Here is a 57,671-nt window from a genome sequence, read left to right as displayed (position 1 = left end):
GCCAAACTGGATACGGGGGCCAAGACCGCTTCACTGAGCGCCCGCGACATCAAGCATTTCAAACGCAATGGCGAAAGCTGGGTGCGCTTCTATATAGCCAGCGACAGCAAGCATATACACCCCATAGAACGGCCTCTGGCCCGGGTCAGCAAGATCAAGCGTCGCGCCGACGACGTTGACCCGAATGAAGAAAACAAATACTCGTCACGTCCGGTGATCAACCTCGATATCTGTATGGGTGAAGCTTTACGCACCATCGAAGTGAACTTGACTGACCGAAGTGCTTTCCAATATCCGCTTTTGATCGGCTCCGAAGCGTTGAAACGCTTCGATGCGCTGGTCGATCCAAGTCTTAAATATGCGGCAGGGAAGCCCGGCTGCGCTTCCGTCGCTCAAAACGCAGAGTAAACCCATGCGCTCTCTTACACTCCATCTGAAGATCCTGATCACCGCCCTTGTGACCCTGGGCATCGCGATCACGGCCTACCAGATACTGGCGCTCGGCATACCCGTCACCGAAGACGAAACCGATGACCTGTGGAATATCGACGCCAAAGTCGAATTCATTGCCAATCCAAAGGATTCGGTGAAGGTCCAGATGTTCGTGCCGCCACTGGCCCACGACTACATCAGCCTCAATGAAAGCTTCATCTCGAACAATTACGGCGTCAGCGTCAACCGTGCTGACGGCAACCGCAAGGTCACCTGGTCCGCCCGTCGCGCCACCGGCAACCAGACGCTTTACTACCGCCTGGTACTGACCAAGCGCTACAGCGGTGAGAAACCCAAGGTCAAAGGGCCGATCTTTCGCGACAGCATGACCGTCGAAGGCCCCGAAAAAATTGCAGCCGAGGCACTGCTGGCCCCGATTCGCCAGCACTCTGCGGACGTGGAAACCTTCATTACCGAGGCCATCAAACGCGTCAACAACCTGAATGACGATAACGTCAAGCTGCTGCTGGCCGGTGATAACTCGGCCTCCAACAAGGCCCGGGTCACCGAGCTGCTGCTGTCGATCGCCCACGTACCACTGGAAAAGGCCCACACCATTCGCCTGGATGCCGAGCAGCAGACGCCGGAACTCTGGCTGCGCAGCTTCAATGGCAAGGAATGGCTGTACTTCAACCCGGACACCGGTGAAGCCGGTCTGCCGGATGATCGCTTGTTGTGGTGGACCGGTGAAGACGCCCTGGTCAGTGTCGAAGGAGGCAAGAAAGTGCAAGTCACGTTCAGCCTCAATAACAGTGAAATGAACGCCATGCGTCTCGCCAAACTGACCGATGCCAGCACAGACTCCGACTTCCTCGCCTATTCTCTCTACGGGCTGCCGCTGCAAACCCAGCAGACCTTCATGGTCATGGTCATGATCCCGATTGGCGTACTGGTCATCCTGATCCTGCGCAACCTGATCGGCCTGCAGACACTGGGCACTTTCACGCCCGTGCTGATTGCCCTGGCGTTCCGCGAAACCCAACTGGGCTTCGGCATTATTCTGTTTACGGTGATCACCGCTCTGGGCTTGTCATTGCGCTCGTACCTGGAGCACCTGAAGCTGCAAATGCTGCCACGCCTGTCGGTTGTACTGACCTTCGTTGTGGTGCTGATTGCAGCCATCAGCCTGTTCAGCCACAAGCTGGGGCTCGAACGCGGGCTTTCGGTAGCGCTGTTCCCGATGGTGATCCTGACCATGACCATCGAACGCCTGTCGATTACCTGGGAAGAGCGAGGCGGCAGCCACGCCATGAAAGTCGCGATCGGCACGCTGTTCGCGGCATCGTTGGCACACCTGATCATGAGCGTGCCGGAACTGACCTATTTCGTTTTCACCTTCCCGGCAGTGCTGTTGATACTGGTCGGCTTCATGCTGGCGATGGGCAGATACCGTGGCTATCGCCTGACCGAACTGATGCGCTTCAAGGCTTTTCTGAAAGAGGAAAAGACTAAATGATCGGCTGGTGGAAGACCTGGAAGGCGCTTGAGGCCCGCGGCATCATGGGCATCAATCGACGTAACGCCGACTATGTGCTCAAGTACAACAAGCGCAGCCTTTATCCGGTCGTCGATGACAAGATCATCACCAAGGAGCGGGCCATCGCGGCAGGCATTCACGTGCCGGAAATGTACGGAGTGATTTCCACGGAAAAGGAAATCGACAGGCTTGACGATATCATCGGCGCGCACAGCGACTTCGTGATCAAGCCCGCCCAGGGCGCAGGCGGCGACGGCATTCTGGTCATCGCCGACCGTTTCGAGGAGCGATTTCGCACCGTCTCGGGACGCATCATCAGCCATGCGGAAATCGAGCATCAGGTGTCCAGCATCCTCACGGGCCTTTATTCGCTGGGCGGCCACCGTGACCGGGCACTGATCGAATACCGGGTTGTTCCGGACCCGATCTTCAAAAGCATCAGTTATGAGGGCGTGCCGGACATCCGCGTCATCGTGCTGATGGGCTATCCGGTGATGGCCATGCTGCGCCTCCCGACCCGCCAGTCAGGTGGCAAGGCCAACCTGCATCAGGGCGCGATTGGCGTCGGTGTGGACCTGGCCACCGGCGTCACCCTGCAAGGCACCTGGCTGAACAACATCATCAGCAAGCACCCGGACACCACCCATTCGGTAGACGGCGTGCAACTGCCCAACTGGGACGGCTTCATGAAGCTTGCCGCCGAGTGTTACGAGCTGTGTGGTCTGGGCTACATCGGTGTCGATATGGTACTGGACCAGGACAAGGGCCCGCTGATTCTGGAACTCAATGCCCGTCCCGGCCTGAATATTCAGATCGCCAACGACAGTGGCCTGACCCATCGCACTCAGGCCGTCGAGGCGCGCCTGGAACAACTGGCTCTCGAAGGACGCCAGGAATCCGCGCAGGAGCGGGTCAGCTTTGTACAGGAACTGTTTGGCCACGTACCAGGCATCTGAACGGACATACCGCTAGGACTGCCGCATCGGCAAGGCTACAATCGCCAGCCGCGTTTCCAAGACCGATATTCGACGATGCCGATCTGCTCGATACACCCCCTGCCCTACTGCACCGACCCGATCGCGTTCTTTGCGCGAATCCGCGCGGCGCCGGGCGCGGTGCTGCTCGACAGCGGCAGGCCGAACGCCGAGCGCGGCCGATATGACCTGCTCAGTGCATGGCCGCTGCAGGAACTGACCGTTGCCGATGACGAGAATGGGGCCGCCTATCTTCAGCGGTTGCGCGACAGTCTCAAAGCGCTCGGCACAGCGCAATTACCTGACGGGTGCGAACTGCCCTTCGCTGGCGGCCTGATCGGTTATCTGAGCTATGAGTTTGGTCGACGCCTGGAACCGCTACCGGATCAGGCCATCGACGACCTGCAACTGCCCGAAGCGCGCCTGGGGCTCTACGCCTGGGCGCTGATCAGTGATCATCAGCATCAGACCAGCCAGCTTGTCTTACACCCGACGCTGGCCGAGACCGAGCGCAAACGGCTGATTGAGCTGTTCTCTGTCAGCGTCACTCAACCACCCACCGTTTTCCGGCTCAGCCAGGCGTTTCAGGCCAGCATCAGTGCGGACGACTATCGACAGGCTTTCGAACGCATTCAGGCCTACATCCAGGCGGGAGACTGTTATCAGGTCAACTTCGCGCAACGCTTTCAGGCGCAATGTACTGGCGACCCGTGGGCCGCTTATTGTGCACTGCGAGCGGCTTGCCCGACGCCGTTCGCCGGCTACCTGAGCCTGCCGGGGCACGATGCAATCCTGAGCCTTTCTCCGGAACGCTTCGTACGGGTCAGCGCCAGGCAGGTCGAAACCCGCCCCATCAAAGGCACGAGACCCCGTAGCGCGGACCCGGCGCAGGATGCCTCCTTCGCCGCCGAACTGCTGGCCAGCGACAAGGACCGTGCTGAAAACCTGATGATTGTCGACCTGCTGCGCAACGACCTCGGCCGCAGTTGCCGCATCGGCTCGGTGAAAGTCCCCGAGCTGTTCAGCCTCGAAAGCTACCCCAACGTGCACCATCTGGTGAGCAGCGTGACCGGAGAGCTGGCCGCTGGCAACGATGCACTGGACCTGATCGGTGGCAGTTTCCCTGGAGGCTCCATCACGGGCGCGCCGAAGATCCGCGCCATGCAGATCATCGACGAGCTGGAGCCGACCCGACGCAGCCTGTATTGCGGCTCGTTGATGTACCTGGACGTACGCGGCGAAATGGACAGCTCGATCGCCATCCGCAGCCTGCTGGTCAAGGATGGGCGCATTTCCTGCTGGGGCGGTGGCGGCATCGTCGCCGACTCGGACTGCGAGGCGGAATATCAGGAAACCTTCACCAAAGTCCGCGTGCTGCTGGAAACGCTTGAGGCGCTCTGAGATCAAGCTTCTGTGGGAGCGAACCGGGCGACGCTTGACTATCGTGCCAATGCTCCGCGTTGGCATGCTGTTCTGGACGCTCCGCGTCCGATCTTGCGCAGGAACGAGAAACGCAAGCCCTGCGTCTAGAGCGGCAGATCCCGATTCGACGCCTTGATGAACTCTTTTTTCAGCTCATCAAAGGTATGCACCGCCGGAAACTGCGGAAACTCGCGGATCACGTTGTCGGGGGCATGGAACAGGATACCGGCGTCAGCCTCGCCCAGCATGGTGGTGTCGTTGTAGGAGTCGCCCGCCGCAATGATCCGGTAGTACAGGCTTTTGAACGCCAGTACCGACTGACGCTTGGGGTCTTTCTGGCGCAACTGGTAACTGACCACCCGGCCGGTTTCATCAGTGATCAGGCGATGACATAGCAGGGTCGGAAAACCCAATTGGCGCATCAGCGGCTGCGAGAACTCGTAGAAAGTGTCGGACAGAATCACTACTTGAAAACGCTCGCGCAACCAGTTGACGAACTCCACCGCACCTTCCAGCGGCTTGAGGGTGGCGATCACTTCCTGAATGTCCGAAAGTTTCAGCCCGTGCTCATCGAGAATACGCAGGCGCTGCTTCATCAGGACGTCGTAGTCGGGAATGTCCCGAGTGGTTGCGCGCAGTGATTCAATACCGGTTTTTTCGGCAAAGGCGATCCATATTTCCGGGACAAGCACCCCTTCCAGGTCAAGACAGGCAATTTCCACAGCACACTCCTCAAGGCTTTGGCTATCAACGCAGGCAGCACTCTAGCCTCCGGCAACGGCCACTGAACAGCGGATTTTGTTACCATTGCCGCCATCACGAGCGCTTAAGCGCCACTCTTGCATTCTAGGAAGCCGCCTGATGAGCCAACCTTTCGACGTCGCTGAACTGGCGACGACCTATGCGAACAAGTCTGCACAAGACATTCTGAAACTGGCCTTCGAACACTTCGGTGACGAACTATGGATCTCCTTCAGCGGCGCCGAAGACGTCGTGTTGGTAGACATGGCCTGGAAACTGAACAAAAACGTCAAGGTCTTCAGTCTCGACACCGGGCGTCTGCACCCGGAAACCTATCGTTTCATTGAGCAGGTCCGTGACCACTACAAGATCGAGATCGAAATTATCTCGCCGGATCAGAGCAAGCTCGAACCTTTCGTCAAGGAAAAAGGCCTGTTCAGCTTTTACCGGGATGGTCATGGCGAATGCTGCGGCATCCGCAAGATCGAACCGCTGCGCCGCAAACTGTCTGGCGTCACAGCCTGGGCCACCGGCCAGCGTCGCGACCAGAGCCCTGGCACACGTAGCGCCGTTGCCGCACTGGAAATCGACAGCGCGTTCTCGACCGCCGAACGCACCCTGTACAAATTCAACCCGTTGGCGCAGATGAGCAGCGAAGAAATCTGGGGCTACATCCGCATGCTGGAACTGCCCTACAACAGCCTGCACGAGCGCGGTTTCATCAGCATCGGCTGCGAACCCTGCACCCGCCCGGTATTGCCGAACCAGCACGAACGCGAAGGTCGCTGGTGGTGGGAAGAAGCCACGCAGAAGGAATGCGGGCTGCATGCGGGCAACCTGATAGCGCGCAACTGACGCAGCCAGAGGCACGCCTCAACCTGCAGGCTACAAGTCAAAGCGCGCACGGCTCTGACTTGTAACTTGCCGCTGCTACTAGTGCACCGGCAACTCGACGTTGGCAAACAGCTCTTCCATTTCCTGTTTGTTATGGCACTGAATCGCCTTGGCCATGACTTCACGGGTCAGGTGCGGGGCGAACTTTTCGATGAAATCGCACATGAAGCCACGCAGGAAGGTACCGCGACGGAAAGCGATCTTGGTCACGCTGGACTCGAACAGATCGCTGGCGTCCAGTACCACCAGATCGCTGTCGACCTCTTCGTCTACCGCCATCCTTGCAACAATGCCCACGCCCAGATTCAGTCTGACGTAGGTCTTGATCACGTCAGCATCCGCAGCCGTGAACACGACCTTGGGCACCAGCCCCCGATGACTGAACGCTTCATCAAGCTTGGAGCGGCCGGTAAAACCGAATACGTAAGTCACAATCGGGTACTCGGCGAGCAGCTCCAGAGTGAGCTTGGGCACCTTGGTCAATGGGTGGCCCTGCGGTACAACAACGCAACGGTTCCAGCGGTAGCACGGCATCATCACCAGATCGCTGAACTGCTCAAGCGCTTCGGTGGCAATAGCGAAATCGACCGTCCCGTCAGCGGCCATTTCGGCGATCTGCATTGGCGAGCCCTGATGCATGTGCAAGGCCACGTCAGGGTACTGCTTGATGAAATTACTGATGACCGGCGGCAACGCATAGCGCGCCTGGGTGTGAGTGGTTGCGATCGACAGTGTGCCTTTCTTCTCGTTGGAGAACTCCTGGGCAATCTGCTTGATGCTTTCGACCTTGCGCAGAATCTCGCCTGCGGTGGTGATAATCCGCTCGCCTGCGGGTGTCACACGCGTCAGGTGCTTGCCGCTACGGGCGAAAACCTCGACGCCCAGCTCGTCTTCAAGCAGACGAATCTGCTTGCTGATGCCGGGCTGGGAGGTGTAAAGGCTCTGGGCCGTCGCAGAAACGTTGAGGTCGTGGTGCGCCACTTCCCAAATGTAGCGCAGTTGTTGGAGCTTCATATGTATCCCTCAAAGCAGATAAACCCTATGGGTATCAGCGACGGTATATAACTGGATTAATGGTGAGACGAATAATTCTAGAACTTTTTATCACCTTTGTAAGGCGATCGCACGCTCGATTTCACTAAAACCACCAATTGAACCTTCCTCTCCCTACCCTCACTCCTTTTTCAACATCATCGGAACCATGTAGACCGGCACATCGGAAAATTGCAGGACCCTGGCCGCCGTCCGGCCTATCGAGGTGCCCTCTTCTATCCTGCGACTGTGACTGCCCACCACCAGCAAATCCACCTCCAGCTTGTGCGCCTGCTCGATAATCACACTGGCAGGCTCTCCCTGAACGACACGTACTGTACGGATCAGGGAAAGGTCCGCGTGGCCGTCTCCCAGTTCTTCACGAAACCCGTCGAGCATTCGTTGTTCAATGGCGTCCAGAAACGTATTAACACCCTTGCCACGAAGCTCTTTCAAGGCCTCCTCGCCCAGATGGCTCTGCAGTACCGACTCGGCAAACAGGCCCAAAGGCTCAACGACATGGATTACATAAAGCCCTGCGTTGAACGTTCGAGCCAGCGCCAGCGCGTGCTGCGTTACATAAGGCGCGTACAGACCAAGGTCTGTGGCATACAGCATCGAACGAACCATACAACCTCCCGAACAACCGGAATGGCGGAGACTGACTCAGCGTAGCAGCGCATCATCGGCTGCGACGACTGACTTCTCAGCCACCGTTGGCAAGCGGCGTTATTTCATTGCTGATGCCATGCGGAACATGTCCGGTTGCCACCACTTCACGCGCCTTCTCGCAGTGACCGGGCTGATCGTCGAAGAACACATCGGCGGCAAATGCTTCAAGAAAGGCCGACTTCTGCAAGCCGCCGAGAAACAGCGACTCGTCGAGACGAATGTCCCATTCGCGCAAGGTACGGATCACCCGTTCATGTGCAGGTGCCGAGCGGGCCGTGACCAGCGCGGTACGAATCGGGCAGCTCGCATCGGAAAACTCACGCTGCAATTGGTAGAGCGCGGCGAGAAACGGTTTGAAGGGACCGCCACGCAATGGCTCGCGCGCCGACTCACGCTCGCTGGCCTGAAAGGCAGCCAGACCGCCGCTCTGGTAAACCCGCTCCGATTCGTCGGAAAACAACACGGCGTCACCATCGAACGCAATCCGCAGCTCGGCGCTGGCTGCACGCCGCGCACCGCCAGAAAGGATGGTCGCCGCAGCAAAACCGGCATCCAGCGCGCTGCGCACATCCTCGGCATGGGTCGACAGAAACAGATGGCAGCCAAACGCCGCCAGATAAGGATAAGGACTGCGCCCACCCGCGAAGGCGGCACGACTGATGTCCAGCCCGTAATGCTGGATCGAGTTGAAAACCCGCAGGCCGGTATCGGCGCTGTTGCGCGACACCAGCACCACTTCCACGCGCGCCTTGTCCAGGCTGGCATTGAGGCTCAGGAGTTTTTCAACCAGCGGGAAAGCGTCGCCCTGCTCGAGAATCTCATCCTCGTGCTCGATCTGATACTTGCGGTAGGCCTCCACGCCGTCGGCCATATACACCTCGTGGCTGTCGCGAAGATCGAACAGCGCCCGCGATGAAATCGCCAGCACCAGCTTATGGCCATCAGCCTCTGTCATGAGTCACTCCTCGTTTGCCGAGCGGTTACCGCGGTCAATAAATGCCAGTGCCTGATAAAGCGCCCGCATGCGGGGCATGTCAAACCCTGCGGCAAGCGCGGCTGCAAGGGGCCGGGCATAAATGGCTTCGAGCTCCAGTGGCCGCTTCTCGACCAGATCGTGATACATGCTGGGCCTGTAGTCCGGCATGCTCTGGGTCACGGTAAACAGATGCTGCGCGAACCCCGGCGGCAAGGCATGGCCACAGGCCTCGGCACCCTGTACCACTTCATCCATCAGCGCCTGGATCAATGCCTGACTGTCAGGGTCGGCCATCAATTGGCTGGTACTGGTCTGCAACAAGGCCGACAGCCCATTGTAGGGCACATTCCAGACCAGCTTCTGCCAGCGGGCCTGCTGCAGGTTGGCCATGACAGGGGCGTCGATGCCGGCCGCCTTGAACAGGGCCGCGCAGGCTTCGACGACCGCCATGCGGCTCGCTTGGTCGCCTGCCGGGCCGCTGTGATAGCCGATACTGACCGCGCCGAAGGCTTTATGAGCGACGACGCCGGGCGCAATCCGGTTGACGCAGACGAAACATAGCCCGCCCAATATATGCAGGCTGTCGGGCAGCACGCCGCGCAACTGATCTTCGACGGCCAGACCGTTCTGCAGCAGCAACACTTTGGCGTCCGGCGCAGCGGACTGGCTAATGATCGGCCCCAACGCGGCATTGCCGGTGCTCTTCGTGCCAACCAGCAACCAGTCGCAAGGCGGCATGTCAGCCGCCGAGCGATAGGCTTGAACGGGCTTGAGATGCAGATCGCCATGCACGGCACTATTGACCTGCAACCCCTCGCGCGCCACCGCCTCAAACTCGCTGCGCAGCAGAAAATGCACGTCGTATCCGGCACGCGCCAGCATCAGCCCGTAAAAGCCGCCGATGGCACCGGTACCAATAATGCCGACACGCGGACGACGGGAATCAACACTCATGACCTCTCCCTTGGCTGTCAGATTATTTCGGGCCGTACACTATCCGTCGCAGCGGATTGTCTTGCAATACAGCAGCGCGGCCCGGCGGGCAGTTACCCGTAACCTGCCCGATACCTCGTTTACTTATTGTCGAACAGCGCGATAACGCGCTAAGGTTCGGCTCCCCGCTGCGCTCAAACCTGCTGGGCACCGCCGCACGGGGGACCGTTGGCGGCCAGTACCCGCGACCTGATGAGTAACACGATGGCTGATTTACCGATTGACGACCTTAACGTTGCCTCCAACGAGACTCTGATCACCCCGGATCAGCTCAAGCGCGAAATCCCTCTGACCGACGCTGCCCTGCACACCGTCAGCCAGGGTCGCGAGGTGATTCGCAACATCCTCGATGGCAATGATCACCGCCTGTTCATCGTGATCGGCCCCTGCTCGATCCACGACCTGAAGGCAGCCAAGGAGTATGCAGAGCGCCTCAAGGCGTTGGCAGCAGAAGTGTCCGACACGCTGTATCTGGTCATGCGCGTCTATTTCGAGAAGCCACGCACTACCGTAGGCTGGAAAGGATTGATCAACGACCCGTACCTGGATGACTCGTTCAAGATCCAGGATGGACTGCACATCGGTCGCCAGTTGCTGCTGGACCTGGCTGAAATGGGTTTGCCAACCGCCACCGAAGCACTGGACCCGATCTCCCCGCAGTATCTGCAGGACCTGATCAGTTGGTCGGCCATTGGCGCGCGCACCACCGAATCCCAGACTCACCGCGAGATGGCTTCCGGCCTGTCGTCGGCAGTCGGCTTCAAGAACGGCACCGATGGCGGCCTGACCGTTGCCATCAACGCCTTGCAATCGGTCTCGAGCCCGCACCGCTTCCTTGGCATCAACCAGGAAGGTGGCGTGTCGATCGTGACCACCAAAGGCAATGCCTACGGCCATGTCGTGCTGCGCGGCGGCAATGGCAAGCCCAACTATGATTCGGTCAGCGTCGCGCTGTGCGAACAGGCCCTGAACAAGTCCGGCATTCGCCCGAACATCATGGTCGACTGCAGCCACGCCAACTCCAACAAGGACCCGGCCCTGCAGCCGCTGGTAATGGAAAACGTCGCCAACCAGATTCTGGAAGGCAACGAATCGATTATCGGCCTGATGGTTGAGAGTCACTTGAACTGGGGCTGTCAGGCGATTCCCAAGGACCTGTCAGAATTGCAGTACGGCGTCTCCATTACCGATGCCTGCATCGACTGGGAAAGCACTGAAAAGACCCTGCGCAGCATGCACGCGAAACTCAAGGGTGTGCTGCCCGCTCGCAAGCGCAAGTAACTGCCTGACCGATTAACCTGCAACAACGAAAACGCCGAGCATATGCTCGGCGTTTTTCATGCTGACGGTCAGTAAGCTCGATGTATCAGAGCTTGGCCGCCTGCGACTGCAGGTCGTGCAGCTCCATATAGCGCTCGACATAAGAACAGGACGGTATGACGGAATAGCCCATGCTGCCTGCATAGTCCAGGGCTTCCTTGGTCAGGGCGGCGGCTATACCGCGTCCGCGCAAGGCATCAGGCACAAAGGTCCGGTAGAAATCCAGCGTCTGCTTGCCGAGATCCATGTATGTCAGGTAGGCACGGTGGCCGTCGATAATGATTTCGAAATGGTGGCCGACTTCGTCATGGTGGATGGACAACGCCTCGCTCATCGCTACTCCTCGCGGGTCTTGGAATTTGACCCCTACCTTACCGGTCTTTTTCAGGCGAAGGAACATCTACGCCGCCCAGTGTCTGTTTTCGACACCGGTAAGAGCATTGCCGATCTCGACGCACATCACACTGAGATATTAGGCACCATTGCCGAATATGCTCAAGCGCAGTCGGATTAAAAACGCCTGAAAATGCTCCCGCACCGACCGACAGTCAAACATCTAAGGTTTTTGCAGATGTTCAAACGCGTTCTGCGGAACCGCCGATACGCACAGGGGTCCAGTGAAAGTGGATAGTTTTTGTACAGAACGCTTGAGAAGTAACGCGGAACACTTTCAAAGCAGGGAATTTTAGCAGCTTCTTGCGCTGGGTCCGTTTACTTACTACAAACAATGGGTACTATGTACGCCGGTCGTTTTCTCATTTTCGAGAGATGACTAATTTGAACAAAATTCCTTGAAGGTGAACACGATGAACAACGTTCTGAAATTCTCTGCTCTGGCTCTGGCCGCAGTTCTGGCTACCGGTTGCAGCAGCGTATCCAAAGAAACCGAAGCTCGTCTGACAGCTACCGAAGACGCAGCAGCTCGTTCGCAAGCACGTGCCGACGAAGCCTACCGCAAGGCTGACGAAGCTCTGGCTGCTGCTCAAAAAGCTCAGCAAACTGCTGACGAAGCCAACGAGCGCGCTCTGCGCATGCTGGACAAAGCTAGCCGCAAGTAATAATCCCCCGGGATTATTGAAAGCCGATCCGGCAACGGGTCGGCTTTTTTATGCCTGTTATCTGGCTGGGTGATGGCTTGTAGATTGGCACGATATCTACAGATTACCGCTCCGCACGCTTCAGCGTGGGAATGCAGTTCGTGACGCTCTGCGTCACACAGCGGTTCTGCGATGCCAGGTGGATCGGGGGTCGACTCAGGTCACCTTTTCGCCCCTCGGCGACTCACTTTGAGGGACCAAAGTGAGCAAAGTTCTTCGCTCCTGTTTCCGGCCCGACTTCGTCGGGTTCCGTCGCCCTGTCACTAACGTCGCACTCTACGTTGTCAGTGCGATCGCGATAAAAAAGCGCTTTATCTATGTACAGTGATTGCGGGCATGGCACTACGTTGCGCTGCAGCATAGATGTGACGCGGAGCGGCGCACGAAAGCTGAGGTTATCGTTGCGCTCGCTCTAGCGTCGTTATGCATAACGAGGACTACTGAAAAATCACTGGCTCCTCAGCACTCGCAGGCGCTTTGCCCGGTTCTGCGATCTCCACCGGCATGCCGTCTTCGGCCGCGACCACATCACGCACTACGTCCCAGTTCATGCGCAGGTTGTTGGCCAGGTCGTCACGTTTGAGCAGCGCATTGATGACCGCAGTGTGCTTGTCGACCACCGACGGGTTGCCCAGGTCATCGACCGGGGTGTGTGCTTCAAGGTAAACCTTGCCGCCACTGATGCCGAATTTGTAGGGCTCGCTGATGATTCGCACGGTCGTACCGACCGGAGCCATATCGGCCAGTTCCAGCACGTTGTTGTTGTACATACGGAAACAGCCATGACTGGTGCGCATGCCAATACCGAACTTTTTATTCGAACCGTGGATCAGGTAGCCAGAAAGCCCAAGACCGAATTTGAAAGGCCCCAGCGGGTTATCCGGACCGGCCGGCACTACGTCAGGCAGCGGATCACCGTCGGCGGCATGTTCGGCCTTGATCGAGGCAGGTGGCGTCCAGGTCGGGTTTGGCGTCTTGGCCGTTACCTTGGTCACCCCGATGGGCGAACCCCAGCCTTCACGGCCAACACCCAGCGGATAGGTGTGCACGACATTCTGCCCTTTGGGGTAGTAGTACATGCGGTACTCGGCAAGGTTGATGACTATTCCTTCGCGCGGGCCCGGCGGCAGAATGAAGCGGGTCGGCAGCACGATGTCCTTGCCTGCCCCCGGCAACCAGGGGTCAACACCAGGGTTGGCCGCGATCATTTCCAGATAACCCAGATCGTATTTTGTGCCCAGATCGGCAAAGGTGTCCTCGTATTTGGCCTTGATGACCTGCACCTGGCCCACGATGTCCTCGCCGGGCGGCGGCAACGGAAACTCCAGAGCATGGACAGAGCTCGCCGCGCACAGAGCAGCAAGCGACAGACAGCGGGTAACGGCTGGAATGCGCGACAACATCCGGGAAGATCCTTCGGGTAACGACTATAGAGATGGAAACAACAACTGAAGTGTACACCGGCACTTGCCGGATCGGGGATATCTGCGCCTGACCGGCGCGCGTTGGCGACAGCTAGAGTTCAGGCCAGATCGGATTCATGCCCCTGCGCTGCGCATCCATGATGGCCTTGCACAGCGGGCACAGACGCTCATCGCGCATGGCTTGCAGTTCGACGGCGCGCATCTGCGGCTGGGCAGGCAATAATGTGCCGCACAACGTCCGGTCGATCGAGCCGCCCAGCTCCAATTGGCGAGCAATCAGGTGGACGCGCACTTCCTGACAGGCGAACAGATCCAGCTGCTCATGGGGCTCAAGCATTTGATAGGCATACAGGGACCAGGCGGGACGCGGCATGGGGGGCTCCAGATCGGGGGCGCCACATTAGCCGAAAGCCCCCGTCCGGGAAAGCCTCAAAGCAGCGGTTTCAGGCTCGGCCAGACATTTTCCAGCAACTTGCCCTGAGCAGCTGCCGCCGGATGCAGACCATCAGCCTGCATCAGCTCGGGCACTCCGCCCACGCCTTCCAGAAAGAAGGGCACAAACGGGACTTTTTTCTGCTCGGCCAGGTTGCTGTAAACCTCTTTGAACGCATTGGTGTAACGCGGCCCGTAGTTGGGCGGTATCTGCATACCGAGCAGCAACACTTTCGCACCGGCTGCCCGAGAGCTGTCGATCATCGATGAAAGGTTTTGTTGCAATTGAGCGGGCTGCTGGCCACGCAGTCCGTCATTGCCACCCAATTCGAGAATAACCAGTTCCGGCTTATGCTCTGCAAGCAGCGCAGGCAGACGCGCCTGGCCTCCGGCACTGGTGTCGCCACTGATCGACGCATTGACCACCTTGTCGTCGAATCCCTCCTTGCTCAGACGCTGCTCCAGCAGGCTGACCCAACCCACGCGGGTATCCAGTCCGAAAGCCGCACTGATACTATCCCCGACGATCAATACCGTGCCCGCCAACGCGCCCTGTGACAGCAGCAGTAACCCCAGGCCAGCACTTAAAAACAACGCACGCATCGGATTCTCCATGAGTGAAAGTATTCTCAGTGCCCAAAGCCTCAGCAAAGTAGTCCCCAGCACCGAAGGTGACCTGACCATCCTGCACGAACTCTCCCTGGAACTAAACAAGGGCGACACACTGGCCATCGTCGGTGCCTCCGGTTCAGGCAAATCAACCCTGCTCGGCTTGCTTGCCGGGCTTGATCTGCCAAGCTCCGGTTCGGTCATCCTCTCGGGCCGCAACCTGAGTGAACTGGATGAAGACCAGCGCGCCAGGGTACGCGCCGAGCACGTCGGCTTTGTATTTCAGTCATTCCAGTTGCTCGACAGCCTCAATGCGCTGGAAAACGTCATGCTGCCGATGGAGCTTGAAGGCCGCAAGGACGCCCGCGAAAAGGCTCGCGACCTGCTGGAGCGCGTAGGCCTTGGCCAGCGCCTGACCCACACACCGCGTCAGTTGTCCGGAGGCGAACAGCAACGGGTCGCCATCGCCCGCGCGTTTGCCGCCGACCCGGATGTACTGTTTGCCGACGAACCCACCGGCAATCTGGACAGCCACACCGGCGAGCGCATCAGCGACCTGCTGTTCGAACTGAACAAGGAGCGCAACACCACGCTGGTGCTGGTGACTCACGATGAGCGTCTGGCGCATCGCTGCCGCCGCCTGATCCGTCTTGAAGGGGGCCGCCTGGTCGCCCCGCTGGAGCCTTGATGGCACGTTTGCCTTTTGCCCGTCTGCTAAGCCTCGCCGCCCGCCAACTGCTGCGCGATGCACGCGCCGGAGAGCTGCGGGTGTTGTTCTTTGCCCTTCTGGTAGCTGTGGCTGCCAGCACCGCCATCGGTTATTTCGGCGCGCGTCTGAACGGCGCAATGCTGTTGCGGGCAACCGAGTTTCTTGGCGCTGATCTGATTCTGGAGGGTTCCAGCCCGGCGCGCGCCGAGCAGGTCGAGGAAGGCAAGCGCCTGCAACTCAAGCATGCGCAGATCGTGATCTTTTCCAGCGTGATCGCCACCGATGCCGGTATCCAATTGTCCAGCATCAAGGCGGTGGATGACGCTTACCCACTGCGCGGCGAGCTTAAAAGCGCAGCAGACCTGTATCAGACCGAGCAGGCTGGCAGCGGCCCCAGACCCGGTGAAGCCTGGGCCGAGGCGCGACTGTTTCCAGCCGTTGATCTGAAGATCGGTGATGATATCGACGTCGGCTCGAAAACCCTGAAACTGACTCGGGTACTGACGTACGAGCCAGACCGTGCAGGCAACTTCTACAGTCTGACCCCGAGGGTGATGATCAATCTGCAGGATCTCGCCGCTACCGGCGTAGTGCAGCCGGGCAGCCGGGTCAGCTACCGGGAAATGTGGAGCGGTCCGCCCGAAGCGCTGGCCGCTTACCGTAAAGCCATCGAGCCAACTCTGGAACCGCATCAGGAAATCAAGGACGCCCGCGATGGCAGTCAGCAGATTGGCGGCGCGCTGGGCAAGGCTGAACGTTATTTGAATATGGCAAGCCTGGTGGCCGTACTCCTGGCAGGCGTTGCCGTGGCGCTTTCGGCATCCAGGTTTGCCGCACGGCGCTTCGATGCCAGCGCCCTGCTGCGCTGTCTGGGCCTGTCACGCGGCGAGACCATGACCCTGTTCAGCCTGCAACTGGCGATCATCGGTCTGCTGGCCAGCCTGAGCGGCGCGCTGCTGGGCTGGCTGGCGCAATTGGGGTTATTTGCACTGCTGCAGAATCTGTTGCCGGCCGCCGTACCACCAGGCGGCCTTTTGCCTGCGCTGGCAGGCATGGGCACCGGGTTGGTGGCGTTGGCCGGTTTCGCCCTGCCGCCATTGGCAGCACTGGGTCGCGTGCCGCCGCTGCGCGTGCTGCGCCGTGACATGCTGCCGATCCCCGCCAGCTCATGGCTGGTGTATGGCGCGGCGCTGCTCGCGCTGGGCCTGATCATGTGGCGCCTGAGCCTGGACCTGGTGCTGACCTTTGCCCTGCTGGGCGGTGGCGTCGTTGCCGCGCTGATACTGGGCAGCCTGTTGCTGCTGGCGCTCAACAGCCTGCGCCGCCTGCTCGCCGGTGCGTCGCTGCCCTGGCGGCTGGGCCTGGGGCAACTGCTGCGTTACCCGCTGGCCGCTGCCGGTCAATCTCTGGCGTTCGGCCTGATCCTGCTGTCGATGGGGTTGATCGCGCTGTTGCGCGGTGAACTGCTCGACACCTGGCAAAACCAGCTGCCCAAGGATGCACCGAACTATTTCGTGCTCAATGTGTTGCCATCAGAGAAAGAAAACTTCGCCCAGACCCTGAGCAAGCTGTCCACCCACTCGGCTCCGCTCTACCCGGTAGTGCCGGGGCGTCTGACCAGCATCAACGGTGAACCGGTGGGCAACTTCGTGACCAAGGACTCGCGTGGTGAAAACGCCACTCGCCGCGACCTGAGCCTGACCTGGGCCGCCGATCTGCCCGAAGGCAATACCCTGACTGCCGGTAGCTGGTGGAAGGCGCTGCCTGCCTCAGGCCAGAGCGACGCGACGCCCGGGGTATCGATCGAGACCAAGCTGGCCGAGAGCCTGAAGATCAAGCTGGGTGACCGCCTGAGCTTCATTGTCGGCGGCCTGACGCGTGAAGCCGTAGTCACCAGTCTGAGGGACGTGAACTGGGATACCTTCCAGCCCAACTTCTTCATGATCTTCCAGCCTGGCACCCTGGCTGATTTGCCCACCACTTACCTGACCAGCTTCTACTTGCCACCTGGCCAGGATAAACAGATTGTCGAGCTGTCGCGGGCCTACCCGTCGATCAGCATTCTGGGGGTGGAAGCCTTGCTGGCGCAGGTGCGCAGTATTCTTGATCAGGTCACGCTGGCCGTGCAATTCGTGCTGCTGTTTGTGCTAGCGGCCGGCATTGCCGTGCTGTTCTCCGGGTTGCAGGCGACCCTGGACGAGCGCATACGTCAGGGCGCGCTGCTGCGTGCGCTCGGCGCAGAGCGGGCACTGCTGATCAAGTCACGGCGCATCGAATTCGGTTTGCTGGGGGCTGCCAGCGGCGTACTGGCGGCGCTGGGCTGTGAACTGGTGAGCTTCGTGCTGTACCGCTATGCCTTCTCACTGGAATGGCAGCCGCATCCGTGGCTATTGCTGCTGCCAGTGATCGGTGCCCTGCTGGTGGGTGGCGCTGGCGTATTCGGCACGCGCCGCGCACTGAACGTCAGCCCGTTGACCGTACTGCGCGAAGGTTGAGCGCGACTGGCCGGACTACGACGCTGTGCGTCCGGCCTTACTGCTCATAAACAATCGAATTCACAAACCACAGCTTCTCGCCTTCCGGCGTATTGACCAGCACCTCATCGCCCTCTTCCTTCTTCAACAAGGCGCGTGCCATGGGCGAGTCGATGGAAATGTAATCGTTGCGCCCGTAGATCTCGTCGTAACCGACGATGCGAAATTTCTTGAGGTCGCCTGCTTCGTTCTCGATCTCGACCCAGGCACCGAAGAACACTCGCCCTTCCTGCTCCGGCGAATACTGGACGACGCGCATGTCTTCAAGGCGCTTGCGCAGGTAGCGCACGCGCCGGTCAATTTCGCGCAGCAGTTTCTTGTTGTACTGGTAATCCGCATTCTCGCTGCGATCACCCAACGACGCTGCCCAGGCGACCTTTTGAGTAATGTCGGGCCGGTGCTCTCGCCACAGGTAATCGAGTTCTTTCTTCAGGGCTTCATGCCCGCCCCTGGTGATAATCTTTGTACTCAAGACGTTTCTCCAGCCCTGCAAAAATCAGTTCGACAGGCATAAAAAGTCAGCGACGCGCCACCTCATGCTGGATGCAGCCGTCGTAATACACCTTGCTGACAGCATCAGGCTTCAAACGCGACTCGCTGTCGTAGGTCTGCTCGGTGATGCGCAATGCCATGGGGCGCATCCACTGTTTGGCGAACTTGCGCGCCTGCAGCTTTTGCCGCGCCCCGTAACGGGTAACGCCTGACAGCTTGGAAGCCTGTGCACCACCGGCAATGGTCGAGCCCCAGCGACAAAGATAACGCTCGTTCTCCGTCGCGTTTCTGGCCTGAACGGAAAAAGCCAGCCCGGAAAGCGTCAGGCACGCCAGAGCACAATAGACCAAACGCATGCGAAAACCACCTAATCCTTTGATAAGGCGGCGATTTTGCCTGTCAGTTCACAGGCTGGGGGCCAGCAATATGCCTTCTATGCCAATTGAATACGTCCGCCATTTCAACCCAGCGTAATCAGGCCCTGGCGGGCAATACGCGTCAGATCACGAATGAGCTGCTCGACGTCGTCAGCGTGAGGCGATTGCACAACCGCCAGGTCGAACTCGTCGTTGCCAAAGTGGCTCAATGACGAGTTCGTATCGACAAACTGAATTAGAAACGCACAGTTACCACCGCCCCGACGAGGCCAGCCATCGAGGTAGCGCAACAGCGTAGGCTGGTGAGAGCCGCTCAAAAGGATTTTCGGGTTCTTGCGTGACAAGACCGTGCTGATCGGGGAAAGACGAATGAGGGGGCGCAGGTTGTTCATGGTTATATCTCTGCCTCGCAAGATCCGCTGGGCAGCGGTGAGAGGCAACACCGAACCAACGTTTTAGCGGTATTTCGACAAGACTTGAGCCTTGCCAGGCGCCCCGCAAGTAGTTGTTAAATCGGCGCTTGAGCACGCATCCTAGAGAAACGCCCCATTCATTGTCAATTGTCATCCTTGAGGCGAGCCCGCAAACGCACAAGGCCCGCCAGAAGCGGGCCTTGCAGAACAAGCGTAGTCGGTTATCGGGCGATGACACGGTCCAGCGACAACTTGCCTGCACCTTCGATAAGCACTGCCAGAGCGCCACCGAGCAAGGCCAGCGCATATTCATAGCCGTTGTGGGCCATGAAGAAACCGTTATGAATATGCACGGTAAAGATCGCTACCAGCAACAGCAGGATCACCACTACCGCAGCCGGACGAGCCAGCAGCCCCAACAGCAGGCCCAGGCCGCCAAAGAACTCGGCGCTGCCAGACATCAGCGCCATCAGGTAACCCGGTGTCAGGCCCAGGCTTTCCATGTACTGAGCAGTGCCTTCCAGGCCATAACCGCCGAAGGCCCCGAACAGTTTCTGACTGCCGTGAGCGATAAACGCAATACCGACAATAACGCGCAACAGGGTCAGGCCGTAACCGGCGCGAGTACTGAGAACCGATTTGATCATTGTGTTCATGTGGGTGATTTCCGAGATTGATTAAGTGAACGTGGCGTCATCATAATCAAATTTACTTATGTGAAAGCCGCAAATAACGGCACATAATAATCCAATAAATCGATGATTAGCGCTTTACGGCAGTTTTCGGCCCACTCTTTTCCAGCGAGTCTCGCTCGCGATCAAATGCCAGGTAGTACTTGTTAACGCTGTTGACGAACGCAACGACGTTGGCACCGCCCTGCTCCATCGCCACGCGCTCAGTCTGGAAAAACCACTGATCAGGATTGAGCCCGCGCCGCCGCGCTTCCTCGCGCATGCCTTGCACACGCTCCGGCCCCAGGTTGTAGGCGGCCATTACGAACGCCATGCGCTCGCGCTCGTTGACTCGGCTGCTGGAGAAATACTTGCGCTGGATCAGCGCCATGTAACGCGAACCTGCACGGACGTTGTCGTCAGCGCTTTGAATGCTCGGCACTCCGACGCTTTTTGCCGCCGACGGAGTGATCTGTAACAGCCCTGTCGCGCCGCCACTGCCCTTGGCCGCCGGGTCGAGCTTCGACTCCTTGAACGCCAGGGCAGCCAGGTCCAGCCAGTCCATACCTTGCGCATCGGCGTGGCGTTGCAGCATCGGACGCAGTTGCTCAAGACGTTGCAGGTTATTGCGTACCAGCGGGTTGTTGACCTTGTAGGTGTTTTTGTAAGCCTTGGCGAACACCTGATCCTGCTGAGCCGAAGGTTTATAGCCCTTGAGGAAATCATCGACACTGGCCCGCAGCTGGGTTGCGTTGTCACGTACAAACCAGCTGATGTCGCCGTGGGTCTGCAAGGTCAGGCCGCGCTCGATACGCAGTTTGGGCATGATCTTCGCCCAACGCTCGGCGATAGGCTGCTCGACCAGTGTCATTGGGTAAATACCGGCCTGGACCATCTCCAGAACATCTTCGACTGCAAGACTTGGGTCGACCCATTCGATTTTGGCCAGCGGCAACTTGCGCAGCTCCAGTTGTCGATTGACCTGATGCAGGGCTTCATCGGCCGCGCTGCCGGTGGGCAGGCTCAGTGTATGTCCCGACAGTTGCTCAACACGCCGTACGTTGCGCTGGCCACGGGCGCCGACCAGCACCAGAGGCACATCATGAATGATTGGCGCACTGGCCTGAATGCCTTTGGCTTCGCTGACATCAAGCAGTTCGCCGGGCGCGATCATATCGCCTTCGCCGCGCTGCAACGCTGTCAGTAGCTGGTTCTTGGCCTTGGGTATGACTTTGAGTGTGACCTTCTGACCGCCGCGCGAATGGCTGTTGAGGTACTGTTCGAAGGCTTGCAGGCGATGATATTCGACGCCGATTTCCTGGCCCTTGACGTCACCGGAGCTGTTGCGGCTTTGATTAACCAGCACGCGCAGCACCTTGCTGCTGCGAATGGCAGGCAGATCGCGCACCTGCGCGTTGTGCTGCACGGCCTGCGGGCCGGTCTGACGAGCAGAAACCTGCAGCGGCAGCAGCGCCAACAGACACATAAAAGACACAAGCGCGGATCGGATCATTCACTTCCCCAGGGCAACGCCGGAAAAAAAACAGGAAAAAGGAAATCTTGAGGTCACGCAGCAGCATCGAACAGCGAAGGAAATCGTTGAACCATCCGGCTCAATCGCTTGAATACCCAGCGTTTTCTTATTGTGGCCGGAGCTCTGGTATGCTCGACAGCCTTCAGCTGGAGGTAGCACCATGCAACTCATCGACATCGGCGTCAATCTGACCAACGCAAGCTTCGCCTCGCAACGACAGGCGGTACTCGATCGCGCCTATGCCGCAGGCGTCGAGCAACTGGTGGTGACCGGCACCAGCGTCGAGGGCAGCGAACACGCCTTGCAGCTGTGTCACGAGCTGGATGAAAGCGCGCAACGCCTGTTCTGCACGGCAGGCATCCACCCGCACTCGGCGAGCGATTGGACCGGCGACACCGAGAAACAGTTGCATGCCCTGCTCAAGGAAAATCGCGTTCGTGCCGTGGGTGAATGCGGTCTGGATTTCAATCGCGACTTTTCGCCTCGCCCGCAGCAGGAAAAGGTTCTTGAAGCGCACCTGGCCCTGGCGGTGGAACTGCAATTGCCGGTGTTTCTGCACGAACGTGACGCCAACCAGCGCTTGCTGGAGATTCTGCGCGACTATCGCGACCGTCTGCCGGCTGCGGTGGTGCACTGCTTTACTGGCGAACGCGCCGCGCTGTTCAGTTACCTGGATCTTGACCTGCACATTGGCATAACAGGCTGGATCTGCGATGAGCGACGCGGCACGCATCTGCACCCACTGGTGGGCAATATCCCTCGCGGCCGGCTGATGCTTGAAAGCGACGCGCCTTATCTTCTGCCACGCAGCCTGCGCCCCAAGCCGAAAAATGGCCGTAACGAACCGGCTTACCTGCCGGAAGTCTTGCGCGAAGTAGCTTTGCACCGGGGCGAAAGCCAGGAAGATCTCGCCCGTCACAGCACGGCCTGCGCACGTGAATTTTTCGATTTACCCTCTCTGGAACAGATAAGCGGCGAAAATCTGCAGCTTCCTTGACCCGCATCAAGGGTCTCTTTGATGGCTGAGGCATCGTGATGGCATCTTGCTGCTACCTCACACGACCATCAAAGAAGACCGCTCATGGGCTCATGGCTTGGCAACCTGTCACTGAAATATAAATTCTGGGCCGTCAATGCGGTCGCTTTCGTCACAACCCTGCTGCTGGTGCTTTACGCCATGCAAGCAGAGCAGCAGGCACGAGCAGATACGTCACGTCAGGCAGCGCAAGCTCAGGCTCGCTTGCTGGCCGCGTGGCCTGCCGACGCAGTGCTGCCCGCCAGTGATATGTTGCTGATTTATAGCAAAGGTCGGACACCGGTCTTCAATAGCCTCGCGCTGCCGGAGCTGGCCGACGCCCGCGACTGGGTTGCGCTGAACAAACCAGCCAGCGACAGACTGTTGAGCGGCGCGCAGATCGTCACCCGCAGCACTGGCCAGCAGATCGCGGTGCTGGCCTTTGCTCCGACCTTCCTGCAAGTATTTCAGGATCGCTTCAGCCATTACGCAGCCGCGGTTTTCGTGCTGATGCTGTTGATGCTCTGCGCCTCGCAACTGCTGATCCGTTTTCTCCTCAGCCAGCTCAACGCGCTCAAGGATGTAATGCTGCACGTCGAAAAAAGCGGCGATCTGGCGGCCCGCGCGCCTAACCGCAGTGACGATGAGGTCGGGCAGATGGCCAAGGCGTTCAATGCCATGCAGGCCGGGTATCAGCGAGTGGTCAATACGGTTTCGCAAACCGCTGGCCGCCTCGATCAGGGTGCCGCGCATCTGGCGGCGGGCATGAAGGACGTGCGCCAGGGCATGCTCGGCCAGCAAAGCGAAACCGATCAGGTGGCCACGGCGATCAACGAAATGACCGCCACGGTCCATCACATTGCCCAACACGCCACGGCCACGCGCGATCAGTCGCAGACCGCCGACGCATTGGCGGGCAGCGGCAAGGTCGTGGTCGACCGAGTGCAAGTTTCCATCGCCGGGCTCTCCAGCGGCGTGCAACAGACCGCCGAAATGATCCAGCGCATGGCCCAGGACAGCCAGAAGATCAACGGCGTGGTCAATGTAATCCACAGTATTGCCGAACAGACCAACCTGCTGGCCCTGAATGCCGCCATCGAAGCCGCACGCGCCGGGGAAATGGGCCGCGGTTTTGCCGTGGTCGCCGACGAAGTGCGCAATCTGGCCAAGCGGGTGCAAACCTCCACCGATGAAATCACCACGATGGTTTCGACCCTGCAAAGCGGCACCCGCGATGCGGTGGATTTCATGCAGGAAAGCTCGTACAAGGCCGACGAATGCGTGCAGCAGGCCAAGGAAGCGGGCGAAGCGCTGGCGGCCATTGCCGGTGCCGTGGCACAGATGCGCGAAAGCAATACGCAGATTGCCGTCGCCGCGCAGCAGCAAAGTCAGGTGGCCGAGGAAATGAACCGTGCGGTGGTGAGTATCCGCGATGTCACCGAACGCACGGTGGTACAGACCGTGGACTCGGCCAGCACCAGTGACGAGCTCGCCACGCTGGCGGGCGAGCTGAATGCTGCGATCGGCCAGCTCAAGTTGTAACAGGCTATCGCGGCGATAGACACGCTTGAATCGTGAGCGATCGGCAGGCGGGCCTATGCTTCAGGTATCGAACGGCGCTTTACGCGTTCTCCTGAACAAGCGCTAACCTTAAGAGGACCGCCGCATGAACAAGCCACTTTCCGATCTGCAGCTTAATCAATGGCGTGACAGCAGCGACAATCAGGAGCACTCGGCCAGCCTGGCCATGTACCTGATTGCCGTACCCCTGTTCATTCTGGCGGCCCTGCTGATACTCAATGGCCTGTTCTCCGAGAGCCTGCCATCGATTGCCATCGGCGTGATCGGGCTGCTGGCTGCGCTGGGCTTTCAGCGCAAGGACGCCGCCCGCTCTGCCCAGAAACCTTAACCTGCCTTGTCAGTCAGCCGAACACCGTCACCGTCTGGCGGCTGATTGCGATCAGTTCGCCGTCGGGGCTCCACAACGCTGCGGCGGTGTGACCATAGCCATCCCGGGCATGTTCGATGACTGCGCGATAACTGCACCATTGCAGCGTATCGAGCAACGGTTGTGGCTGGACGAATTCGATAGTCCAGGTCAGCGAACTGCCTGGTGCGGGCTTCTTTAGGTGCGGCAGTACCGCAGGCGGCCAGGTGTCGACCAGCGCCAGAATATGGGCCTCGCTCATGGGGCTGGCATGCGCCTCATCACGAAAACGCACATGACCACCAATTGCCGGTGACGGTGTATTGCTGAACGGCATGCCGCCCAATGCCCAGCGAATGTCCATGAAGCGCAAGTAGTCGGGCATCACGCCCTTGGCAAAAGGCAGCTCCGGGCATTGTTCTACCGGCTTGAGCACTGGCGCGGCCTCTGCGGCAACCGCAATCATCGACTCACGTGGCGCGCCGAAGCTGCCTTGTATCAAGGTCATTACCTGACCGTTCTGCATGGCGCGCCCCGACACCTGACTGACAGCCTTGCCGTGACGCAGAATTTCGACGTCAAAGGCAATTGGCACGCCAGGCTCGGCAGGCCCGACAAAGGTAATCGCCAGCGAGCGAACCGGGCGCCCTTCCGGCACCTCGGCACGCATCGCTTCATAGGTCAGCGCCGCCATCAACCCGCCAAAGCAGGCGCGCCCCTGGGACCATTCGGCAGGGATCGTGACAGCACGCGGGTCGTGACGCACCGCATCGATCAGTTCGGAAAAGGTCATGCTTACTCCAGCAAGTCGACACACAAGTGGATGGATGATAACCATCCTCTTAGTCAACGACATGCCGCATATTGGCCATTATTGCGGCCTGAATGACCTATTTTATAAAAAAGCCACTGCCTTAGAAACAGGCCTTGGCCAGCCGCTTGAGCGACGCCTCGGCCTTGCGCTCGGCACGCACTATGCCGATCTGCCAACCTTGAATGCACGGTGCCAGATCCGGCTGCTCGGCAGCCTGCGCCAACCATTGCAGATGATCGTGCCAGTCGCCCAGTTCGCCTTGCGCGGCTTTGAGCCGAGCCTGCATGTTTTTCGGCTGGTGACTGAGTTCCGGATACGCTTCGGCAGCGTAACGAACGCGTTTGATCAGCAGGCGCAGGTCATGCCGATCATGCCCCGGCTCGGCGATGGCCACCCGTAGCTTGCTCCACTGTTTGTCCATGCGCTTTTCGATGGTCTTGCGAAGGCCACGCAACATTCCCTGACGCTGTTGCAAACGCAGCAGCTCCGGGAATAGATCTATCAGCTTGAGCAAACGGGTCAGTTCAGGCGACGTCGCAACCCTGGGGCAGGCATTTCCCAGGTACTGGTTGCGCTTGAAAGCCGCCTCGTTAAGGCCCTGCTCTTCGAGAAACGCGGCGAGCACCTGCATGTCACGCATAGGCGTGGTCAGTTGCCCTACTGCTTTTGCGGCCGCTTCCAGCTCTGCGGCAGCCGGGTTTTCCCGCAGGGGCCGCAGTACGCTACGCAGACGACGCACGGTGGTACGCAAATCATGCAGCGCTTCGCTGTCCGTCGAAACTGCAAGGCGTGCCTGGCACGCGAGCAATTTGACATCCAGCGCCAGCACTTCGGCCACCAGATGATCCACGATTGAAGACATGCAATTCCCCTTCGACACACTCATTCATGAATGCCTGTCCCTGACGGCTGACAACCTCCATGGCAGACGACGACGCAACGTGCTCAATGCATGCCTCAAGCGGCTGGCCGAAGCAAGCCGCCCGGCATAGCGCTGCGCCTGAAATTCGCCGATGAAAGCTTCGATGGCCTCGGCATGCTGCGGAAAATACAGCACCGCTCTGCGGCAGAATGCGTCAGCGCCTTCACCCGGCATACGACGCAGACCATGACGGGCGAGCAAGCGTTCAAATGCGTTGAACACCCGCAGTTGCGAGTCGCTTTCGCGCTGCCACGGTTTGAACAGCCATAATGCAATCAGGCCCAGTGAAAGCAAGGTTCCCAGGACGAAAACCGGTGCCTGAAACCCTGAAAACCAACGGCCGAGAATTTGTAACTGCTGTTGTCCCTGATAGCCCAGCACCCAGCGCTGCCAGCCGTAGTTGAGGTTATCCCAGCTAAGGCGTATGGCGTTGACCCAAGGCACATTGCGATAGCGTAACGCTGAATAGGGCGAGTCCTGCAAAAAGGCCTCGTCTGCTGCCAGCGCTTGCTCCAAGCCCTGTTCGATACGTTGCGGTGCAACTGCTGCGGTGGGGTCGACACTGCGCCAGCCGATACCCGGCTGCCAGTATTCGACCCACGCATGCGCGTCGAACTGGCGCACCGTCAGGTAGTGCCCGTCGGGGTTCAGTTCGCCGCCTTGATACCCGGCCACGACACGCGCCGGAATACCCGCAGCGCGCAGCACAAAAGTCATTGCGCCGGCGTAGTGGGCGCAAAAACCCTGACGACTCGCAAACAGAAATTCATCAATGCTGTCGTTGCCCAACGACATCGGCTTGAGGGTGTAGTGAAACGGCTGGTCGCTGAAATAACCCAGCATCGCGGCGACCATCGCATCCGGCGCGGTGTAACGACGGCGCAGTTCAGCGGCCCACTGCCGGGCCTGATCATTACCCCTGGCGGGCAATTGCAGGTTCTGGCGCTGGACCTGCTCGCTGGATTGCGGGTCGCGAATGCTCAGCGGCCAGGAATTGACGGCGTATAACAGCGATTGCTCGACGGGACGTCGGCGTTGCAGGCGGAAGTCGCTCATCTGCCGAACGTCCGGCAACGTGGTTTCAGCCACGTCGAGGCTCGGCAACCAGGGCCGACCGCTGGCTTCCATGACAATGCTGTAGGCCAGTGGATCGCCGCGTTTTTCCCACTGCGGGATCTGCACGGTCTGGGCACGTGCCGACTGTGACCAGCGCCGCCCATCGAACTGCTCGAGGGTCAGACCGCGCCAGTACAACTGATTGCGCGCCGGCATCGGCCCTTCAAAACTGGCACGAAATACCAGTGCCGGCGACTTGCTCAACTCGGCCATGTCGCCCGGTGCCATGTTGTCGGACAGCCCAGTGACGCCCTTGTTGCTCGGTTGCGGCAATGACCAGAGCGGGTCCAGGCGCGGAAAAAACAGAAACAGCAAAAGCATCAACGGCACAGCCTGCGCCATCAGCTTGAACCCCAGCTTGAGCGTGTCGGTTGATCTGCCAGCCAGATCCGCTTGCTGCAGACCAATCAACGCGGCCAGCAACGCGCCGACCGGCAGCAGGCTGAAAAGCGCCCACAGCAGGTTGTCTTCAAACAGATAGCCGACCGCCACGCAAAAGAAACCGAGGAAGATCAGAACCCGTGCGTCGCGATGGTTGTTCATTTCCAGCATTTTCAGAACGAATGCCGCCACCAGTAACGCCGCTCCGGCATCCAGCCCGACCAGACTGCCACGCGCCAGATACACGCCACCAGCGGTGCCCACCAGCAACCCTGACTTGATCCAGGTGCCGGGCAGCCGCGCGCGCATCCGGAACACCTGAACCCGCCAGCATGTGCAGCCCAGCCACAGAAGCGTGATCGATACCGGCACGTGCAGCGCGAACGGCAACACGACCAGTGCCTGCGCCAATAGCAGCCAGGTGAGGCTGACACGCGGAATGGGTGCGGCTACGAGCGCTTTATTCTTGTCACTCATGATCGATGACCATAAAGCGCCAAAGCGCGCAGGCAGGCTTCGCGGTGCGCATCACCGCTGTCGACCGTGGACAGAAAACCTGGCAGGCGCAAGGCAAACGGCTGACGACGCTGGGACAGCTCCAGCACCCAATAACACAGGCGCGACAAGCGCTCCTCGATATCGCCGCCCAGCGCCATGAAGTCCAGGCACAGGTCGTGGCCGCTCAAGTCAGTGAAGTCCTTGACCAGCAACCCCTGACCTCGGGAATAGGCTTTCCAGTGCAGGCGACTGAGGTTATCGCCAGGCTGGTAGCTGCGCAGCCCCTGATAATCATCGACACCGGCACCCTGAGTGGCCTGACCGTCGTCCTCGGCGTGGGGCTGCACACCTTTTAGCAGCGGCATGGCACCGGACAGTGGCCGCGGATAGATCAAGGCACTCTGCTCCATATCCAGCCAGCTCCAGGCGCGGAAGACGCCCAGCGGAAACACACTCTCGATCCGCAGCCTTGGCGCATGCAGCCAGCCGCGCTTTTCGGCAGGCAGGCTCAGTTCCACATCGGTCAGCCCGCGAGGCAGCACATCGCCGGGTTGCAGCGCTGTAGCAGTCCAGCCCACTCCCAACGCGTGGTGGGCCTGACCGGCACTTTCCAGACGTATGCGCAATTGCACCGGTTCGCCGACAAACACTGAACGCGCCACACCGGCACTGAGAATCAAGCCGCTGAGGTTGCGATACGTGTGCAGGATGGCCAGCACGCCGATCGACAACAGCAGAAAGGTCAGCCCGTAGGCCAAGCTGTTCTGATAATTGATCGCCACCAGCAGCATGAGCACGATCACGACCGCAAAGGTCATGCCGGTGCGCGTCGGCATGATGAAGATGCGCCGGTGGTCGAGCGTGATGCGTGACGCCGGAGGAATTCGTCTTGCCAGCCAGCGTTGCCAAAACGGTTTGAGCGGCTCGATCAAAGCACCGGCACCTCGCGCAATAACCACTGCACCAGCGCCCCGCCGCCATGCCCGGTCGGGTCGCTGCGCTCGCGCAGCCGATGGCCGACCACCGACGGCAATACCGCCTGCACATCCTCGGGAATGACGTAATCACGCCCCAGCAACATCGCCCAGGCCCGCGCTGCGGCCAGAATCGCCAGGCTCGCCCTGGGCGACAGTCCATAGGCGAATTGCGGCTGGCTGCGGGTTGCCTCGACCAGTCGCAGCACATAGTCGACCAGCGCATCGCTGGCCCGCAACTGCCGCGCATGCGCTTGCAACTGGCCCAGCATGGCGTGGTCCAGAATCGGCTGCAGGCGCGGTAAAAGTTCGCGGCGTGACTCGCCAAGCAGCAACGCTTTCTCTGCGGCTCTCGCCGGATAGCCCATGGAGATGCGCATCAGGAACCTGTCTAACTGAGACTCGGGCAAGGCAAAAGTGCCACCGGAACTGAACGGGTTCTGAGTCGCAATCACGAAGAATGGATCGGGCAACAGACGTGTCGCGCCCTCAATGGAGACCTGCCCTTCTTCCATGGCTTCCAGCAACGCGCTCTGGCTCTTGGGCGTGGCGCGGTTGATTTCGTCGGCCAGCACCAGTTCGGCGAAGATCGGCCCCGGATGAAAGGTGAATTGCCCGCTGTCCCGATCAAACACCGAGGTGCCCAGGATGTCACCCGGTAGCAGGTCGGACGTGAACTGAATGCGCTGATAACTGAGGCCCAGAATTTTCGCCAGCGCATGGCTGAGCGTGGTCTTGCCCATCCCTGGCAAGTCTTCGATCAGCAAATGCCCGCCGCCGATCAGACAGGTCATTGCCAGCCGCACCTGCACTTCCTTGCCAAGAACCACTTCATTGATGGCGCTCAGGCATGCATCGAGTTTTCTACCCATCGAAAGCCCCTTCCGGCAACTGCTTAATGACTGTGGGACTGCAAGCGATGCTAGTGTCCGAACACTTTAAGATGAGCGTAGGCCGTTTCGCTAGAGTCGGTAGGGATTTGATGTGATGCTGGAAGCTCTGCGTCCGCTCGTGAGACTGCGGCGCAGCGCAGAGTTGTGACGCGGAGCGTCACGCAAGGCATTCCGACGCTGGAGCGTGCGGAACGATAATCTCAACTATCGTGCGGCGCTCCGCGCTCGTTGCTATATAAACCGCAAACCCTGTGGGAGCGAGCTTGCTCGCGAAGAGGCCGGTACAGCACCGAGAGCTCTACGCCTGAAACATTGCATCGCGAGCAAGCGCTCTCCCACAGGACCTGTGTATCGTCAGTTATCAACGGCCAGCGCGTGACTCGCGGATGTAGAAGCGGGCTTTTTCGGCTTTTTCGGTGCAGCCTTCAAATGCTTCGAACTGTTGCTGGGTCTTGGCACCGGTCAGCAGCGACAGGGCCTTGGAGTAACTGACGGTGCCGGCGAAGCCTTCGGCCTTGGCCAGATCAAGCTCGTGCCAGGCAGCGTCTATCTGGGTGGCGCAGCTGTCTCGATACCCGGTCTTGCCAGCGCAACCTGCAAGAACCAAGACAAGCAATGGCAGACAGATAAAGGCTTTCATGGGGGTGTTACCTCAGGAGTGAATATGGAGTGTGCGGCTTTGACGGTGCGGTGCAGTAAAAGTGCCGTACCACGGGGGTATGGTCGCTTTTTTCATCTAGTGGTCGGCCAGCAGACGATACCCTATTCCAGGCTCGGTGAGGATGAACCTCGGGGCGGTCGGATCGTCTGCCAGTTTCTGACGCAAATGCCCGACCACAATGCGCAGGTAGTGGCTGTCATCGGTGTGGGTAGGCCCCCATATATCCTTGAGCAACTGCTGCTGGGTAATGACTCGCCCAGGGTGGCGTGCCAACTGCGCCAGCACCGCGTATTCCTTGCGCGTCAGCGCCACTTCGTGACCATCGAGCAGCACCCGGCGATAGGCCAGGTCCACGGTGAGCGGCCCGAACTCAAGCGCAGAGTCGGGCTTTTCGTTGCCCGATGCCTGCCTGAGCAGCGCCCTGATTCGGGCCAGAAACTCCTGAATACCAAACGGCTTGGTCACGTAGTCGTTGGCGCCGGCGTCCAGCGCCTGGACTTTCTGTGCCTCGCTGGCGCGTACCGAAAGCACTAGAACGGGCACTGCCGACCACTCGCGAAACTCGCTCAGCACCTGCTGACCGTCCATATCAGGCAGCCCAAGGTCGAGCACCAGCAAATCCGGTTTGTTCAACGCAGCCTGGGTCAGTCCATCCGTGCCGGTAGCCGCTTCCAGCACCTTGTAGCCCTGCGACACCAGACTGATGCGCAAAAATTTGCGAATCTGCGGCTCGTCATCGATGACCAGAATGGTTGCCGCCTGGCTCAAGCTGACTCCTCCATTTCCACATCGGGCTGCGCCTGCAACGGCAGGAACAGGGTGATGCGCGTACCCTGCCCGTCAATGCCTTCCTCGACGCTGAGACGTCCACCGTGCGCGCCGATCATGCCCTGACAGATCGCCAGCCCCAGGCCCGTGCCCTGCCCGCCCCGATCACCGCGTGCCGCGGTGTAGAACATGTCGAAAATCTTCGCCCGTTCATCCTCGGGAATGCCCGGCCCTTCGTCACTGACCGAGAAGAACAGCTCACTGTCGACCACACCCGCCGCCACCTGCAAGCGCCCGTCAACGGGTGAAAAGCGCGCAGCGTTTTCCAGCACATTGACCAGCGCCTGCTCGATCAGCGCCGCATGCACGTAAAGCAATGGCAGCTCGCCGGTCACCTGAATGCTGACCTGCAAGGGTGCCATCACGGCGCGCAGCCGGTTGAGCGCACTGCCGACGATATCGGCAGGCGACACCCAGTCTCGTGCAAGTTTCAGCGCGCCATGCCCCAGGCGCGTCATGTCCAGCAGGTTCTGGATATAGCGATCCAGACGTTCGGCTTCGTCGCGTGTACCTTCCAGCAGCTCGCGGCGATCCTCCAGAGGGATGGCTTCGCCCAGCGCCAGCAGGCTGTCGATGCTCCCGCGCATGGAGGTCAGTGGTGTGCGCAGGTCGTGGGACACAGAGGCCAGCAAGGCGCTGCGCAATTGCTCGGTTTCACCATGCAGGCGCGCGGCTTCAAGCTCTTGCGCCAGTTGCGCGCGGGCCAGCGCCTGCGCCAGCGGCTGGGTCAGCGCCGCCAGCAGACGCCGGTGTTGCGCGGTGAACGACTGGCCTTCCCGCGCACTGACACCCAGCAGGGCCAATGGCCCTTCTTCGGCGGTAATCGGCCACCACCACCAGCGCCCGGACGGTAGCGTGCCGGTGCCGCTGCCAGCCGGTTGATCGTGCTGCCAGGCCCAGTCGGCGGCGGCACGTTCGGCTTCCGAGAAGGTCAGCGGCCCACCGGTCTCAACGACCAGGCCGCCCTGACCGTCACGATCAACCAGGCACAGATACAATTCCTTCCAGCCGGAAAAATGCTGTTCGGCGGCATTGAGTACTGCTTTGCGATCCGTGGCGGCGGTCATCTTGCGCGACAGGTCGAGCAGTTCGCTGGTCTGTTCCTGAGTATCACGCAACGCCTGCAACTGCCTGCGTTGGCGCGCCGCAAGCTTGCCGGTCAGGGCCGACATCAGCAGGAAGAAGAGCAGCGTCAGCACGTCTTCTTCGCGCTGGATGTTCAGGGAAAAACTCGGTGGAATGAACAGAAAGTCATAGGCCAGAAATGACAGCCCGGCACACGCCAGCGCCGGTCCCATGCTGCTGCGCACCGCAACCAGCAACACCGCCGCGAGAAAGATCAGGGAAATGTTGGGCAGCGCCAGCACGCCAGACACACCCCAGGCGACCAGACTGGCAAGCAGCGTGGCCACAAAGGCCAGGCCGTAATCGAACCACACCACTTCGCGAGCCGGGCGTGCGCGCGGCGGTTGATCGGGTAATTCCTCACTGTCGTCGAGCACCGAGATTTCCAGCCCGTGCCCTTCACGCAACAAACGTGCGGCAACACCGCCGCCAAACACCCGGCGACGCCAGTGCCGACGCGACTGGCCGACCAGCACCACGCTGGCACGCCGTTCGATGGCATGCTGCACCAGTGTTCTGGCAACCTCCCCGGCACGTAATGACACCGCCTCGCCACCCAGCCGCTCGGCCAGTTGCTGAGCGCTTTGCAGGCGCGCGCGGGACTGCTCGTCGAGGGTTTGCCCGTCGTCCACATGCACGGCGCTCCACGGCAGGTGGCGACGCTGAGCAACCCGACTGGCGTGACGCACCAGTCGCTCGGCATGGGTATCACCGTCGATGCCCACCAGCATCCGCCCACGAACTGCCGGAGCCGACTGGCCCAATTGCCGGTAGCCCTGCGCCAGATCGTTATCGACCTGCGCCGCAGCGGTCTGCATGGCCATTTCGCGCAGCGCAGTGAGATTGGTTTGCGTGAAGAAGGCGTCGATGGCCGCGCGCGCCTGCTCCGGCACGTACACCTTGCCGTCGCGCAGGCGCTCCAGCAGTTCGCGCGGCGGCAGGTCGATCAGCACCAGGTCGAAGGCTTCCTGCAACACCCAGTCCGGCAGCGTTTCGCGCACCTGCACGCCGGTGATTCCGCGCACCTGATCATTAAGGCTTTCCAGATGCTGGACATTGACCGTGGTGTAGACGTCGATGCCGGCGGCGAGCAGCTCCTGAATGTCCTGCCAACGCTTGGTATGCCGACTGCCGGGCGCATTGGTGTGCGCCAGCTCGTCGACCAGCACCAATGCCGGTGCCGCCTTGAGCAAGGCATCAAGGTCCATTTCTTCCAGGGTCATGCCGCGGTATTCGGTGCGCAGCAAGGGCTGTTGCGGCACGCCGTTGAGCAGCGCTTCGGTTTCCGCACGGCCGTGGGTTTCCACCACGCCCGCCACGACCCTGACGCCCTGACGCAACTGCGCATGGGCCGCCTGAAGCATGGCGTAGGTTTTGCCCACACCCGGCGCTGCGCCGAGAAAAACCTTCAGCCGCCCGCGCCCTTCGCGGGGCAGCTGGGCCAGCAGTGCATCAGCTCGACCGGAATCACTCACCTTGGTTACCACCCTCTCTAATCATCTACAGCTTAGTGAATCTGCTGCGAACACGGCGCACTTTGTTACAACTGCGCGTTGCGCGGTGCAGACGGTAACTGATTCAGGCTCATATTCAAGGCCAATACGTTGACCACGGGCGGGCCGATCAGCGGACGTTGCGTATTGGCGTCGATCAGCGCCTGTACTTTCTCCAGCGGCAACTGGCGCGCCGCAGCAACACGACCGGCCTGCCAGGCAATGGCTTCAGGTGACAAATGCGGGTCCAGTCCGCTGCCGGAGGTAGTCAGCAAGGCCAGTGGCACCGGTTCCTGAGAGGCGTTGGCCAGTTTCGCGGCGTCCTCTTTCACGCGAGTCGCCAGCGCCGGGTTGCTCGGCGCGAAGTTACTCGCGCCGCTGGCCACGGTCACGAATGCACCCGCCGAAGGACGCGACTGGAACCACTCATCGCCGGTGAACGACTGGGCGATCAGCGCCGAGCCGCGCACCTTGCCTGCCTCGTCGTACACCAGGCTGCCGTTGGCCTGCGCCGGAAACGCCACTTGCGCCACCCCGGTGACCACCAGTGGGTAGGCCACGCCGGTGATCAGGCTCATCAATACGATCAGGCTCAAGGCCGGACGCAATACATTGGACATCTGCACATCCTCAATCAGGTGAGGCTGCACGCCGACCGGCGTGCAGCACAGGTTTCAAACAAGGCCGAGTCCGACCAGCAGCATGTCGATCAGCTTGATGCCGAGAAACGGCACAATGATCCCGCCCAGGCCATAGATCAGCAGGTTGCGACGCAACAGATGCGCCGCGCTGGCGGCCTGAACCCGCACGCCACGCAGGGCCAGCGGGATGAGCACAACGATGATCAGCGCGTTGAAGACGATGGCCGAGACAATCGCACTTTGCGGGCTGGCCAGTTGCATCACGTTGAGCACGCCCAGTTGCGGGTAGATCGAGGCAAACAGTGCGGGTAGTACGGCGAAGTACTTGGCCACGTCGTTGGCAATCGAAAAGGTGGTCAGCGCACCGCGGGTAACCAGCAGCTCCTTGCCGATCTGCACCACGTCCAGCAACTTGGTCGGGTCGCTGTCGAGGTCAACCATGTTGGCCGCTTCGCGCGCCGCCTGGGTGCCGTCATTCATCGCCATGCCGACGTCGGCCTGCGCCAGTGCAGGTGCATCGTTGGCACCGTCGCCACACATCGCCACCAGTCGGCCTTCGCCCTGCTCGTGACGAATCCGCTCCAGCTTTTTCTCGGGCGTGGCTTCGGCCAGCACATCATCGACACCCGCTTCAGCGGCGATGGCTGCGGCAGTCAGTGGGTTGTCGCCAGTGACCATCACCGTGCGAATACCCAGCTTGCGCAGCTCTTCGAAGCGCTCGCGAATACCCGGCTTGACCACGTCCTTGAGATGAATCGCGCCCAGCAGCCGACCATTGGCGCAGACCAGCAGCGGCGTGCCGCCGGTCTTGGCGATCTTGTCGACTTCCCGTGCCAGTGCAGGCGGCAGCTCGCTACGCTGCAAATTGATGAAGGCCAGCAGCGAATCCACCGCGCCCTTGCGGTACACATGGCCCTGATAATCCACACCGGACAAACGTGTATCGGCGCTGAACGGCACAGCGGTTACCGAGCTCAGGGTCGGCTCGTTCATCGGGTGCAGGTTGCGCAGGAACTCGACGATGGATTTGCCTTCAGCTGTGTCGTCGGCCAGCGAGGCCAGCAAAGCACCCTCGCCCAGCTCCTTGGGCTTCACACCCGGTGCAGCGTAGACAGCAGCGCAGCGACGGTTGCCGAAGGTGATGGTGCCGGTCTTGTCCAGCAGCAGCACATGCACATCGCCCGCGGCTTCCACGGCGCGACCGGACTTGGCAATAACATTGAGGCGCACCAGGCGGTCCATACCGGCAATGCCGATGGCCGACAGCAAACCACCAATGGTGGTGGGAATCAGCGTGACCAGCAGCGCCACGAGAAATACCAGCGGCAGGCTGCCACCGGCGAAGTGGGCGAACGGCTGCAAGGTGATGACCACCAACAGGAAGATCAGGGTCAGGCCGATCAGCAGAATATCCAGCGCGACTTCGTTGGGGGTCTTCTGCCGTTTGGCACCTTCGACCAGCGCGATCATGCGGTCCAGCGTCGACTCACCGGGGTTGGCGCTGATGCGTATCAGCAGCCAGTCGGACACCAGCCGGGTATTGCCGGTCACGGCCGAGCGGTCACCACCGGATTCGCGGATCACTGGCGCGGATTCGCCGGTAATCGCGGCCTCGTTGACGGCCGCGATGCCCTCGATGACTTCGCCGTCACCGGGAATCATTTCGCCGATCTCGACGCGCACCACATCGCCCTTGCGCAACTCGCTGGCATTGATGATGCGCAGACTGCCGTTGTCGTCCCTGATACGTGCCTTGAGCCCTTCGCTGCCCGCCTTGAGGCTGTCGGCGCGGGCCTTGCCACGGCCTTCGGCCAGCGCTTCGGCGAAGTTGGCGAACAGCACGGTGAACCACAGCCACAGGGCGATCTGCACGCAGACCGAAGTCGGCACCTGCGGGTTGGGGATCACGCACAGCACGGTGGTCAGAATGGCGGTCAGTTCCACCACCAGCATGACCGGCGAACGCTTGAGCTGACGCGGGTCGAGCTTGACGAACGCTTGCACCAGCGCCGGACGCCAGAGGGCCGCAATTCCGGTTTTTGCCGATTCGGCGGCCTGCGATTCAGTAGATTTCGCAGCAGCACTTTTTGCAGGATTAATAGGTAAGTTCATGATCGGTTCCTCAAAAACCCAGGCTCATGTGTTCGGCAATCGGCCCCAGTGCCAGGGTCGGCAGGAAGGTCAAGCCACCCACCAGCAGAATCGTGACGGTCAGCAGGGTGACGAACAGCAAGCCGTGGGTCGGGAAGCTGTTCTGTCCCTGCGGCGCGGCCTTCTTCATAGCCAGGCTACCGGCCAGGGCCAACACCGGCAGGATGTAGCCGAAGCGGCCGATGAAAATCGCCAGGCTAAGCATCAGGTTGTGGAACACGGTGTTGGCACTGAAACCTCCGAACGCCGAGCCGTTGTTGGCCGTGGCCGAGGTGTAGGCGTACAGCAACTGACTGAAACCGTGTGCGCCGGGGTTGCTGATGGCACCGGCCGGGCCCGGCAGGCTTGCGGCAATCGCGCCCAGCACCAGCACGCCGACCGGCATCACCAGCAAGGTGGCGACCAGCAGCCGCACTTCCTGCGCTTGCAGCTTCTTGCCCAGGTATTCCGGGGTACGGCCAATCATCAGACCCGCCAGGAACACAGCGATCAGTACGTTCAGCAGCATGCCGTTGAGGCCCACACCCACGCCGCCGAAAATCACTTCACCGACCATCATGTTGACCAGCGCGACCATGCCGGTCAGAGGGTTGAGACTGTCGTGCATACCGTTGACCGAACCGTTGGACGCTGCCGTAGTGGCCACGGACCAGAGCACGGTGCCGGTGGTGCCGAAGCGGGTTTCCTTGCCTTCCAGCGGTGCGGTCTGCTCGACACCGGCGATGTTCAGCGCCGGGTTGGGCTGGTACTCGGCCCACAGCGACACCGCGGCGCCGATCAACAGCAGCGCCAGCATGCAGCCGAGAATCGCGCGGCTCTGGCGCATGTCCTTGACGTAGTGGCCGAAGGTGAACACTAGTGCAGCCGGGATCAGCAGGATCGATACCAGTTCGAACAGGTTGCTCCAGGCCGTCGGGTTCTCGAACGGATGCGCCGAGTTGACGCCGAAGAAGCCACCACCGTTGGTGCCCAGTTGCTTGATCGATATCTGGCTGGCCGCAGGGCCCATCGGCAGGCTTTGATCCGCACCTTGCAGGGTCAGCGCATCAATGTAATGGCCGAAGTTCTGCGGCACGCCCTGCCAGACCAGAAACACGGCCAGCACGATACTGATCGGCAACAGGCCGTAGAGGGTGGCGCGGGTCATGTCGGCCCAGAAGTTTCCCAGGCTCTGCGAAGAACGACGACTGATACCGCGGCATAGCGCAACCAGCACAGCGAGACCGGTGGCGGCGCTGACGAAATTCTGCACGGTCAGGCCGACCATCTGGCTCAGGTAGCTGAGCGACGCTTCGCCGCTGTAGGCCTGCCAGTTGGTGTTGGTGACAAAGCTCATCGCCGTGTTGAAAGCCAGCGACCACTCCATGCCCGGCAATTTCTGCGGGTTGAGCGGCAGCATGCCTTGCAGCATGAGGATGGCGAACAGCACGACAAAGCCCGCCAGGTTGAACGCCATCAACGCCCAGGCGTATTGCTTCCAGGACTGTTCGGTTTTCGGGTCGACGCCGGAAATCCGGTAGCAGGCCCGCTCGATCGGCCTCAGCACCGGGCTCAGCCAGGTGCGCTCGCCTTCCATGACCCGATAATAGAAACGTCCCAGCCACGGCGCTGGGGCCAGCAGCAGGACCAGAAAGGCCAGAATCAACAGATAATCGTAACTGTGCATGATCACTCCTGACTCTGGTCGGCGCGCAACAGCGCCACCAGCAGATAGATGAACAGCCCGACTCCCATCAGCAGCGAGATACCATCCATAACGCTCATTGAAATTTCCCCCATCAGGCAACACCGATACGGCACAGGCCGCGTGGGGAGATTGTCCGCAGGCAGGGTGTAAAGGCGCGAGATCGACAGGCTGGCCAGGGCGTAAAGAAGCTGTAAAAAAGCGCTACAGCCTTGACGGCGCAAGGCCTTCACGGTCCTGCGGCGCTGTCATTTATGTCAGGTTCGCGTTAGGGGGTGCGGGGGTATCGTGGTGCGGCGATCTTCAGGGAAAGGACTTCACCATGCTTCGCGACAACGGAAAACCACCCGGCACCACACCGCCCTCCCAAACCACACCCGCCACTGTCCAGTTGACTGTCAAGGAACGACAAGTCCTGGAATGGGTGGCGATCGGCAAATCCGCCTGGGAGATATCCCGGATACAAGGGTGCTCGGAAGCGACCGTACACTTTCATACCAGCAATATCCGCCGCAAGTTCGGCGTGACTTCATTGAAGGCGGCGCTGGTGATGGCGATCAGGCAGGGGGTTATTTTGGTGGAGTGATATACAAACGTACTTCAAGCTTCTGAGTTAAACCGAGCAACGACAAATCTGTTGTTACCCGGTTATTCTGGGAAAACGCGTGCCATCAAGAATTCCCATCACCCAGGTAACTGCGCTCCGCTTTGGGAACTCTTATTCCATCTCTCCTCGCCAAAGCATTACCCAGCGCTATCCTTTGGTTTTGAGCAGTGACAGCCTGATTAATATCAAACTCTTTCGCCGAGCGCTTGAACACCTCTCTTGCATATGGAGTGATCGCTCGTTGCCCGACATTAGTTTTGGCAAACGTTGAAGCCTCGTTCAGGTCCTGAAACGGTTCATAGTTTGCTTGTGCTGTTTTGTATTTTTTGACGGGACTTGAAGTATCACGCCCTTTGAAAACTGCACCATCAAGTTTCGTCCGAACATTGTTCAGTTCCTTGAACGCGACATTCGATTCTGCCGCATTTCTCGCCACATGCTTGTCAATATTTACGACATCCTTAACCGTCACTCTACTTAAACGGGCTGGCTCACCGTATCTGGTCTTGAGGAAGCTTTTGGGGATATTCTTGGCCGTCGAACTGAGAGGCGCCTTAAGAAGCCTGATCAACGCCCCCCAAGGACTATGCCCCGACGGATCCACCCTGTTCACCGGATCGCCCTCAACATACGCATACCCATTCACCCCACCCTCGCCAAACGGACTCCAGCTATCGGGACTGTTGAAGCGCATCAACACCGGGCTGTAGGCCCGATAACCATTGCCCAGCATTTGCCAGCCGGTATCCGCTTCGGCCAGTTCGCCGTTGAACCCCAGTTTGCCAAGTGCGGGGGCTTTACCGCTGGCGTGGCCGTAGGCCGTATACCACCTCCGGTTGACGCCGTCGGCACCTAGCTCGCCCAGCACGCTATCGCTGCCGTCGGTGGCAAGCAGCAGCGTGTGATCACTCTGCTGTTCGGCCAGCAGGTAGTCGTCGCCACGCGTGAAGGTACTCTGGACATGGTTGCCGAGCTGATTGGCCAGCTCTCCGTCGCGATAGAAGCGCAGGTCCCTGTCGCCGCCACGGGTCTCCCCGGTCAGTTGGTCCTGGGGGTCATACTGGTAGTGAATGCCGGCTGACGGCGTGCCTACTTCGATCAGGCGGCCGAGGGGATCGTATTTGAGCGTGCGCCCGGCTTCGTCTATGTCCAGATTGCCGTCCAGGTCATAGCGGAGTTTGATTTCAGCCGGGTAATATTGATCATTGCTGTTCGTTACCCGGCTCAACTGCACGGGATCGTCACCTTCGTAAAAATACCGGGCATTGTTGGTACCGCCATCGAAGCGGGTCGTGACAACCGTCAGGTTGTTCGCGCCATCGAAAATGAAATTCTGCGCGAGCAGGGTCCTGCCATAGGGGTCCACCGGCCGTTGAGTTCCCGTGCATTGGTATTGAATCAGGCGACCGGACGTATCGTAGCGGTAGGTTTCGTCACGGAGTATTTCCGTGCCCTGGCTCAGGGTACGCTGGACCATGTCATCCACATCGTCATAGACCTGAACCATCTGTTGCTCGACATCGTCGAGGTCAAACGTACGCTTTACTTCCCGACCCAGGTCATCATATTCAAGGCTGATCGCGACGGTTCTTTCGCGGCTGCTGTCGGTTTTGTCGGTGGTGGTGATTTTTGCGAGGCGACCAAAGACAGTGTCGTAGTCGAACGTCGAATAGACCTCACCCAGCGAGGTTTCGTAAAGACGACCGAATTTGTCATAGCGATTGACCTGCTCCTGTCCCAGTACGTCGGTGTAAGACAGCAGCAGACCCTGTCGGCTGTAGCTGTAGAACATGTCGTAGGTTTTGCCTGCCGAGGTACGCTTCTCGCTTTTCAGCGAGCCTGTACTGTAATACGTGCGATCCAGTATCTCGCCCTGCTCCGAGGAATGAATCAGACGAGCATTCTGCTCATCGTAAGTGTAATCGGCAGCCATACCCGGCTCCGCAATCCGGACCGGCCCCGACTCTTTCAGCGGATCGACTTCGCGGGTGGTTTCAGGTTCAGGCACAGCTTCGGACTGCACCCTGCGCCACGGCTCATCGCCCACCTGGGGCTTGTATTCATAGTCGATTTTCCGCTTGCTGGGCAGGGTTACCGTTTTGGGTTGCAGCAGACCGGTGTCGTAAACAAGCGTACGTTTACGCCCCCCGGTGACAGAACTGACCAGACGATCCAGCCCATCGAACTCCTGCTCTCCCAGCACAATGCTTTTGCCGTTGTGCTCGATGCCGATACTGACGGGCAAATCCTCGCTGCTGTAGCTTGCATAGCTGCGACGCACGATGGCCCTGCTTGGCAATGTGGACTCGATCACCCGATCGAAGACGTCGTAAACAGAGGTGGTGCGCCGCCCGCCGTTTGCCTCCCCGACAATTTCCTCGACACGGCGGCCAAGGCCGTCGTAATGGTACTGGCTCAGGCTGACCGAGTTTTCAGCCTGATCCTTTCGCTCGCTGCGGGTCGGCTGTTCGAACAGGTTCATCCAGGTCTCGGTGAACTCGCTTTTACCGCCACCGTTGCCTTCGATCCAGCTACGCTGAATCGGGCCCTGCGATTGCGCCGTACCAATGGGGTCGGTCTCTTCGAACGTCTTGACGTTATCCGGGCCGGTGACGCAGCGCTGTTCGCCCCAATCGTCGTATTCGAAGACGCTTTTGAGCGCAAGATCCTGCTGGCCCAGCCAGTCGAACTCGGTCTCACTGACCATGAGCCCCCACGCATCGTAAACAGCCGCGTAGGTCTGGCGAGGCTTATCGGCCCGCGCAGGGTTATCTGCGTCATCCCGTTCCTCATAGACGACTCGGTTGAGGCCATCGAAATGACTGCAGGTTTTTACCCTCTTGACGTCGATGAGCGTCTGCATGGCCTGATCAGTCGCCCTGGCACATAGCTGATACTCGTAACTTCTGGTCGCCCTGTAGGTTTCATCATTTGGCGCCACGGTTTCACTCAGTACACGCCGCAGGCTGTCGTAGACGTAGCGAATTTCCACATTGTTGTCGTCGCGATTGAGCAAGGGTTCGCCGTTGAGCAGAGAATCCTCCAGCGTAATGACCTTCTCCGCACCATCGAAGCCGGTCACGGTCTGTACGGTTTGCAGCACCGTCGCGGCGTAATGGTTGCTCTCAGGGGAACCCTTGGCGAAGCGCTCAGCGAAGCCATCAGGCAAGCCCTGGACCGGGGGCTCGAAGGAGCGCTTGAAGATGCTGTAGGCATACGCTGTGCTGGTCAACTTCCCGCCCATGATCACTTGCTGCAGTTTGAGTCGACCGTGCAGGGCTGCGTTGTTCGGCTCATCGAAGTATTGATAGGTCGTGCGTTGCTGTTCCTGCTCACCCTCAGGGGCCTGCATCAATAAGGTCTCGCTTTGCGGTGCAAGCCATTCCTGTAGCTGGCCGCCATCCACCGCAGGCAACGCCAGGTAGCGATAGCGGGTGACAAGGACCGGTGCCTTGCCGTAGCTGGACACGGCCGGGATGACCTTGCTGCTTTTCATCCAGCGAACGAAGCCTTCGGGGTCTGGCGGGCATCCGTCCTCACCGGCGGCCGGATACCACTCACTGACCTCGACCAAACCGTTGGCCTGAGTCTGAGTGAGAAGATTACCGTGCTTGTCATACGTGCTGCTGACAGTCTCGCTGCGCGGCACACTGCCGTCTGACGACAGCCGCCAGGTGGTCTGCACCTCTCTGGGTAACTGGCAGTAGGCTGGCTGAGTCAAAAAGGGTTGTCCTGGCTCGATGTAGTACCGAGTGTCCACCTGCATGACGGTAAGGTTCTTGCGCGTGGTTTCTCGAGTGAGCAGGTGAAACTGGTTGAAGGTCCGTTCGATGCTGCGCTCGGCATCAGCCTTGCCCGCGACCTGGACACGCAATGTCTCGGTCGACGAATACTCGTACGGCTGCGCCCCGAGGTATCGATACAGATTGTCCAGACCATTGTCTTCCCAGGCGATATCCAGCCCTGCGCCCAGAAAGTTGCGCTCGCGCCCGGCGCTGTCCTGGTAAGTGTAATAAACGTCCATTTGCGCCTGACCCAGGCCGGGCGTCGTGCGATGGCGCGTGACTCTGGGCAGAGCGGGACGTGCCGCCCTCGCAGGAAACTGATGGCCGCTGTCGGTATAAAAGACCTCTTCCCGACCGCCAACGGGTGTTTCCACCGACGTGATGCATAAATGCTCACGGATCGTGCTGTATGCAAAACGCCAGGAAGCAGCATTGTCGGTCGGCAATTCGATACGGTTGACATGGTGATTCGATCCGGCCAGCACCATCACGAAGGTCGCATCCGGGCCATCGCCAGTGGTCATGCGCAGCTTCACCGACGTTGCGTCGCGGCTGATGCCGAGCAGGACCTGACCCGAGTCATCCTTGATTTCGCTGAGCATTTGATGCCCGCTGAAAGAAGCGTAATCCAGCGTGACACTGTGGCCTTCAGGGGCAAATACGCGCACAGGCAGCGCGACTCTGTTGGTGCCGCTGCCGCGCATTTCAAGCTGCTCAACCAGACCGGACTTGTGCACCACCCGGTAGTGGTTATCGTCCTCCTTGTACAAGTGGAAGCTGTCGATTTTCTTTTCCGACATCAGCATCTGACCGTTGCCGGTACTATCGACCTTGAATGTCTCGCCGCTGCTCAGCGATACGATCTGGTTACCCGGATCGTACTGCGACAATTGCAGGTTCCAGCCAAGCCCGAAACCGCTGTCCAGGCGGTTGAGAGGGTTATAGTTGAGTGCCAGCGGCATGCCCGGGCCACGCAATCCGTTGGTCTTGACGTCGGGCAAGGTGATCGCCACTGTATATTGCCCGGTACGGGGGTCAACGCCGCTCTGTACATAACTGAGAAAGTTGAACGCGTTGGAGTGTACGGAAGTCGATGCTGTCATGTTCCATGAACCTCGAAGTTTATGTATTGAGATAACCGTCACCCAGGGAGGCGACGGTTAAGCAGGCCTGACAAGTCCAGTTGTACTAAAGGCTAATTCGAGACATCGACACGGACGCAGGACAACTTGCCTTTTATGTTTTCATCACCGTCATACGCCTTGATCACAACAACGCCGCGACTGACGATGGTGCCGACCGGCTTGCTTCTGAGCTGGTCGAGGGATATCCATTTTGTTGTCAAGGGGTCGATATACGTCTCGAGTCCAAATACCCAGCCTCCCGAATCATCACAATCTCTGGATTCCAGGTATATCCTCATGGCTGAGCGCACGTTATCCAGTTTGATGAAACTCATCTGATCGTTCGTGCACGAATGATCGCCCTTGTTGAGATAAACCGTGTCGTCCTGGGCGGTAAAGGTGCAGTTCTTGCCTCCGCCATCGGCGTTTTCTGCAAGCATGATCAGTCGAATCGCCTGTGCCTGGGGCTTTGGCACGGGGCTGTGGGACGGGACGAGCGTACAGCCTGTCAAACCCGTAAGCGCCATGCAGGCCAAGGTTTTACTTAACGCATTCATGATAATGACTCCCTGTCAGTGTGTTGCATCAATGCCTCATTCGGGCAGCGTTCCCGAATAGTAGGTATGCATGAGACGGTTGCGCCTACCGACGCCGTCGGCCAGAAAACCGATTCGCCGTTTATGGGCATTGCCTTGCTTATCGATCAACAGAACTACCAGGTCCCCCATCAATTTGTCGCGTGCGGGGTCACCTTCCGGGATGTATTGAAGGCCCCGGAGGCGGTGCAGGCTGATGACCAGTTTGCCGGCCTCGAATACGGACATCTTGACGTCAATGTCCAACGACTTAATATCTCCCATCACGTCCTGAAGCGCTTCGTCGAAGTGCACTTTGCTTACATCACCGATAACCGCCGGGTCGTCAAAGATAACCCCCGTCCAGCTGAACATGACTTCTGCTTCCAGCTCGCTTTCCCAGAGAATGATCGAAGTATTGATCACATCACTGTCAGGCTTGGAGGGCAGAAACTTCAGCGTTTCGAAATTCACCCATTGCTGGGTATCAGGGCTAATGGCAGCCAGCGTCCAGTAATCAGTGGTTTCGAACTGGTAATCGAAATGCACATCCTCACCAAAGTCCGGAGGCCCACCCACCGGCGGATCAGCCGGAGGATCTCCGCCCTCCCCCTGAGCACGCCGCGGAATGAAGGTGTAATTGCGAGTATCGAACGTGGGCAAGCGTCGCGGGGTGATTTCAACCGTGCTGTTCACATCTTGATACTGCACAGAGGTCCACCAAAAGCCGGTGGCGTCAGCCTGAAAGGTCGCGTAGAAGACGCCGACGAAGCCCGACTCCGCCCGACTGTGAAGGTAGAAGTCCTGCGCGACTGGCCGTGGCGCATTCAGGCCCGATTCAGCAGCGAAGACGCCGGCCCCGGACAGCTCGAAGCGGTTATGTTGGTTGCGCACGCGCCACGCCTGGACATCACCCTCCAGAATGCCGTCGAGATGGGGGAATACTGACTCGATATTTTGACTGGCTTCATCGTCTACCAGACGCATGGAGGCCCTTTCGGTAGGGCTCAGCTCGTACTCGATTTCGTTGTTCGGCATCACTTGGGTCTTGATCTGCAGCCTGAGTTGCTGATAACCGTTGGGGTACAGATTGCCTGTAGTATGGTCAGGCGATGACGAGCCTGGGACCGTGATGGTAAACATCGACATTTCGGTCCAGCTACCTTCATCAATGACTTCGGATAATTCGATGACGCTATAGCCGCACGCCAGAACCACCCCGTTGTTCACCACTTCACAGCTAACTACGCTACTGGCGACAAGCGTCTGATCGGGAGGCATGAAAAGCCCCTGCTGATCGACAGTGCCTGGCCCACCCACCACCTTCCAGCGTCGCTCAAGCCCGGGCAGCAGTGCGCGGTCATCCTGTAGCTGCACCGCTGCCTTTGGCAGTGCTCTGGGTACGAAAGCCGGCTCGACACGCAGCATTTGCTGCCCGTTGGCGACAAGCACCGTTGCGATGCCAAGGTCATTGCCCGACGCTTCTATCTGTTGCACGGCCAGCGCTCTTTTCCCGGACCTGGCATCCGGACTGAAAAGCGCGCCCTTGCCGGCCTCACTCAACCAGCCAAGCTCGGAGCCCAGCAACGCCCAGCTCACCGGGCTGCCGTCAAGCGTCGAAGCCGCCAGCGAGACCGTTTGCAGCGCAGCCCCCCCTGGCACTACCGTTACACGTGGCGCCAACTCCATGCTGCGTGATACCACACCCACCAGCGCCGAGACCTTGACGACAGCGCCTGACTCTTCATACGTGGCTGTGATTACCACGCGCAGCGCGTCATGGCCGATCGCCTCAATACCCGCCGCCGTGTAGACGCCGCTGGAAGAGATGCTGCCGCTTCCGGCAGCCAGGTGGCTTTGAATGCTTAATGCACTCCATCTGGTGGCCGGTATTTCTTCGCCTTGCGGGTTGTACAGGACAAAACGCTGGGTCTGCCCGGCCGTCAGGGTCGAGAACAGGGGTGTGATACTGGCCTGTGTCGACCGAAGGCCGCCAAACAACAGCAGGTCATCCGGGCGGTGCTGCTCAAGTGGTTCGAATACGCATCCACCGGTGAACTTCAGGCTGTCCGCCACCTGCAGGCCTTCACGCTTGATCATCGACTGAGTCTCCTGCGAGAGCATCAGCACCGTGCCGTAGGTTGACTGACCGTCTGCCCCACGATCATCAGGTATCGGGTAAACGAAATCATCTGTCGGAGGAAACACGCCTTCGGCGTCGCTATCCTGCGCGTGCATGAACAGCACAAGCGCGCCATCACCGGTCGTGTCCATGCGCGTATCGCTTGAACGCGGCGCGGCGCGGGTAACAAGTCGCAAGCTGCCTGGAGTCTGAACATGATAGCGATTGAGCTGTGCCTGCAGCACTGAGAAAACCCGGCGATGCAGAGCAACTTCCTTGAACTCCTCAGCAAAGAAATCCGCCAGTCGCTGGTTGATCGCATCATCGACGCCCCCCAGACTACAGGCAACGCCAGCCCCGCCAGCCAGATCGAGTAGCACATGCCCCTCCTCATCCACGAAGAGGTCGACAGTCATCGCCAGCCTGAAGCCCATGGGCTCGCTGATGATGAAGCTGCCGGACACGGTGGTTGCGCTGCCCTGCGGCTGATGCAAACCGCTGTAACGGCCAGACACGATGTTCATCGTGACGAGGACACTGCTGTAGCCCGGCGAGTCAGGCAGAAACGACAGGACCGGCACGCCCAGCTCGACCTGTTTCAGACGAACAGTGTCGCCTTGTCGCTCATCCACCACGATGTCGCCGGTGAACAACGGCAAGAAGGCCAGCTCCTGATAGCGCTCGATGTACTGTTGCTCGATATGCCGGTTGAGTTCACTGCGACTGACCGCCGCGACAGCTCCCCAGCCCTGGGTCAAGGTACCTGCACCCGCGCGCTGCACAATACCGCTCAGTGAAAGGGGCATTGCATCGCCTGCCGTGCTCCCCGCTGGCCCGGTCAATGCCTGCAACACACCGGAGGGGCCACTCAATGGCAGCGGCAGAATCAGGTGCCCGGCCAACACGCCAAGGATGTCCGGAAGTTCTGCAAACACCACAACGAAGCGTTCGGGTGCTTCGGAATCGCTGCTGTACACACCCGCGCCGTCTATGGAGCCCGGCCCTTTAATACTCCAGGTGACTGGAAGGTCGCGGCCATTGACGATGACTTTCAGCTCGGCACGCTGATCATTGACGCTGACAAGCGTGATGGACAGCATCGGAGGGTGGCGAACGACCAGTACCTGAATTGACTGGGTGTGCTGATCGTCGCTGACCGTTATTGTGTCCAGGACATAGGTGTTCCCTTCCCCACCCGCACCGGCGACGTAAACCTGCTCATGCGGCGCACCGACATTCTCCTCAAGCGTCCCGCTTTCTCCGGCTACCGGATCGACCACCGTCCATTTCAGGGCACTTGCACGCGAACTGCGTGCTGTAAGCGCTACCCGCTGACCGTGATTACACACCTGAATCAACGGGCTTACGCTGACGCTGCTGGTGAGCACCGTCACCACAGCGGTACTGTCATGCCTCGACACCGGGTCCATCGCCTTGATCAGTACACGCTGAAAACCCTGCTTTACGGGCAACGCTGCGGGCGCCGTATACCGACCCTGCTTATCGATTTCTCCCAAACCTTCAGTACCGCCATCCGATGGATCTTCCAGGGTCCAGACGATGCCCGACCGCGCAGGCTGGGTGGTCAATTGCAGCGCTTCTCCCGTAGCGATCAATGCCTGGTGCCCGACGATACTGAACGTCGACGCACCGGGATCGATGCGACCGAACACGGCCTGGTCATAAGGCAGGCGATTGAGTACAGGTTGCAACACTTGCTCGTCAGGCAATAACAAGCCGCCCAGAAAACGCTCGGCGCCAGTTGCATCCAGGGTTTTGCTCAACCCTTGCAGCAACGCGTGTTTGACGGTGTAGGCCACGAAACCGTTGACCTGCTCCAGCTCCCCGGAACTCAGGTTGTTCAGTGTTCCTGGAACGGCGCTGACTTCATGGTCGAACAAGTAAGGTGTATAAAGATGCCCTTCCACTGCCTGATCATCCGACCCACCTTCGGTCAGATGAAACTCATGCCTAAGGCTGATGTTGAAGGTAGCGTTGCGCGATTGCCATTGATCGCTGTCCAGCGCTCTGTAGCGAAAGCCCAGCGTGCAGGGAAATTCCCAGGTCTGCGTGGTCTGGCCGTACTCGAAGTCAATGGTCAGGGGATGCTGAGCGTTGAAGGCCTGAACGCTGAACGGTTCCGATTCAAAGACGAATTCCGCGCTCCGATATTCTCCAGCCGGAACTGCAAACGTGCCGGCCTGAGCGACCATCCGCTGCAGCGGTTTATCGTCCGGAACGCTGAAACTGAAGTCAGGCGCTTGCAGCATCTGTATCACCGCATGGCCAAACGCAGCACGATGCAGTGCGTGGGAGGAAAACACGGCGGTCGCAGAGTACGACTGCTGAGCATCGTTGGGAATCAGGTAACGAAAGTCGGAATCGTCACCCGGAATCCCGCCCGTCACACCGTATTCCATGGTCGTGAAGAGCAACAAGGCACCTTTTTTATGGATCGATGCAGCATCGGGGCTTTCAAGCTGTGACCGCACATCGATTCTGCGTACTTTGAGCAATTCGCTGCTTTGCTCGTTGAAAAGACCCAGCCTGAACTGCTGCTCATGATTTTCCGGGTTGCTGAGCCAAGCCAGAAAAAAGTCGCCGATCTTCTCTCGTTCAATAGAGCCACCCGGAAAATCCAGCGATAGGTTTTCAGCCAGACCAAGATCCACCACCAGATCCGCGCTTTGACTATTCAGTTCCAGGTCGAAGTCCAGGCCCGGCGCGTTCAGCGGATCGTAGGCAGCGATTCTTTTAACATGGTGCTGTCCTTGGGCGCTATCTACCAAGGTGTGCAAACCGGCGATAACCGGAATGCGCCAGGCCAGCAGGGAATGCTCCAGAGCACTGTGCTTGAACGACAAGGCTGGCGCCCCGAGAACACAGCCCGAGAAAAAATGGGAATCATACGTATCGGGAATCGTGATACTTCCGTCCGGCACCGGATGTGACAGCCCCTGAGCCAGGCCCTGTTGGTAAACACGCTCGAGAAGCTCGTTGACCTTGTCGCCATCCAGAGCAATGATCGCGTCCCAGCCTCTGAGACGCGTGGTATTTTTCATCCATGCCAGCAGACTTTCCGCTGAATAACCAGCCATGACATCACCTCCTGTGATGTTGATATACATAAAACCGATGTGCGTTCGGTTATGACGCCTGTACTTCTTGGCCCTTCATCAATTGCAGCTCCGTGGCAAACCGGTCCATCGGTAGCGGCAATATGATATGCCCCGCTATGACATCAAAGACTGGATGAGGGGCCTCGGCAAAAATCAGCACAAACCGGTCAGTCGACGAGATGTCAGGGGTGTACAGGCCCTCACTGATGCTCCCGCTCCCGGCGCCTATTCTCCATTTGACGCCGGCCAGCGTAATGCCATTGGCAAACGCTTGCAGTTGAACCTGATCGGCACGAATGGTCACAACGTCCACGCGCGTCCCGATTTTCAAAACTTTTACAACTTTCATGCCTTTTACAATGCGCACGACTTTCACAGTTCTCACCATTTGCAGAACTTCAGAAACCTCCACGGTTTCTAGAACTTTCACCGTTATCAATGGGGTTTGATGCTTTACCAATACCCACGACGAAACACTCGCCTGCCCGCTGGTCACGACTATCTGATCCAGGACATAGTTTTTGCCGGGCACCTTGTGCACCGCGACGTAACGGTGATCACCACCAGCCAGTGCACTGCCCTCCAGAACACCGCTTTCGCCGGGAACCGGATCCTTGAGCGACCAGTGAATTTCTTCTGTGCCGAGCGAACCTGCCTCGAGTTCCACAATCTGCCTGGCGTCACACACCTGAATCAACGGATTGACGGTAATCGGGTTGGTCAAGATCGTGACCAGTGCCGAACTTCGATAGTTCGAGTTCATGTCAGTGGCCGTCACCCGAACACGCGTGAACGCAAGCTCGGTCAAAGAGGCTTCCGGCGCGTAATACCGGCCGGTGCCGTTGATGGCACCGAAGTTCTGCGCATCACCTTGCAGACGTTCGACACTCCACATCACATTCGCACCCGGCGGTTGAATGGAGAAGGTGGTGGAACTGTCGACCACCATCAGGTGCTCCGCCGGGCTGACGACAAAGTCTGCCCCGGAACTTTTGATGCGGCCGAAGGCGGCGATGTCTCTGGGCGCACGAAGTACGTCAGGCACAATGGCTTCGTTGAAATTGAGATCGATACTTTCCCGAATGAACGCGCTGATCGGCACATTGGCTTCAAGATCACGCTTCAAAGTGTCCCTGATGCTGGCCTCGAATCTTTGCGCATTCAGTGTCGCAAAGTTGGCCCCCACCGTGAAAATAAGTGCGGCGACTGACAGGCTGGCTCCCGGATTGGACTTAGAAATCACTTCACTGCTGGTCGTGCTTATCGCCAGGCTGGGCCTGAGGACAAGGTCGTTGGCATATTCGGCAAATGTGTAAGCACACGTCACAACGACAGTGACCACCTTGCTCGCCGTGAGTGCAGGGGTGTCATAGCCTGGCACGGTCAGAATGACCAGTTCTTGTGCCTCCGCGGTCCAGGTAAGTACTGCGCGTCCCTCGTCATCTATCTCTACTGACAAGGGTTTCTTGCCCGCTGCATCAAGTTGAGTTCCAGCACTCCAGAGTTCGGCTGTCACCGTCACACCATCGACTCTGACCGGATAGGTCGCAAAGCCTGGTTGCGAAGTGATGAATATTCCCGAGCTGGCGGTTGCCTTGATCAATCGGCCGGAAGCGTCATGAACCCTTCGGAAAGTCAGGCCGTCGAAAATCGAAGAAATCGCCGTCATGACTTCGCCTATGAGCACTGCCGCCTTGAACGTACGCTCCGCACTGAACAACACGGTGGCCGAGTAATCTTTCCCGACATCATCCGGTATCAGGTATTGGTACTCTACCGGGATGTTGCCGCCTTCCTGACTACCCTCCAGGCGAATGAACACCAGCACGGCCCCGTCGCCGTAGTTGGCGGCATGCGGGTCGAGAGGTGCAGCAGGATTGGTCTGGGTGCGCAGTTTGAAAGACTGTGGGTGCATCAGATTATTGGGGGAGCCACGCTTGATCACGCCAAGCGTCCATATGCGCTCCTCGTCCGGCAACGCGTTGAACAGGACTTTGAAAAAAGCTCCGCCGAGTACCCGGTCAGCCCTGTCAGCCGCGAAGGTCAGAATGAAATTGTCACTGTCCTTGAGGTCGAGCCGTACCCGGCCATCACTCTGGACAATGCCCGGCACCCTTTCCAGCGCAAGATCCAGTGTCAGCTTCGGCCCCTGCAGCGCATCGATATGGATAACCCTGTAGGCTTCCCAATTGTCGACGTTATTCTTCATCGTCAATTGAGTTCCGCCCAGGATCGAACAGGTCAATGTCGCATGCGACTGACCGAGTTTATCGTTCGAGAACGCCAGTCTGGGCGCATCCAGAATGAAGTTGTGAATGTTTTCTTTAAACCCCTCGCTCAGTATCACCTCTCCGCTCACAGGCTTCAGATAGGCGTTCGAGGAAAAACGCGCGATGTACTCCTGAAGCAACAGGTTATTCACCTTGCCTCGGGCCATGGCAGCGATGGAATCCCAGCCCCACATCACATTGTTGTCGGGGTTTTTCATCCACTCGGTCAGGTGGTTCAGCGTGTTATCGGCCATAAGGTTACGTCCGTGTATGTGTGGGTCATGCCGGTGGCCGTTGCGTCCTGCGCCAGCCCGTCGGCCTGTAGAGAGTGACCGTCCAGTACGATGAAATCGATAGACGGAAACTGTATGTAATTCGCCCCGTCATCAAAGCTGACTTCGACCGTGACGATGTTGGTCAGACTGTTTCTTTGCAGACTGTCCAGGAAATCCCTCGGGATGATCACCGGCACCTGCCTGGCATCGTATTCCGCCTCAGTAAGCGGTTCGGCGGCGCCGGTACGTAGCCCGAGCGTTTGTGGCGAACCCGACTGGGACAAGCCAGTGACCTTGATTCGTACCCGTTGTCCGGGTGCCATGTAGGCCCAGGATGCCAGCTCAAGAAGCGCACCTTCTGGTGGCACACAGCCGAGGTAAAGCAGGGTATCGGTAACGCGTGGTCGCATGATCTGGATATATGGCCAAACGGGGCCCAGGCCTCTGACTTCCAGCTTGAAGACTGGCGAAGTGCCTGATTGCAACGGTGAAACGACGCTGTAATAGACGCTCACCCACTTGTCCATATTGGCCGGAACCGCTGTGGACGGGATGATGAACAGGCGCGGATTGTCTAGCGAAGGATCAGCGATAAAGCTGCCCGTGCCTGTATTGCCCTCCCAGTGCATCTGTATCGTGTAGTCGTCGCCGATGAACACATCTTTCGGTATGCGAATTTTCACCCCGCTCAGCAGCAACGAGGCATAGATATAGCCCACTACTCCCCATTCTTCAGAGCTCTCGATGTGGGCGTCGTCGATAACGGGCGCAGGAAGATCGAGCGGACGGCTCAGCGTGACCTTGAGCGGCAACGAGCTGGCGGCATGGCCCGGTCGCGCGTACTGATACATCAGCTCGATGTCCTTGCCGTTATTGGCAGAAAGCCAGGCCTTCGACAGCGAGAACTGCAGTACGCCACTGTCGATATTGGATATGTCGGCCCTCAGGGTCTGCACTAGCTGATTGCCGCTGGAGATGTAAACCACGACATCGTCATCGATCTGCATGCCGAAAGGATCGATCAGCAGGGTGATGCCGCCAGGGAAGGCTTCCGGGTCCAGTGAGCCACCGCTGAAATCCTTGATCCTCAAGGCCGGCAATAACGCCAAGGAGGGTATGACCATGGCGAGCAACTGGGTGACCGAAACCGTTGTCAATGCGGGATCGCCGTACTCGATGAGGTAGCTCATCAGCGCGAAGCCACCCGTTTCAATTGGCACCAGTTCGTTAGTCGGTATCGACCACTGCAAAGGCTGGCCCACCTCTTCCACGGCCAATACCCGGGACAGGATAATAGGGAGCGCGAAACTGCCGTCACTGTAATAAAGATCCAGTGTAAGGGTCACTTTGTCACCCTCGCGCATGGCCAGATACGACGGCGTCACGATCGACAGCTCATAAAGATCCCACAGCAGGCCGGGGTCAAGCTTCAGATCGTGAGACTCCTTGCATTGTGGCACCCCCAGCCCGGCGGCGGCTGGCGGACGTTTGCCGACATAGAAGAACAGGCGCAGGGATTCCTCGATGCTGCCTTCGACTATGTACGAGTAAAACACCCAGCCATTGTCAAGCCTCATCAGCAACGGGTTAGTGATCATCAGCAGCATACCTTCAGGCTGCAGCCCCGCGACCTCGAGCAAATCGTTGACGTAGTCGTCCACTTCGCCCAGGGCGCCGCAACCTCGCCAGTTGGGCATGAACCGATCGCCGTTCTTGATCCCTGGGTAGTTGATCCAGGTGGTCAGGTCGGCACTGCCCAACTGATCGAGATCGAGGTAGTTCCCTGGCTGCTGCAGGTCAGGCACCTTGGGGGCGGGGAAATTCAGCGCCATGAGTGAGACTCCTTTCTCGTTTCCGCTGAAATGGGTAGGTCGCAAGGGTTGGCCCTGCAAGTGCGGATAGGACTTTTTTTACGCCGATGCCCATCGGTTGCCCACTAGCACTACTGCTAGGTTGTTGCCCGGGTAAGGACTGTTAGGGTTAGGCAAGACTTCCAGCCACACGGACGCCTCGGGGAGTTCAGGCTTGGGGGTCGTCAATGACCAGAGCGCAAGGACTGCACAATCGTCAGACACCGCTGCGCTTGGCACGCATCAATCAGCGAGGTCCGCTCCATGGCTGCTTCCACTTCCGTGCACTCCAACGCGCTCAATTTCATGAGTTGTCTGAAAAGCGGCGTCGACCCACGCACCGGGCTTTACAACATGTCGATCAGCATGCCCGATCTGCAGAGCAATGACCTGCGCGGGCCAGGGTTCCGACTCGACCTGTCCTACAATCAGCTCAATTCGCTGGACAGCGGCTACGGCCTGGGCTGGAACCTGCAGTTGTCGCAGTACGACCCTGCCACCCAGATCCTGTCCCTGAGCACAGGCGAGACCTTCCGGGTCGACGGCACCGGCAGCAACGGTCTACTGACGATGACCGAAAAAAAAATTGACACCTTCCACTTCTACAAACGGGACGATACGTCTTACCGGGTGGTGCACAAATCAGGTCTGGTGGAAATCCTCAAGCTGCACAGCAGCGGTAATAAAAAAATGGCCTGGGCGGTAAAGATCATCGCCCCGTCGGGACACAGCATCGCGCTCGAGCACACGGTGTTCAACAGCAGCACCTACAGGCTTGCTTCGATCACTGACGACCTGGGTCAGACGCTGTTGGCAATTGCACGCAGCAGCACATCCGTCGAGCTGAAACTGCGTCCGTACGCTGGCACTGGCGGTACTCCACTGGCGCGCTTTTTGATGACCCTCACCGGCAGCGCAAAACACGTAACGCGCATCACCCTGCCCACCAAGAACAATGCGTCGTGGCGCTTCGAATATGGCCTGGAGAACGGCAATCAATCATGTATCAAGCATGTAGAGACGCCCTCTGGAAGCAGCGAAGACATTTACTACCAGGATGAAGGCCATGCGTTTCCATCCAGCGCCGCTCGCCAGCCCATACCCAGAGTGACAAGACACATCACCGATCCCGGCCTCAGTCAGGCAAAGGTCGATGTGCGATATACCTACAAGGACGGCCAGCAACGCTCACGAAATTTTCTCGGTGCCGGGTTGCCCATCGCCTGGGAGGACGACGGCCTGGACAACCTCTATAAATATCTGCAGGACTACAACTATGTCTGTACCGAAAGCCTGTGGGTCGACAACAAGGCCGTGCGCAGCATAGAGCGCACCTTCAACCGCTTTCACTTGCAGACCCGTGAAGTCACCACCCAGAACAAAAACCAGCAAACGGTCACCACCGCCTACAACATCCTCGCGGGCTTGCATTACTCCAGGCAGCCCGACGATTGTCAGCTACCCAGCGAAGTCACCACTCGTTGGCAACGGCTGGACGAGCCTGAGCGGACGCGCACAGAAACCGTCATCGATACCTATGACCGTTACGGCAATCCGCTGGTGCATACACGCGCCGACGGGATCCAAGAAGTCAGCAGCTGGTACCCGGCCACCGGTGGCGACGGTTGCCCGGCCGATGCGGAAGGGTTTGTCTCCCGGCTGAAAGAAAAAGTGGTCAAACCCGCCCCTTCGTCGCAGCCCGGGGCCCCTACCCTGTCCACACGTTATCGCTATAGCACGTTGCCTGCGCTGACCGGTAGCGAGCTACCTGACTGGATCGTGCCAGAAACCGAAACACTGCTGCAGCTTGAAAGCGATGGAACCTCTGTGGAGTTGCAAAAGATCCTGCTGGAGCACATCAACCAGCCGGATGCGCCTTTCCAGCATGGTCGAACCGGGAGAAATATCGAGTCCCTGAATGGAAACGACACCGTTACCATCTACGAGTACAGCCACGCCAGCATCAGTCACAGCAACAGCCGCAAGGACAGGGGCAAGGGCAAGGGCAACAGCAAACACTTGGAGGTCCCGGTACAGCTGATAGAGATCACCACTATCGGCTTCGACAATGCCCGCATAAGCAATCAGCAACAGCAGTCGTTGTTGACCGGCCAGGTGCTGATGACCCTGGAAGAAGGCGTGGAGATCCGCTATGTCTATGACGCGCTCAACCGGCTTACCAAGGAAGTGATCGCACCGAATTCAAGTGCTGGCTATGAAGCCAGTCGCGAGTACGAGTACACCCTGTGTTCCGCTCCGGGACAGCATGCAGAACAAGTGCTGACCGACGCCCGCAAGGTCAAGACCCGCTCTGTCATGGATGGCCTGGGCCGGGCAATACTTGAGGAACGAGACCACATCGACAGCAATGATCTGAAAGCGATGCGCATGATCCATACAGCGCAATACAACGCCTGGAACAATGTGCAATACGAAACGGCTTACGACTGGTTCGACAACCGGCAACTGTGCGCCACGAGCAGCACCTACGCCTACGACGACTGGAACGTCCAGTCCGTCGTTACCACTGATCAAGGCGTGCAGACGCACCAGTACTACGACCCCATCGGCAGTGCAGAACATAACGGTACTGTTCAGAGGACGTGGGTGCAAAGCGGTGACGCAGAACCCCTGATCAGTGGTCGTAGCGAGACCTGGTTGAACATGTTCGGCAAACCGGACAAGATCAAGAGCCAGAACGCAGCAGGAAAAGATCTGGGCTCACAAACCTTTCTCTACGACGGAATGGGGCGCTGTACGCAGCAGACCGACGAGTCAGACGACACAACCCTGTTCAGCTATGACGCCTGGTCGCGCATGGTCAGAACACGCTTGCCGGATAGCAGCGAGGCGCATCGTGAATATGAACCGTTCAGCACCACCGAGCTGCCGATCAGCCTGAACGTGATTCATCGGGACGGTATTACCAAAACCCTGACAGGCAAACAGAAGTTCGACGGGCTGGGGCGTCTGACACGGACACAGGCAGGGAAACGTGTCGAGCACTACCAGTACGAGGATGGTCAAATGCAGGTCAAAACCCGCACGACGGCCATGGGTGATGCCATCAGCTACACCTACAAGCGGGAGCTCACCGACCAGATCGTCTCCAGTACTGCACCGGATGACGCTGCCCGTTTCGACTATGACAACGTCAGTGCCCGCCTGGTCTCTGCCACCAATCAGCAGGGCAAGCGCGCTTACGCTTATGACGCGCATAACCAGCTGACCCAAGAGACCTGGGAAGATCTGCAAGGCCGGACCTGGCAAACCCTGCATCGGACATCCTTGCAGGGCCGTGCGATGTATCGCATCGATGTCGAACAAAAAGAGGTCAAAAACCCGGTTAAAGACATAGTCAAGGGCCGGGTCAGAGGCGGCGTCAAAAACAGTGTCAAAGGCGTGGAAACGAGTTACCGGTATGACACGTTAGGCCGACTCGAACGTGCCGTTCAGGGCAACGTGGAGGTGACCACCCGGTATGACACACTGGATCAGCCCTGCGAGATGACAACCCATGACATCGTCGCCGGGAC

At 59.2% G+C, this 57,671-nt stretch carries 45 protein-coding genes (2 of these 45 only partly in view); 14 read left to right on the top strand and 31 right to left on the bottom strand.

All coding sequences use genetic code 11. The features are described 5' to 3' along the window. The 4 genes from RGM3321_RS27450 to pabB all read left to right on the top strand — a co-directional run. Positions 1 to 408 carry the 3' portion of an ATP-dependent zinc protease gene (locus tag RGM3321_RS27450; RefSeq protein WP_122258753.1) on the top strand. It extends 144 nt beyond the left edge of the window, so 408 of the gene's 552 nt are visible here — the last part of the coding sequence; the start codon falls outside the window, past its left edge; it ends in the stop codon at positions 406 to 408. A 4-nt stretch (positions 409 to 412) separates the two neighbouring features. Beyond that, the gene (locus RGM3321_RS27445) at positions 413 to 1,948 is read left to right on the top strand and encodes an inactive transglutaminase family protein (RefSeq protein WP_005732527.1); all 1,536 of its coding nucleotides are present in this window, start codon (positions 413 to 415) and stop codon (positions 1,946 to 1,948) included. Further along, a complete protein-coding gene (locus tag RGM3321_RS27440; RefSeq protein WP_161794680.1) occupies positions 1,948 to 2,925 on the top strand; it encodes an alpha-L-glutamate ligase-like protein in 978 nt (325 codons plus the stop codon). The genes RGM3321_RS27445 and RGM3321_RS27440 overlap by 1 nt, the downstream gene beginning before the upstream one ends. A gap of 75 nt (positions 2,926 to 3,000) precedes the next feature. Beyond that, positions 3,001 to 4,344: an aminodeoxychorismate synthase component I gene (gene pabB, locus RGM3321_RS27435; protein WP_244395645.1), complete on the top strand. Its 1,344-nt coding sequence runs from the start codon at positions 3,001 to 3,003 to the stop codon at positions 4,342 to 4,344. A gap of 125 nt (positions 4,345 to 4,469) precedes the next feature. Here pabB and thrH read toward each other — a convergent pair whose 3' ends face one another. Beyond that, positions 4,470 to 5,087: a bifunctional phosphoserine phosphatase/homoserine phosphotransferase ThrH gene (gene thrH, locus RGM3321_RS27430; RefSeq protein WP_058401040.1), complete on the bottom strand. Its 618-nt coding sequence runs from the start codon at positions 5,085 to 5,087 to the stop codon at positions 4,470 to 4,472. A gap of 139 nt (positions 5,088 to 5,226) precedes the next feature. Here thrH and RGM3321_RS27425 point away from each other — a divergent pair, with 139 nt between their 5' ends. Beyond that, on the top strand, positions 5,227 to 5,961 hold the full coding sequence (locus RGM3321_RS27425; RefSeq protein ID WP_244395644.1) for a phosphoadenylyl-sulfate reductase: 735 nt from the start codon (positions 5,227 to 5,229) through the stop codon (positions 5,959 to 5,961). A gap of 78 nt (positions 5,962 to 6,039) precedes the next feature. On the opposite strand, the gene cysB is transcribed toward RGM3321_RS27425, so the two are convergent. The 4 genes from cysB to RGM3321_RS27405 all read right to left on the bottom strand — a co-directional run bounded on the left by cysB (position 6,040) and on the right by RGM3321_RS27405 (position 9,634). Next, positions 6,040 to 7,014, bottom strand: coding sequence for an HTH-type transcriptional regulator CysB (gene cysB / locus RGM3321_RS27420; RefSeq protein ID WP_003382487.1), 975 nt, complete (start codon positions 7,012 to 7,014; stop codon positions 6,040 to 6,042). Positions 7,015 to 7,173: 159 nt separating this feature from the next. Beyond that, entirely contained in the window at positions 7,174 to 7,662 is a 489-nt protein-coding gene (locus RGM3321_RS27415; RefSeq protein WP_058408926.1) for a universal stress protein, read from the bottom strand. A gap of 76 nt (positions 7,663 to 7,738) precedes the next feature. Beyond that, positions 7,739 to 8,659, bottom strand: coding sequence for a 5'-nucleotidase (locus RGM3321_RS27410; protein WP_244395643.1), 921 nt, complete (start codon positions 8,657 to 8,659; stop codon positions 7,739 to 7,741). A gap of 3 nt (positions 8,660 to 8,662) precedes the next feature. Beyond that, entirely contained in the window at positions 8,663 to 9,634 is a 972-nt protein-coding gene (locus RGM3321_RS27405; RefSeq protein WP_244395642.1) for a putative 2-dehydropantoate 2-reductase, read from the bottom strand. 243 nt (positions 9,635 to 9,877) lie between these two features. On the opposite strand from RGM3321_RS27405, the gene RGM3321_RS27400 reads away from it, so the two are divergent. Next, positions 9,878 to 10,954 (top strand): 3-deoxy-7-phosphoheptulonate synthase, encoded by a 1,077-nt coding sequence (locus tag RGM3321_RS27400; RefSeq protein ID WP_058401037.1) that lies wholly within the window; start codon positions 9,878 to 9,880, stop codon positions 10,952 to 10,954. A gap of 85 nt (positions 10,955 to 11,039) precedes the next feature. Here the strand turns inward: RGM3321_RS27400 and RGM3321_RS27395 are convergent, their stop codons facing one another. After that, positions 11,040 to 11,327, bottom strand: a complete 288-nt coding sequence (locus tag RGM3321_RS27395; protein WP_002553019.1) for a GNAT family N-acetyltransferase — start codon at positions 11,325 to 11,327, stop codon at positions 11,040 to 11,042. A 472-nt stretch (positions 11,328 to 11,799) separates the two neighbouring features. Between RGM3321_RS27395 and oprI the strand changes: the two genes are divergently transcribed. Continuing rightward, positions 11,800 to 12,051, top strand: a complete 252-nt coding sequence (oprI, locus tag RGM3321_RS27390; protein WP_002553018.1) for an outer membrane lipoprotei OprI — start codon at positions 11,800 to 11,802, stop codon at positions 12,049 to 12,051. Positions 12,052 to 12,527: 476 nt separating this feature from the next. Here oprI and RGM3321_RS27385 read toward each other — a convergent pair whose 3' ends face one another. From RGM3321_RS27385 to RGM3321_RS27375, 3 genes are all read right to left on the bottom strand, one after another. After that, positions 12,528 to 13,493, bottom strand: coding sequence for a L,D-transpeptidase family protein (locus RGM3321_RS27385; RefSeq protein WP_002553017.1), 966 nt, complete (start codon positions 13,491 to 13,493; stop codon positions 12,528 to 12,530). Between the two features lie 112 nt (positions 13,494 to 13,605). Then, positions 13,606 to 13,887: a hypothetical protein gene (locus RGM3321_RS27380; RefSeq protein WP_002553016.1), complete on the bottom strand. Its 282-nt coding sequence runs from the start codon at positions 13,885 to 13,887 to the stop codon at positions 13,606 to 13,608. Between the two features lie 56 nt (positions 13,888 to 13,943). After that, positions 13,944 to 14,549 (bottom strand): arylesterase, encoded by a 606-nt coding sequence (locus tag RGM3321_RS27375; protein ID WP_004664750.1) that lies wholly within the window; start codon positions 14,547 to 14,549, stop codon positions 13,944 to 13,946. 10 nt (positions 14,550 to 14,559) lie between these two features. On the opposite strand from RGM3321_RS27375, the gene RGM3321_RS27370 reads away from it, so the two are divergent. Both RGM3321_RS27370 and RGM3321_RS27365 read left to right on the top strand, forming a co-directional pair. Further along, positions 14,560 to 15,243 (top strand): ABC transporter ATP-binding protein, encoded by a 684-nt coding sequence (locus RGM3321_RS27370; RefSeq protein ID WP_004664748.1) that lies wholly within the window; start codon positions 14,560 to 14,562, stop codon positions 15,241 to 15,243. After that, positions 15,243 to 17,759 carry an ABC transporter permease gene (locus RGM3321_RS27365; protein WP_244395641.1) on the top strand — a complete coding sequence of 839 codons (2,517 nt, stop codon included), beginning with the start codon at positions 15,243 to 15,245 and terminating at the stop codon, positions 17,757 to 17,759. Before RGM3321_RS27370 ends, RGM3321_RS27365 begins: the two co-directional genes overlap by 1 nt. 37 nt (positions 17,760 to 17,796) lie before the next feature. Here the strand turns inward: RGM3321_RS27365 and greB are convergent, their stop codons facing one another. The 5 genes from greB to RGM3321_RS27340 form a co-directional block, all read right to left on the bottom strand. Beyond that, entirely contained in the window at positions 17,797 to 18,270 is a 474-nt protein-coding gene (greB, locus tag RGM3321_RS27360; protein WP_004667519.1) for a transcription elongation factor GreB, read from the bottom strand. Positions 18,271 to 18,316: 46 nt separating this feature from the next. Beyond that, entirely contained in the window at positions 18,317 to 18,646 is a 330-nt protein-coding gene (locus RGM3321_RS27355; protein WP_002553011.1) for a hypothetical protein, read from the bottom strand. Positions 18,647 to 18,750: 104 nt separating this feature from the next. Further along, positions 18,751 to 19,059 (bottom strand): class I SAM-dependent methyltransferase, encoded by a 309-nt coding sequence (locus RGM3321_RS27350; RefSeq protein WP_244395640.1) that lies wholly within the window; start codon positions 19,057 to 19,059, stop codon positions 18,751 to 18,753. A 242-nt stretch (positions 19,060 to 19,301) separates the two neighbouring features. Then, the gene (locus RGM3321_RS27345) at positions 19,302 to 19,736 is read right to left on the bottom strand and encodes a DoxX family protein (RefSeq protein ID WP_244395639.1); all 435 of its coding nucleotides are present in this window, start codon (positions 19,734 to 19,736) and stop codon (positions 19,302 to 19,304) included. A 106-nt stretch (positions 19,737 to 19,842) separates the two neighbouring features. Continuing rightward, a complete protein-coding gene (locus RGM3321_RS27340; protein ID WP_244395638.1) occupies positions 19,843 to 21,264 on the bottom strand; it encodes a transglycosylase SLT domain-containing protein in 1,422 nt (473 codons plus the stop codon). Between the two features lie 181 nt (positions 21,265 to 21,445). Here RGM3321_RS27340 and RGM3321_RS27335 point away from each other — a divergent pair, with 181 nt between their 5' ends. The 3 genes from RGM3321_RS27335 (at position 21,446) to RGM3321_RS27325 (ending at position 24,209) form a co-directional block, all read left to right on the top strand. Further along, a complete protein-coding gene (locus tag RGM3321_RS27335; protein ID WP_244395637.1) occupies positions 21,446 to 22,282 on the top strand; it encodes a TatD family hydrolase in 837 nt (278 codons plus the stop codon). Positions 22,283 to 22,366: 84 nt separating this feature from the next. Then, positions 22,367 to 23,842, top strand: coding sequence for a methyl-accepting chemotaxis protein (locus RGM3321_RS27330; protein WP_244395636.1), 1,476 nt, complete (start codon positions 22,367 to 22,369; stop codon positions 23,840 to 23,842). A 124-nt stretch (positions 23,843 to 23,966) separates the two neighbouring features. Next, positions 23,967 to 24,209 carry a hypothetical protein gene (locus RGM3321_RS27325; protein WP_244395635.1) on the top strand — a complete coding sequence of 81 codons (243 nt, stop codon included), beginning with the start codon at positions 23,967 to 23,969 and terminating at the stop codon, positions 24,207 to 24,209. 13 nt (positions 24,210 to 24,222) lie between these two features. Here RGM3321_RS27325 and RGM3321_RS27320 read toward each other — a convergent pair whose 3' ends face one another. The 12 genes from RGM3321_RS27320 to kdpF form a co-directional block, all read right to left on the bottom strand. Further along, positions 24,223 to 25,020, bottom strand: coding sequence for a thioesterase family protein (locus RGM3321_RS27320; protein WP_244395634.1), 798 nt, complete (start codon positions 25,018 to 25,020; stop codon positions 24,223 to 24,225). A 121-nt stretch (positions 25,021 to 25,141) separates the two neighbouring features. After that, the gene (locus RGM3321_RS27315) at positions 25,142 to 25,903 is read right to left on the bottom strand and encodes a CHAD domain-containing protein (RefSeq protein WP_244395633.1); all 762 of its coding nucleotides are present in this window, start codon (positions 25,901 to 25,903) and stop codon (positions 25,142 to 25,144) included. Positions 25,904 to 25,927: 24 nt separating this feature from the next. Next, the gene (locus RGM3321_RS27310) at positions 25,928 to 27,937 is read right to left on the bottom strand and encodes a DUF3488 and transglutaminase-like domain-containing protein (RefSeq protein ID WP_244395632.1); all 2,010 of its coding nucleotides are present in this window, start codon (positions 27,935 to 27,937) and stop codon (positions 25,928 to 25,930) included. Further along, complete coding sequence (locus RGM3321_RS27305) at positions 27,934 to 28,917, bottom strand: DUF58 domain-containing protein (protein WP_244395631.1); 984 nt, start codon at positions 28,915 to 28,917, stop codon at positions 27,934 to 27,936. Before RGM3321_RS27305 ends, RGM3321_RS27310 begins: the two co-directional genes overlap by 4 nt. Next, the gene (locus RGM3321_RS27300) at positions 28,887 to 29,804 is read right to left on the bottom strand and encodes an AAA family ATPase (RefSeq protein ID WP_002553000.1); all 918 of its coding nucleotides are present in this window, start codon (positions 29,802 to 29,804) and stop codon (positions 28,887 to 28,889) included. Before RGM3321_RS27300 ends, RGM3321_RS27305 begins: the two co-directional genes overlap by 31 nt. Before the next feature lie 382 nt (positions 29,805 to 30,186). After that, positions 30,187 to 30,465, bottom strand: coding sequence for a hypothetical protein (locus tag RGM3321_RS27295; RefSeq protein ID WP_002552999.1), 279 nt, complete (start codon positions 30,463 to 30,465; stop codon positions 30,187 to 30,189). A gap of 96 nt (positions 30,466 to 30,561) precedes the next feature. After that, positions 30,562 to 31,254, bottom strand: coding sequence for a response regulator (locus RGM3321_RS27290; RefSeq protein ID WP_244395630.1), 693 nt, complete (start codon positions 31,252 to 31,254; stop codon positions 30,562 to 30,564). Then, positions 31,251 to 33,914, bottom strand: a complete 2,664-nt coding sequence (locus tag RGM3321_RS27285) for a sensor histidine kinase KdpD (protein WP_244395629.1) — start codon at positions 33,912 to 33,914, stop codon at positions 31,251 to 31,253. The genes RGM3321_RS27290 and RGM3321_RS27285 overlap by 4 nt, the downstream gene beginning before the upstream one ends. A gap of 65 nt (positions 33,915 to 33,979) precedes the next feature. Beyond that, on the bottom strand, positions 33,980 to 34,552 hold the full coding sequence (gene kdpC / locus RGM3321_RS27280; RefSeq protein WP_244395628.1) for a potassium-transporting ATPase subunit KdpC: 573 nt from the start codon (positions 34,550 to 34,552) through the stop codon (positions 33,980 to 33,982). Positions 34,553 to 34,606: 54 nt separating this feature from the next. Next, positions 34,607 to 36,685: a potassium-transporting ATPase subunit KdpB gene (kdpB, locus tag RGM3321_RS27275; RefSeq protein WP_244395627.1), complete on the bottom strand. Its 2,079-nt coding sequence runs from the start codon at positions 36,683 to 36,685 to the stop codon at positions 34,607 to 34,609. 10 nt (positions 36,686 to 36,695) lie between these two features. Beyond that, positions 36,696 to 38,390 carry a potassium-transporting ATPase subunit KdpA gene (kdpA, locus tag RGM3321_RS27270; protein ID WP_244395626.1) on the bottom strand — a complete coding sequence of 565 codons (1,695 nt, stop codon included), beginning with the start codon at positions 38,388 to 38,390 and terminating at the stop codon, positions 36,696 to 36,698. A gap of 2 nt (positions 38,391 to 38,392) precedes the next feature. Next, positions 38,393 to 38,488 carry a K(+)-transporting ATPase subunit F gene (gene kdpF, locus RGM3321_RS27265; protein WP_003406089.1) on the bottom strand — a complete coding sequence of 32 codons (96 nt, stop codon included), beginning with the start codon at positions 38,486 to 38,488 and terminating at the stop codon, positions 38,393 to 38,395. A gap of 242 nt (positions 38,489 to 38,730) precedes the next feature. Between kdpF and RGM3321_RS27260 the strand changes: the two genes are divergently transcribed. Continuing rightward, a complete protein-coding gene (locus tag RGM3321_RS27260; protein WP_244395625.1) occupies positions 38,731 to 38,994 on the top strand; it encodes a helix-turn-helix domain-containing protein in 264 nt (87 codons plus the stop codon). A gap of 85 nt (positions 38,995 to 39,079) precedes the next feature. On the opposite strand, the gene RGM3321_RS27255 is transcribed toward RGM3321_RS27260, so the two are convergent. The 5 genes from RGM3321_RS27255 to RGM3321_RS27235 all read right to left on the bottom strand — a co-directional run bounded on the left by RGM3321_RS27255 (position 39,080) and on the right by RGM3321_RS27235 (position 54,117). After that, positions 39,080 to 43,903: an RHS repeat-associated core domain-containing protein gene (locus tag RGM3321_RS27255; RefSeq protein WP_244395624.1), complete on the bottom strand. Its 4,824-nt coding sequence runs from the start codon at positions 43,901 to 43,903 to the stop codon at positions 39,080 to 39,082. Between the two features lie 92 nt (positions 43,904 to 43,995). Next, positions 43,996 to 44,481, bottom strand: coding sequence for a hypothetical protein (locus tag RGM3321_RS27250; RefSeq protein ID WP_244395623.1), 486 nt, complete (start codon positions 44,479 to 44,481; stop codon positions 43,996 to 43,998). Positions 44,482 to 44,517: 36 nt separating this feature from the next. Next, positions 44,518 to 49,719, bottom strand: a complete 5,202-nt coding sequence (locus RGM3321_RS27245; RefSeq protein ID WP_244395622.1) for an imidazole glycerol phosphate synthase — start codon at positions 49,717 to 49,719, stop codon at positions 44,518 to 44,520. Positions 49,720 to 49,768: 49 nt separating this feature from the next. Next, positions 49,769 to 52,228 carry a hypothetical protein gene (locus RGM3321_RS27240; RefSeq protein ID WP_244395621.1) on the bottom strand — a complete coding sequence of 820 codons (2,460 nt, stop codon included), beginning with the start codon at positions 52,226 to 52,228 and terminating at the stop codon, positions 49,769 to 49,771. A 17-nt stretch (positions 52,229 to 52,245) separates the two neighbouring features. Continuing rightward, on the bottom strand, positions 52,246 to 54,117 hold the full coding sequence (locus RGM3321_RS27235) for a hypothetical protein (RefSeq protein ID WP_244395620.1): 1,872 nt from the start codon (positions 54,115 to 54,117) through the stop codon (positions 52,246 to 52,248). 282 nt (positions 54,118 to 54,399) lie between these two features. Between RGM3321_RS27235 and RGM3321_RS27230 the strand changes: the two genes are divergently transcribed. Further along, positions 54,400 to 57,671, top strand: partial view of an RHS repeat-associated core domain-containing protein gene (locus RGM3321_RS27230; protein WP_244395619.1) — the 5' portion only. It continues 1,828 nt past the right edge of the window; only the first 3,272 of its 5,100 coding nucleotides appear in the window; the start codon lies at positions 54,400 to 54,402; the stop codon falls past the right edge of the window.

The organism is Pseudomonas sp. RGM 3321 (assembly GCF_022836805.1).
Classification (GTDB): Bacteria; Pseudomonadota; Gammaproteobacteria; order Pseudomonadales; family Pseudomonadaceae; genus Aquipseudomonas.
This window is presented reverse-complemented; position numbering and strand designations above follow the sequence as displayed.

Bases quoted from the DNA above. Each gene is read 5' to 3' on its own strand.
- RGM3321_RS27445 (WP_005732527.1), top strand. From the start codon at position 413: ATGCGCTCTCTTACACTCCATCTGAAGATCCTGATCACCGCCCTTGTG.
- pabB (WP_244395645.1), top strand. From the start codon at position 3,001: ATGCCGATCTGCTCGATACACCCCCTGCCCTACTGCACCGACCCGATC.
- RGM3321_RS27425 (WP_244395644.1), top strand. From the start codon at position 5,227: ATGAGCCAACCTTTCGACGTCGCTGAACTGGCGACGACCTATGCGAAC.
- cysB (WP_003382487.1), bottom strand. From the start codon at position 7,014: ATGAAGCTCCAACAACTGCGCTACATTTGGGAAGTGGCGCACCACGAC.
- RGM3321_RS27415 (WP_058408926.1), bottom strand. From the start codon at position 7,662: ATGGTTCGTTCGATGCTGTATGCCACAGACCTTGGTCTGTACGCGCCT.
- RGM3321_RS27410 (WP_244395643.1), bottom strand. From the start codon at position 8,659: ATGACAGAGGCTGATGGCCATAAGCTGGTGCTGGCGATTTCATCGCGG.
- RGM3321_RS27405 (WP_244395642.1), bottom strand. From the start codon at position 9,634: ATGAGTGTTGATTCCCGTCGTCCGCGTGTCGGCATTATTGGTACCGGT.
- RGM3321_RS27400 (WP_058401037.1), top strand. From the start codon at position 9,878: ATGGCTGATTTACCGATTGACGACCTTAACGTTGCCTCCAACGAGACT.
- RGM3321_RS27395 (WP_002553019.1), bottom strand. From the start codon at position 11,327: ATGAGCGAGGCGTTGTCCATCCACCATGACGAAGTCGGCCACCATTTC.
- oprI (WP_002553018.1), top strand. From the start codon at position 11,800: ATGAACAACGTTCTGAAATTCTCTGCTCTGGCTCTGGCCGCAGTTCTG.
- RGM3321_RS27385 (WP_002553017.1), bottom strand. From the start codon at position 13,493: ATGTTGTCGCGCATTCCAGCCGTTACCCGCTGTCTGTCGCTTGCTGCT.
- RGM3321_RS27380 (WP_002553016.1), bottom strand. From the start codon at position 13,887: ATGCCGCGTCCCGCCTGGTCCCTGTATGCCTATCAAATGCTTGAGCCC.
- RGM3321_RS27375 (WP_004664750.1), bottom strand. From the start codon at position 14,549: ATGCGTGCGTTGTTTTTAAGTGCTGGCCTGGGGTTACTGCTGCTGTCA.
- RGM3321_RS27370 (WP_004664748.1), top strand. From the start codon at position 14,560: ATGAGTGAAAGTATTCTCAGTGCCCAAAGCCTCAGCAAAGTAGTCCCC.
- RGM3321_RS27365 (WP_244395641.1), top strand. From the start codon at position 15,243: ATGGCACGTTTGCCTTTTGCCCGTCTGCTAAGCCTCGCCGCCCGCCAA.
- RGM3321_RS27355 (WP_002553011.1), bottom strand. From the start codon at position 18,646: ATGCGTTTGGTCTATTGTGCTCTGGCGTGCCTGACGCTTTCCGGGCTG.
- RGM3321_RS27350 (WP_244395640.1), bottom strand. From the start codon at position 19,059: ATGAACAACCTGCGCCCCCTCATTCGTCTTTCCCCGATCAGCACGGTC.
- RGM3321_RS27345 (WP_244395639.1), bottom strand. From the start codon at position 19,736: ATGAACACAATGATCAAATCGGTTCTCAGTACTCGCGCCGGTTACGGC.
- RGM3321_RS27340 (WP_244395638.1), bottom strand. From the start codon at position 21,264: ATGATCCGATCCGCGCTTGTGTCTTTTATGTGTCTGTTGGCGCTGCTG.
- RGM3321_RS27335 (WP_244395637.1), top strand. From the start codon at position 21,446: ATGCAACTCATCGACATCGGCGTCAATCTGACCAACGCAAGCTTCGCC.
- RGM3321_RS27330 (WP_244395636.1), top strand. From the start codon at position 22,367: ATGGGCTCATGGCTTGGCAACCTGTCACTGAAATATAAATTCTGGGCC.
- RGM3321_RS27325 (WP_244395635.1), top strand. From the start codon at position 23,967: ATGAACAAGCCACTTTCCGATCTGCAGCTTAATCAATGGCGTGACAGC.
- RGM3321_RS27320 (WP_244395634.1), bottom strand. From the start codon at position 25,020: ATGACCTTTTCCGAACTGATCGATGCGGTGCGTCACGACCCGCGTGCT.
- RGM3321_RS27315 (WP_244395633.1), bottom strand. From the start codon at position 25,903: ATGTCTTCAATCGTGGATCATCTGGTGGCCGAAGTGCTGGCGCTGGAT.
- RGM3321_RS27310 (WP_244395632.1), bottom strand. From the start codon at position 27,937: ATGAGTGACAAGAATAAAGCGCTCGTAGCCGCACCCATTCCGCGTGTC.
- RGM3321_RS27300 (WP_002553000.1), bottom strand. From the start codon at position 29,804: ATGGGTAGAAAACTCGATGCATGCCTGAGCGCCATCAATGAAGTGGTT.
- RGM3321_RS27295 (WP_002552999.1), bottom strand. From the start codon at position 30,465: ATGAAAGCCTTTATCTGTCTGCCATTGCTTGTCTTGGTTCTTGCAGGT.
- kdpC (WP_244395628.1), bottom strand. From the start codon at position 34,552: ATGTCCAATGTATTGCGTCCGGCCTTGAGCCTGATCGTATTGATGAGC.
- kdpB (WP_244395627.1), bottom strand. From the start codon at position 36,685: ATGAACTTACCTATTAATCCTGCAAAAAGTGCTGCTGCGAAATCTACT.
- kdpA (WP_244395626.1), bottom strand. From the start codon at position 38,390: ATGCACAGTTACGATTATCTGTTGATTCTGGCCTTTCTGGTCCTGCTG.
- kdpF (WP_003406089.1), bottom strand. From the start codon at position 38,488: ATGAGCGTTATGGATGGTATCTCGCTGCTGATGGGAGTCGGGCTGTTC.
- RGM3321_RS27260 (WP_244395625.1), top strand. From the start codon at position 38,731: ATGCTTCGCGACAACGGAAAACCACCCGGCACCACACCGCCCTCCCAA.
- RGM3321_RS27255 (WP_244395624.1), bottom strand. From the start codon at position 43,903: ATGACAGCATCGACTTCCGTACACTCCAACGCGTTCAACTTTCTCAGT.
- RGM3321_RS27250 (WP_244395623.1), bottom strand. From the start codon at position 44,481: ATGAATGCGTTAAGTAAAACCTTGGCCTGCATGGCGCTTACGGGTTTG.
- RGM3321_RS27245 (WP_244395622.1), bottom strand. From the start codon at position 49,719: ATGGCTGGTTATTCAGCGGAAAGTCTGCTGGCATGGATGAAAAATACC.
- RGM3321_RS27240 (WP_244395621.1), bottom strand. From the start codon at position 52,228: ATGAAAAACCCCGACAACAATGTGATGTGGGGCTGGGATTCCATCGCT.
- RGM3321_RS27235 (WP_244395620.1), bottom strand. From the start codon at position 54,117: ATGGCGCTGAATTTCCCCGCCCCCAAGGTGCCTGACCTGCAGCAGCCA.